This window comes from Cryobacterium sp. Y29 (genome assembly GCF_002929825.1).
In the GTDB taxonomy this organism is placed as follows: Bacteria; Actinomycetota; Actinomycetes; order Actinomycetales; family Microbacteriaceae; genus Cryobacterium.
The window spans coordinates 1-57671 of record NZ_PJJN01000026.1; the positions used below are offsets into that span (position 1 = coordinate 1).

Annotated in this window: 48 protein-coding genes and 1 pseudogene (1 of these 49 running past the window's edge); 25 read left to right on the plus strand and 24 right to left on the minus strand. The window is 62.7% G+C overall.

The window, feature by feature from the left end; all coding sequences use genetic code 11:
• Positions 1-40 precede the first annotated feature (40 nt).
• Entirely contained in the window at positions 41-1819 is a 1779-nt protein-coding gene (locus CXY74_RS02795; RefSeq protein WP_104199032.1) for a hypothetical protein, read from the minus strand.
• Positions 1820-2526: 707 nt separating this feature from the next.
• Here CXY74_RS02795 and CXY74_RS02800 point away from each other — a divergent pair.
• The 4 genes and pseudogenes from CXY74_RS02800 to CXY74_RS02810 all read left to right on the plus strand — a co-directional run bounded on the left by CXY74_RS02800 (position 2527) and on the right by CXY74_RS02810 (position 6925).
• Complete coding sequence (locus tag CXY74_RS02800; RefSeq protein ID WP_146070039.1) at positions 2527-3594, plus strand: ABC-three component system protein; 1068 nt, start codon at positions 2527-2529, stop codon at positions 3592-3594.
• Positions 3591-4088 (plus strand): three component ABC system middle component, encoded by a 498-nt coding sequence (locus CXY74_RS18350; protein WP_370446115.1) that lies wholly within the window; start codon positions 3591-3593, stop codon positions 4086-4088. The genes CXY74_RS02800 and CXY74_RS18350 overlap by 4 nt, the downstream gene beginning before the upstream one ends.
• Positions 4088-6073 carry a DUF3732 domain-containing protein gene (locus CXY74_RS02805; RefSeq protein WP_158252285.1) on the plus strand — a complete coding sequence of 662 codons (1986 nt, stop codon included), beginning with the start codon at positions 4088-4090 and terminating at the stop codon, positions 6071-6073. The genes CXY74_RS18350 and CXY74_RS02805 overlap by 1 nt, the downstream gene beginning before the upstream one ends.
• Positions 6074-6332: 259 nt before the next feature.
• Positions 6333-6925, plus strand: a pseudogene (locus tag CXY74_RS02810) (recombinase family protein).
• 47 nt (positions 6926-6972) lie between these two features.
• On the opposite strand, the gene CXY74_RS02815 reads toward CXY74_RS02810, so the two are convergent.
• From CXY74_RS02815 to CXY74_RS02830, 4 genes are read right to left on the minus strand one after another with little or no spacing between them, the layout of a single operon-like run.
• A complete protein-coding gene (locus CXY74_RS02815; RefSeq protein ID WP_104199035.1) occupies positions 6973-7308 on the minus strand; it encodes a hypothetical protein in 336 nt (111 codons plus the stop codon).
• Between the two features lie 51 nt (positions 7309-7359).
• Positions 7360-7689: a hypothetical protein gene (locus CXY74_RS02820; RefSeq protein ID WP_146070040.1), complete on the minus strand. Its 330-nt coding sequence runs from the start codon at positions 7687-7689 to the stop codon at positions 7360-7362.
• A 53-nt stretch (positions 7690-7742) separates the two neighbouring features.
• Entirely contained in the window at positions 7743-10529 is a 2787-nt protein-coding gene (locus CXY74_RS02825) for a DNA methyltransferase (RefSeq protein WP_104199037.1), read from the minus strand.
• Complete coding sequence (locus CXY74_RS02830) at positions 10526-13783, minus strand: helicase-related protein (RefSeq protein ID WP_233193179.1); 3258 nt, start codon at positions 13781-13783, stop codon at positions 10526-10528. Before CXY74_RS02830 ends, CXY74_RS02825 begins: the two co-directional genes overlap by 4 nt.
• A gap of 365 nt (positions 13784-14148) precedes the next feature.
• Here CXY74_RS02830 and CXY74_RS02835 point away from each other — a divergent pair, with 365 nt between their 5' ends.
• Complete coding sequence (locus tag CXY74_RS02835; RefSeq protein ID WP_233193180.1) at positions 14149-15084, plus strand: restriction endonuclease; 936 nt, start codon at positions 14149-14151, stop codon at positions 15082-15084.
• Positions 15085-15376: 292 nt separating this feature from the next.
• On the opposite strand, the gene CXY74_RS02840 is transcribed toward CXY74_RS02835, so the two are convergent.
• The 4 genes from CXY74_RS02840 to CXY74_RS02850 form a co-directional block, all read right to left on the minus strand.
• Positions 15377-15964, minus strand: a complete 588-nt coding sequence (locus tag CXY74_RS02840; protein WP_104199038.1) for an SOS response-associated peptidase — start codon at positions 15962-15964, stop codon at positions 15377-15379.
• A 15-nt stretch (positions 15965-15979) separates the two neighbouring features.
• Positions 15980-16117 carry an SOS response-associated peptidase gene (locus tag CXY74_RS17250; protein ID WP_146070041.1) on the minus strand — a complete coding sequence of 46 codons (138 nt, stop codon included), beginning with the start codon at positions 16115-16117 and terminating at the stop codon, positions 15980-15982.
• A gap of 9 nt (positions 16118-16126) precedes the next feature.
• Positions 16127-16453 carry a hypothetical protein gene (locus CXY74_RS02845; RefSeq protein WP_104199039.1) on the minus strand — a complete coding sequence of 109 codons (327 nt, stop codon included), beginning with the start codon at positions 16451-16453 and terminating at the stop codon, positions 16127-16129.
• Between the two features lie 642 nt (positions 16454-17095).
• Positions 17096-17308 (minus strand): hypothetical protein, encoded by a 213-nt coding sequence (locus CXY74_RS02850; protein ID WP_104199040.1) that lies wholly within the window; start codon positions 17306-17308, stop codon positions 17096-17098.
• A 282-nt stretch (positions 17309-17590) separates the two neighbouring features.
• Between CXY74_RS02850 and CXY74_RS02855 the strand changes: the two genes are divergently transcribed.
• The 4 genes from CXY74_RS02855 (at position 17591) to CXY74_RS02875 (ending at position 22303) form a co-directional block, all read left to right on the plus strand.
• Positions 17591-18832, plus strand: coding sequence for a site-specific DNA-methyltransferase (locus CXY74_RS02855; protein WP_158252286.1), 1242 nt, complete (start codon positions 17591-17593; stop codon positions 18830-18832).
• A gap of 243 nt (positions 18833-19075) precedes the next feature.
• Positions 19076-20056, plus strand: coding sequence for a hypothetical protein (locus CXY74_RS02860; RefSeq protein WP_104199042.1), 981 nt, complete (start codon positions 19076-19078; stop codon positions 20054-20056).
• 847 nt (positions 20057-20903) lie between these two features.
• A complete protein-coding gene (locus CXY74_RS02870; protein WP_104199043.1) occupies positions 20904-21617 on the plus strand; it encodes a M50 family metallopeptidase in 714 nt (237 codons plus the stop codon).
• A 35-nt stretch (positions 21618-21652) separates the two neighbouring features.
• Positions 21653-22303, plus strand: coding sequence for an SDR family oxidoreductase (locus tag CXY74_RS02875; protein ID WP_104199044.1), 651 nt, complete (start codon positions 21653-21655; stop codon positions 22301-22303).
• Positions 22304-22372: 69 nt separating this feature from the next.
• Here CXY74_RS02875 and CXY74_RS02880 read toward each other — a convergent pair whose 3' ends face one another.
• Positions 22373-22957 carry a hypothetical protein gene (locus CXY74_RS02880; protein WP_104199045.1) on the minus strand — a complete coding sequence of 195 codons (585 nt, stop codon included), beginning with the start codon at positions 22955-22957 and terminating at the stop codon, positions 22373-22375.
• A gap of 67 nt (positions 22958-23024) precedes the next feature.
• Positions 23025-23756, minus strand: coding sequence for a YqjF family protein (locus CXY74_RS02885; RefSeq protein WP_104199046.1), 732 nt, complete (start codon positions 23754-23756; stop codon positions 23025-23027).
• 177 nt (positions 23757-23933) lie between these two features.
• On the opposite strand from CXY74_RS02885, the gene CXY74_RS02890 reads away from it, so the two are divergent.
• Positions 23934-25115, plus strand: a complete 1182-nt coding sequence (locus CXY74_RS02890; RefSeq protein WP_104199047.1) for a MarP family serine protease — start codon at positions 23934-23936, stop codon at positions 25113-25115.
• 205 nt (positions 25116-25320) lie between these two features.
• Here CXY74_RS02890 and CXY74_RS02895 read toward each other — a convergent pair whose 3' ends face one another.
• Both CXY74_RS02895 and zapE read right to left on the minus strand, forming a co-directional pair.
• The gene (locus CXY74_RS02895; RefSeq protein ID WP_104197895.1) at positions 25321-26541 is read right to left on the minus strand and encodes an ammonium transporter; all 1221 of its coding nucleotides are present in this window, start codon (positions 26539-26541) and stop codon (positions 25321-25323) included.
• A 157-nt stretch (positions 26542-26698) separates the two neighbouring features.
• On the minus strand, positions 26699-27751 hold the full coding sequence (gene zapE, locus CXY74_RS02900) for a cell division protein ZapE (protein WP_104199152.1): 1053 nt from the start codon (positions 27749-27751) through the stop codon (positions 26699-26701).
• Positions 27752-27905: 154 nt separating this feature from the next.
• On the opposite strand from zapE, the gene CXY74_RS02905 reads away from it, so the two are divergent.
• Positions 27906-28811, plus strand: a complete 906-nt coding sequence (locus CXY74_RS02905) for a sulfurtransferase (RefSeq protein WP_104199048.1) — start codon at positions 27906-27908, stop codon at positions 28809-28811.
• Entirely contained in the window at positions 28808-29236 is a 429-nt protein-coding gene (locus tag CXY74_RS02910; RefSeq protein WP_104199049.1) for a SufE family protein, read from the plus strand. Before CXY74_RS02905 ends, CXY74_RS02910 begins: the two co-directional genes overlap by 4 nt.
• Here the strand turns inward: CXY74_RS02910 and CXY74_RS02915 are convergent.
• On the minus strand, positions 29209-30396 hold the full coding sequence (locus tag CXY74_RS02915) for a S9 family peptidase (protein WP_104199050.1): 1188 nt from the start codon (positions 30394-30396) through the stop codon (positions 29209-29211). The two genes, CXY74_RS02910 and CXY74_RS02915, sit on opposite strands and share 28 nt — an antisense overlap.
• 106 nt (positions 30397-30502) lie before the next feature.
• Between CXY74_RS02915 and CXY74_RS02920 the strand changes: the two genes are divergently transcribed.
• From CXY74_RS02920 to CXY74_RS02935, 4 genes are all read left to right on the plus strand, one after another.
• A complete protein-coding gene (locus CXY74_RS02920; protein ID WP_104197892.1) occupies positions 30503-31093 on the plus strand; it encodes a DUF3000 domain-containing protein in 591 nt (196 codons plus the stop codon).
• Positions 31086-32288 (plus strand): HRDC domain-containing protein, encoded by a 1203-nt coding sequence (locus tag CXY74_RS02925; RefSeq protein ID WP_233193181.1) that lies wholly within the window; start codon positions 31086-31088, stop codon positions 32286-32288. The genes CXY74_RS02920 and CXY74_RS02925 overlap by 8 nt, the downstream gene beginning before the upstream one ends.
• 97 nt (positions 32289-32385) lie before the next feature.
• Positions 32386-33591: a thiolase family protein gene (locus CXY74_RS02930; protein ID WP_104199052.1), complete on the plus strand. Its 1206-nt coding sequence runs from the start codon at positions 32386-32388 to the stop codon at positions 33589-33591.
• Entirely contained in the window at positions 33588-35756 is a 2169-nt protein-coding gene (locus CXY74_RS02935; RefSeq protein WP_104199053.1) for a 3-hydroxyacyl-CoA dehydrogenase NAD-binding domain-containing protein, read from the plus strand. Before CXY74_RS02930 ends, CXY74_RS02935 begins: the two co-directional genes overlap by 4 nt.
• Positions 35757-35891: 135 nt before the next feature.
• On the opposite strand, the gene dxs is transcribed toward CXY74_RS02935, so the two are convergent.
• From dxs to dut, 5 genes are all read right to left on the minus strand, one after another.
• Entirely contained in the window at positions 35892-37841 is a 1950-nt protein-coding gene (gene dxs / locus CXY74_RS02940; protein WP_104199054.1) for a 1-deoxy-D-xylulose-5-phosphate synthase, read from the minus strand.
• A gap of 148 nt (positions 37842-37989) precedes the next feature.
• Positions 37990-40836: an aconitate hydratase gene (locus tag CXY74_RS02945; protein WP_104199055.1), complete on the minus strand. Its 2847-nt coding sequence runs from the start codon at positions 40834-40836 to the stop codon at positions 37990-37992.
• 208 nt (positions 40837-41044) lie between these two features.
• Entirely contained in the window at positions 41045-41875 is an 831-nt protein-coding gene (locus CXY74_RS02950; RefSeq protein WP_104199056.1) for a DUF3159 domain-containing protein, read from the minus strand.
• A gap of 7 nt (positions 41876-41882) precedes the next feature.
• Positions 41883-42473, minus strand: coding sequence for a DUF3710 domain-containing protein (locus tag CXY74_RS02955; protein WP_104199153.1), 591 nt, complete (start codon positions 42471-42473; stop codon positions 41883-41885).
• Between the two features lie 35 nt (positions 42474-42508).
• Positions 42509-43015: a dUTP diphosphatase gene (gene dut / locus CXY74_RS02960; protein ID WP_104199057.1), complete on the minus strand. Its 507-nt coding sequence runs from the start codon at positions 43013-43015 to the stop codon at positions 42509-42511.
• 38 nt (positions 43016-43053) lie between these two features.
• On the opposite strand from dut, the gene CXY74_RS02965 reads away from it, so the two are divergent.
• Positions 43054-43506, plus strand: a complete 453-nt coding sequence (locus tag CXY74_RS02965) for a DUF3093 domain-containing protein (protein ID WP_104199058.1) — start codon at positions 43054-43056, stop codon at positions 43504-43506.
• 9 nt (positions 43507-43515) lie between these two features.
• Here CXY74_RS02965 and CXY74_RS02970 read toward each other — a convergent pair whose 3' ends face one another.
• Entirely contained in the window at positions 43516-43809 is a 294-nt protein-coding gene (locus tag CXY74_RS02970) for a DUF4193 domain-containing protein (RefSeq protein ID WP_092112645.1), read from the minus strand.
• 200 nt (positions 43810-44009) lie between these two features.
• On the opposite strand from CXY74_RS02970, the gene sepH reads away from it, so the two are divergent.
• The gene (gene sepH / locus CXY74_RS02975; protein WP_104199059.1) at positions 44010-45146 is read left to right on the plus strand and encodes a septation protein SepH; all 1137 of its coding nucleotides are present in this window, start codon (positions 44010-44012) and stop codon (positions 45144-45146) included.
• A gap of 12 nt (positions 45147-45158) precedes the next feature.
• Here the strand turns inward: sepH and CXY74_RS02980 are convergent, their stop codons facing one another.
• Both CXY74_RS02980 and CXY74_RS02985 read right to left on the minus strand, forming a co-directional pair.
• Complete coding sequence (locus CXY74_RS02980) at positions 45159-45845, minus strand: response regulator (RefSeq protein ID WP_104199060.1); 687 nt, start codon at positions 45843-45845, stop codon at positions 45159-45161.
• Positions 45838-47529, minus strand: a complete 1692-nt coding sequence (locus CXY74_RS02985) for an ATP-binding protein (RefSeq protein WP_233193182.1) — start codon at positions 47527-47529, stop codon at positions 45838-45840. Before CXY74_RS02985 ends, CXY74_RS02980 begins: the two co-directional genes overlap by 8 nt.
• A gap of 198 nt (positions 47530-47727) precedes the next feature.
• Between CXY74_RS02985 and CXY74_RS02990 the strand changes: the two genes are divergently transcribed.
• Genes CXY74_RS02990 through CXY74_RS03010 form a run of 5 tightly spaced genes read left to right on the plus strand, consistent with a single transcriptional unit; the run spans position 47728 to position 53203 of the window.
• On the plus strand, positions 47728-48747 hold the full coding sequence (locus CXY74_RS02990) for a tripartite tricarboxylate transporter substrate binding protein (RefSeq protein WP_104199061.1): 1020 nt from the start codon (positions 47728-47730) through the stop codon (positions 48745-48747).
• 2 nt (positions 48748-48749) lie between these two features.
• Positions 48750-49277 (plus strand): tripartite tricarboxylate transporter TctB family protein, encoded by a 528-nt coding sequence (locus CXY74_RS02995; protein ID WP_104199062.1) that lies wholly within the window; start codon positions 48750-48752, stop codon positions 49275-49277.
• Complete coding sequence (locus CXY74_RS03000) at positions 49278-50939, plus strand: tripartite tricarboxylate transporter permease (RefSeq protein ID WP_104199063.1); 1662 nt, start codon at positions 49278-49280, stop codon at positions 50937-50939. It abuts the gene before it with no gap.
• A 52-nt stretch (positions 50940-50991) separates the two neighbouring features.
• Positions 50992-52131: a winged helix DNA-binding domain-containing protein gene (locus CXY74_RS03005; protein ID WP_104199064.1), complete on the plus strand. Its 1140-nt coding sequence runs from the start codon at positions 50992-50994 to the stop codon at positions 52129-52131.
• 28 nt (positions 52132-52159) lie between these two features.
• A complete protein-coding gene (locus CXY74_RS03010; RefSeq protein WP_104199065.1) occupies positions 52160-53203 on the plus strand; it encodes an aromatic acid exporter family protein in 1044 nt (347 codons plus the stop codon).
• A gap of 89 nt (positions 53204-53292) precedes the next feature.
• Here the strand turns inward: CXY74_RS03010 and CXY74_RS03015 are convergent, their stop codons facing one another.
• A complete protein-coding gene (locus CXY74_RS03015; RefSeq protein ID WP_104199066.1) occupies positions 53293-54057 on the minus strand; it encodes an amino acid ABC transporter ATP-binding protein in 765 nt (254 codons plus the stop codon).
• Entirely contained in the window at positions 54054-55520 is a 1467-nt protein-coding gene (locus CXY74_RS03020; RefSeq protein WP_104199067.1) for an amino acid ABC transporter substrate-binding protein/permease, read from the minus strand. Before CXY74_RS03020 ends, CXY74_RS03015 begins: the two co-directional genes overlap by 4 nt.
• 179 nt (positions 55521-55699) lie before the next feature.
• Between CXY74_RS03020 and CXY74_RS03025 the strand changes: the two genes are divergently transcribed.
• Positions 55700-56644: a LysR family transcriptional regulator gene (locus CXY74_RS03025; RefSeq protein WP_104199068.1), complete on the plus strand. Its 945-nt coding sequence runs from the start codon at positions 55700-55702 to the stop codon at positions 56642-56644.
• Between the two features lie 159 nt (positions 56645-56803).
• Positions 56804-57671 carry the 5' portion of an FUSC family protein gene (locus tag CXY74_RS03030; protein ID WP_104199069.1) on the plus strand. Its footprint extends 185 nt past the window's final position, so 868 of the gene's 1053 nt are visible here — the first part of the coding sequence; it begins with the start codon at positions 56804-56806; its stop codon lies off the right edge, out of view.

A 57671-nucleotide genomic window follows, 5' to 3' on the forward strand; every position in this document is an offset into this window, starting at 1 on the left:
CCGACAAACCCACCGAGAACGAAGGGCTCGAACTAGCCGCCTAAACTCCCACTGGTCTCATCCGCCTTGACAAGTTCCGGACCACTGCTGCTGTGATCACAGAATCATCAGAACCCGGAGTTATTACTACGGTTTCGCCTGGGCCGAGTGCGTCGATGACCGCGTCTTCGAGTGGCGTAAAGGAGACTCGGCTGGTAACGATCGGTCGAGCTAAGACGAATGATCGGTCCGCCAACGAGATGGTCGGTTGTTCGATCGCGACCGGAGACTGCTCGCCGCGAGAAAGGGCTCGGAGTTCACTCTTTGCCCCCTCGATCTGTTCGGGGGTCGCGTCGTCAGCAATGGTCATCGAAATCTCTTTCCAGTGTCCGACGTGCGCCTCTCCCTCATAAATGGAGACGAGCGACTCGAAACGTGCGAACTGCCCGAGTTGCATTTCCCTGATGTCGGGCATGACAAAGTTCATCTTGGCACTCGCCTGGAGAGAGACCAGACCCGCTGCAACCGGTCGATAGTGAGTCGCAAGAGAAGTGGGAGTCATCAGGCCTTCCCCCTTCAACATCTGCGCGCCGGTCATCATCTCAATGAAGAAGGTGTCAGCCGGATCAATCGTCGTCATCAACTCAATCTCGTCGAGCACGTCTGCCGGGTCGAGCCCGTCGACATTGCCGACTGCAAAAGCGACCTTGGGGTTTTCGCCGCTCCTGTCGTCGCGCAACTCGAATGTCAGGACTTGTGCAGGCGTGGTCGCATGCACTCGCATCCAATCTGTAGACACCCCACTCGTCGCAGTCACTCCGGTGAGGGGAATCGAAAACTTGACTGCCCCGTCGGTGCCGACGACACGAAGAGCGAGGTCTGAGCGATGAGAGTCGTCCGTGAGCATGACGCTCAACCATGACTCTTCGACAACTTCGCCGTCGAAGGGACCTCCGGATTGAACGGTTCTTGCTCGTGCGTCGGCGAATGGGATACCCCACTCTTTCCAGAGCTGCACAGACTCGTACACCTCAGTGCCGGGCGGGTCGAGGAAGGTTACCTGGGTAGAAAGCGGCTCGAGTTCAACTGCCTGGGCATGAGCCGGAACAACGGCCTGATACTCCCAGCGATTGTTGTCGAGGTAGGTCCAGCGGAAGAATACTCCAACCTCGCCGGCACGAGGCATCGGCGGGCCCGCCGCGCTTGCGGTGAAAGTTCCCCGGTCAACGTAGTAGTTGTCATTGATCGAATCACGCAGAGCGTCTAGAGCCTCCTGGCGCACGTTGATAGCTTCGGCCATGCTGATATCGCCCGTACGCTCCACGGGAGCTGTAGCAAGCGTGACTGCCTCTTTGACGAACCGTTCATAACCTCCAGGACCGTGAACGAAGTGCTCCGTGATTGCAGGGTACGTTTCCGCCAGACCCTGAATGAAAGCGTCGCTGTCCCATTGTGTGAGGAACGTCGCCGACACCGTCAGGTTGTCAAAATTTCGATACCTCTCTTCCGTGGGGGTCCACGGCGTTACGAGGTAATACGCGGCGATCATCTCGGGAATTGCATCATCGCCGGTCGGCTCAACGTGCGTGTCCCAAAACGTCTTCCACGACTTCTTGATCTTCGTCCACTGGCCAGAGGTGATCGGAGCCGCGTACTTCTTGATCTGCCAGACAACGAGACCCTCGGGAGTTCGACGAAAGATGTCGATACCTCCGTCACCCTGCGCCGGGGTCATCTGTTGCGCATCGGGATACTCGCGACGCAAAAGCTTGGCAATGAAATCTTCCAGGCTTTCGCCGCCACGGTCACCGAGAACGGCCCAGTCAAGTCCACCAGTCATAGTCAAACTTTAGGGGGCGATGCCGTTCCGTTATGGCTGGACTCGGCCACAGCAGGTCTGAGACAGATCATCAACGGCAGGCGGCGAGCTGGTTCGGCGATGCGAACCGTCGATGGTCCAACGAAAGAATTTCTTGGGATCGATCGTTCGGGCCGCCAGACGAGCGACGGGCCGTGGCGCTGTCGCCGCGAAAATCCGCCGAGACCTGAAACCAACCAACATGCTCTGATCCTGAATCGCATGTGTCGCATAACCAAGGGGCCTCCTATCCCCTGGGTTGTGAGGCACATCGGTTGCGAGACAGTTTGCGATATATATCCTGACTAATGTCGCAGTAGATCATCCGCACGTATGTTGTTACATTGCACCTCGTTTTGTTCTCGTGCTCGACGTGGGCGGATAGTCCTCCTCCCGCCCGCTAGTCTCAACACGAGAAGAGTTCCCAGCCGCGAGGACCGGGACTCCGAGATGTGCTGCACGCTGCGACCATGCTGACCTAGCAGTCGCTGCAACAGACCAGCACAGTGAGGGAATACTGCCAGGCATGCTGGGTTCAGGGGGAAATGATGGCCGGATTTGATGCATCTGCGTCGGCGCTGGGGTTCTTATATCAGGTGCGGTGGGCGATGTACGAGCTGCTCATATCGTCGCGGCGGGCTTCGGATCAATCCGTGCGGATGACGTTGGAAGTGTTCGACGATGTCACCTTGACTGACGCCGCGGGCCATCCGCTTAGCGCGATCCAACTGAAGCAGCACGTATCGCAAACGTCGTTGACCGACAAAAGCGTCGACCTCTGGAAGACGATCCGGGTATGGCTTCAAACTCCGTCACTCGCGGCCGTGGACGGTCCAATGCTGACGTTGGTCACTACAGCTCCGGTGCAAGCTGGCAGCGCGGCGTCGTTGCTCGGAATCAATGACGCAGAACGGAATATTGCTAAAGCACTATCCCTCCTCGATACAGCTTCGGGGACCGGTTCCGTCGCAACGCAGCCGGGACGGGAGGCGTGGACGAAGGTGTCCCCGTCCGTTCGAGCATCATTGCTGAGCCGGATACGAGTGCTCGGTGAGCAGGCGTCCGTCGCGGAACTTGATCTGCTCTTGGATGCCGAATTGGCGCCGTTCGTTCCGTCGAAGCATGTTGCTGAGTACCGTAGTCGTCTCTGGGGCTGGTGGGACAGCCGCGCGGTGTCGATCCTTCTGCAGAACCGCACCGTCGTCGGAGGCGGCTCGGTATCGGCGGCGGAACTGTACGAACGAATGCAGACCATTCGGGACGACTTCCGTGTCGACGCACTCGTCGTCGATTTCACCCTCGACTTCGACGACGAGAAGGTTGCCGCCGGTCACGACGAGCATTTTGTTGATCAGCTGAGGTGGGTGAAGGTCGGAACCGGCACGCTCCGTAACGCGGTCGTGGACTACCTGCGCGCGTACGCCCACACCACAAAATGGGTGCAGAACGGTGATCTGTTCGATGACGAGCTTGAACGGTACCAGACAGCGTTGAAAGATGAATGGTCTCGCCGGTTCTACGAGATGATTGAAGATTTGGAGACCGACGGCGTTATCGACCTGGATGTGCGAGCGGTCAGAGGACGTGAGCTGTTCCGCACGCTCAGCGAATCAGTCCAGGTTACAATCCGGCCAGAGTTTAACGTCGCGTTTCACGCGCGAGGCACTCGCCATAACATCGCTAACGACGGCGAATACGGGTGGCATCCCGACTTCGAACGAATCCTCGCCGGTGTCCTGGTAGGAGCGGCGGAGTGAACGGTGGCATTGCGGCATGGCCACGTCGCCCGCAACCCGCATCGGATATTCTGAACCCTGCTATCAGCGCTGTCTGCGTGGCATGGTGCACGGCTCGCTTTGAGCGAGATACTGGGACGGTGCTGCCTTGGTCGCTGGCGTTTCTCGTCGCTCCGCTGACGTTGCATGCTCCGACCAGGGCTCGCTTCCCCAGGTCGCTCGCGACACATTTCCCGAGCTGGGTCAACGACAACGCCGACGTGCTTGCAGGATTCCCTGCTCGAGCGAAATCGTTCGCTCCGTACGTGCGTGAGGGACTCCGTTTCGGGCTCCGGACCGGGTTGTTGAGTCTCGAACCCGACGCCGGCCTGCACGCCACGATCGCCGAACACACGAAAGTCGCTCCTCACACGGAACTGCGAAGCATCGCTGTAGCCTCGGCGTTGACCGGCGGATGGTTCGCCCGGTCTGGATCCCCCGCAAATATATTCACTCAACTTGGAGTCAGACCGTAGTGCAACTGCTAAAAATTAGGATTTACAACCATGTCGGCGAAATCCGCGATGTAGACTTCCGGCTCGGTGAGCTGAACATCATCACCGGCCAGTCGAGCACCGGCAAGAGCGCACTGCTGACCATCGTCGACTATTGCCTCGGCCGAGACGCGGCGACCGTTCCGCGAACGGCGATGTTTAGCACCATCGCCTGGTACGCGGTTATGTGGCAGTTCGACGACGGTAGCCGCGTCGTCGCGGGCAGGGAAGCATCGCGAACGAAAACCAACTCCCGGGCGTTGCTCGAGTTCGGTGGCCCCGACCTAAAAATGCCGGCTTTCAATGAACTTCGCGAGAATGTGGACTCCGACGCACTTAGGGTGCAGATCGGCGCCCGCATTGGGCTCGACAACGTCATGTTGGAAGCCAATGACTACGGTGCCGGCCCTCGTACCGTCGGTCTCGGCACCGCCGCTCTGTTCTGCCTGCAGGAACAGGAAGAGATCGCCACGAAGTCGACGTTGTTCCACCGGCAAGCCGAAGATGGCATCAAACTAGCCCTCCGGGACACCTTCCCGTTTTTCCTTGGCGCCGTAGACGGGGGCCAAGCACGGAAACGTGAAGCGCTCCGGGACGCAAAACGGGCCCTCCGCCGTGCCGACGCCACCCTCGGTCGCGCGGAGAACGCCGCGAACGAACGCGACACTGTGTTCCGGGACCTCCTCGGAGAGGCGCGCTCAGTCGGCCTGTTCGCAAACGACGGTCTCATCGAGGCGGGGGACTACCGAGCAGCAGCATTGTCCATCCTTTACGCGGCTCAGTTCGCGACCTCGCAACCAACCACTCCCGACGCGGACGTTCGCGCGCAGGACGAGCGGCGACGTCTTGAGGCAAATATTGCAGGGCTGCGAAGCGAACTGAATCGCGCCATCTCCACCCGCGACCTCGTTCTCGACCAGCGCGGCGGCGAAACCGAGTACTCCGGGTCACTGCAAGCGCAAGTTGGCAGGCTTGAAAGCATCGGCCTGCTCCCGGATCATGACAGCGACGCGATGACTTGCCCCCTCTGCGCGCAGGAGCTCCCCGAACGCGACGCCACGGTCGCGCAGTTACAGGAGCGGCTCGGTGAACTCCGAAACAGCCTGGCCGAGGTGCAGCAAGTGCAACCTCGCCGGGCGGAGGCGGTGACGAGAATCAGCGCCCGAATCGTTGAGATCCGGGACTCTCTTGCTTCTGCCAGCAGGTCACTCGACGCGGCAGCACGCTCTGCCGGCGAGGACGGTCCTAGCGACATCACGGCCCAGCAGTCGTTCGTGCGTGGCCGCATCGACGCCATCCTCCGTAGCGCAGAATCGTCCGACCAGGCGGAACTCGATCGGCTCCGCGCCGACCAACGCGATGCGGAATTGCGCGTCGAACGTCTCGATGCGGAGCTCAGCAGCGACGAGGTGCGCGAGCAAACAACGTCACGGCTGAACGTCATCGGGACATACATTGGGGAATACAGCCGCGAACTCGAAGCGGAGAGTGCCGACCGTCCCGTACGACTGGACATCAACGCGCTCACCATCGTCGTCGACGAAGAGTTCGGGCCCGTTGAGCTGACCGGATTCGGCAGTGGCGCCAACTGGGTCGGCTACCACATCGCGGCACACCTAGCCCTGCACCGTTACTTCGTTCGGCAGAACCGGCCGGTGCCGCGGTTCCTGATGCTCGATCAGCCCAGCCAAGCCCATTTTCAGGGCGACCTGTCGGCATCGTCCGATGGAAACGCCGACCGGGAAGGCGAGCGAGTGCGAGCGATGTTTAAAGTGGTCGCCAATTTTGCCGCCGCCCACGCTGGTGTAATGCAGGTGATCATGATCGACCATGCCCGGTACTCAGACGAATGGTTCACCAGCCGCGTTCGGTACGACTGGCACGACGGTGAGAAGCTCATCCCCGACAGCTGGAAGCAGTACGCACGGAAATCCAAGAGCAACGACAGCGAACCGCAGCAATCATGACCCCTCCTCAGCCGCATTGAGGCGACGCACCATCCAGGGGAACAACCAGATGACTTGAGGCACCTGCGCAGGAGCGACAGTCTCGGCGCCAACGATGAAGAGCGTCTTGTAAGCCTAGGGATATAAGACGCCTCACGACTTCCTTTTTCCGTAGAGGACGTGCGGCATCTCGGGGCCCGGCGAATCGCATAACTACGTCGCATAACCCTCTGCTTGCATTGTGGTGCTCACCGTTAGTTATGAGAAACCCCCGGGCAGAGTGACAAAACTGATCGGCTACGCGGGCGCATCGACGCGCCAGCATTCCACCGACCGGCAACAGGCCGACATCCTCGCCGCAGGCGTCTGGCGCGACGACCTCTATATCGACCACGGTACCTCCGGCGCTCGAGCATCACGGCCACACTTCCACCGGGCGCTCGACGCCCTCGAAGACGGTGACGCTCTCGTCATCACGACTCTGGACCAGCTGGGCCGATCGACGCAGAACATGCTCGCTTTCGCCGAGGAGCTCCGCGGCCGCGGCACCGGCCTCAGGGTGTTGAGTTTGGGCGGTCGCGATGTTGATACAGCGACACCGATGAGGTCCAGGCTGTTCACGATCATGGCGGCGCTTGGGCCGATGGAACACGAAATAAAGCGAGAGCGAGTGATCGACTCCACCACCAAACGCCGCGCGGCCCGCAAGGACCTGGGCGGTCGCCCGCGGACCATCACCGACAGCCAAATCAGTAAGCCCGAGGTCTCATAGAAGGTGGAGAGCCAGCGGCCCAAGTGGCTCGGGACCTTGGAATGTCCCGAGCCACCCTCTACCGTCGGTCGTGCGATCTCGGGCTACCCCAAGAGCTCTAGCCCCTCAGCGCCCAAACATTTCGGGTAGTCAGGACCGGGGTCAGGTCCTACTTGGTGGCGGCGTCGAGGTTCACCATGACCTGCTCTGCGACGTGCGCGGCGAGAGTGGTGTCGATTGCCCCTAGTCCGGTCTGGCTGATGGTGATGACGTTATGGCCTGACATGATCGTGACGGAATCGATGAGGACAACGAGCATACTCACCAAGGCCTGCAGGCGGAAGGCAAGGGCCCCGTCGCCGTAGTTTGGGAGAGAGGTGGGGAAGATCTCCATGCTCGAAGTAACACCGTCGGAGTCCGTTGCAGTGAACTTTGCGCACTCAATGAGCTTCTTGCTGATCTCCTGAAGCCTCGACTCATCGACGTCATCTGAGTATCTCTTCACACCAGCAACCAGCGAGTGCAGATCCAGGCCGAACGTGTCGCCGTCGGCAGGTCACCGCTCGCCGGGCGCCGCCTCATCTCCGGCACGACGCGGCATCAGCCCTAGAGTCGCTGGGGATTGAGCGCGGAGGGCTTCGGTGGCGATCCAGCGAGCAACCTCCCCAGGAGCTGCTGTTGGGCCGAAGTCGGACACCACGGTCTGCCTGCCTCCCTCGACGTCGAAGACCCAGACCACCGGCTGGACCTCGGCATCGATGCTCGCCGTATCTGGCGGGTCTTCATCGCCTCCACGCCTCCCGAGGTCGATGAATAGGGCACCGGTGTAGCCCATATCGGCATCTAGCTCGACGGGGAACGGAAGCAGTTTTGCGACGGATAGCACTAGGCCATTCAACACCTGACCGGGATCGTTGATGTCCGGTCGGTCCCCCGTGATCATCGGCGGGCCGGGGTGGAGCGTCGACGCTTTTTCTCGGAAGGCATCGACAACTGTCCGCTGGTCGTCAATTCCGTGTACTTGGCGAAAAGAATTCGAATTCGGTCCCTTTCCGTCAAGACGCCGTCCTCGCAGGAAATCAGTCGATCGACTATCAGGTCCAAGTCTGAGTGGGCGTCGGTGAGCGCTCGAGGGATGAGGACTGGGTCGTACAGGTTTGCAAGGGAGCTATCGACGAATTGTTCTCGCACCTCGCGAATTTTCTTGCCCGCATCGGATACGGCCTTCTTGTTGGCGTTGCTCATCTGCGGAATGGGGAAGGTGTTCCACACACCTAATTTGCTGAACCTCACATCGGACTTGAGTCGACCCCCGATGGTTTTCAGCCAAGTGATGAACATGGAGCTAGAGATGATGCCGAGCGCGATACCGTCCGGGTCAGGGGCGACGAAGGTGGCGTCACTGGCGATGGTTTCGGGACCGAAGTAGCCGGCGGTGAAGTACAGCCTGCTCTCACTGACGTGGCGAGGAATCGCGAGATACGGCAGGTCTGGTTGCGCGATCTGTCTAAACAGAGTGTGGCTGCCGAATTCTCGGGTGGAAATGGCTTTGCTCTCTGCTCGGAAAGTGGCGACGGCGTCGACTCGAGATTGCAGCAGTGCACTCGACTCGAGATCGCCGGGGGCGAGGTCTGTCATCCACAGGCACCAGCGATCCTCGGCGTGAAGGATCTCTCGCGCCCCGATGTACTTCCTCAGATACTTAGCGGCAATCGGGTCGTCAGCGAATCGTTGATAATCCTCGGGTTCCACGATGAGGAAGCCGCCGTCGGTCGGTTTGTTCCCGTAGGCAACCAGCGGGAGATCGGGTCCGAGTGGTCGCGTCTGGGGGAAGACCACTGTCGAGGGGCCTTCGACGAGGTAAGGGCTGATATTAGGAACTGAATGCTGGGTGGGTACCGAGAACGGAGTCTCGTAGTTGTAGAGGACGGGGTCTCGCTGAGCGCTCCTTGAAATGCCGACGATGACGACGTGGACCGCTGCGCCGCCGGGGGCTTCCGTAGTCCAGGCGAAGGTTTTGTGCGCAAAGTCGATGCCAAATCCCGCGTTAAGGACCGCACCCCAGAGCGGTGCCACTTGTTCGCCTTGGCAGATCGAATTTGTGGAGACCAGCGCCACCCGGGCCTGTGTGTCACCTACGTAGTCAATTGCCTTTTTGTACCAGCCTGAGACGAAATCAAGGGTGCCGTGATAGCCACTTCCCCACACCTTCTTGAGCGCTGCGGTCTGCTCGTCGGTGCGTAGTGAAAGGCCGACGAACGGGGGGTTGCCGAGAACATAGGTGTAATCGGTGACGGGCAGGATGCTCGCCCAATCGGCTTCGAGCGCATCGTCGTGAACGATCGTCGCGGCAATGCGGATCGGCAGACGGTCGGGAGCCAGCCCGAAGTCTTGTTCCATCCGCAGGTTCGCTAAATGATCGACGAGAAGCATTGCGGTTTCGGCGATACGAGCCGGCCATTCTTCGATCTCAATGCCGTAGAAATGGTCGAGGGTGACTTTGATGTCGCCTGTGACATCGAAGCTCAGTTGCCCTCGGCTGGCGACGGTCACTCTTCCCTCGATGATGTCGAGATCTCTCTGCCTCTTGATGAGTTCGAGCTCTAGGGCTCGAAGTTCACGATAGGAAACGATGAGGAAGTTCCCACAGCCACAGGCGGGGTCGATGAAGCGGAGTTTTCCGAGGTCGGAGTGAAGCTTGGTGAGTTCTTTTCGGCTGTCCCAGCTGGATTCGAGGCGGGCATTGAGTTTGTCGAGGAACAGCGGGCGGATGGTCTTGAGAATGTTGATTTCCGAGGTGTAGTGCTCGCCTCCACCGCGGCGAGCATCCTTGTTCTTGACTGTTTGGAACATCGATCCGAAGACCGCTGGAGAGATGATGCCCCAATCGAAATCACAGGCTTCCAGGAGTGCGTTCCGGAATCCCTCAGTGAGAGGGACGATCATCAATTCGTCGGAGAACAGACCGCCATTGATGTACCTGAATTCTGCAAGCGGGCCGCTCTCCAAATCCAGGCTTGCTCGGTTTTCGGTATCAAGGACAACGAACAGGGCGGTCAGTTGTGAGTCAAGTTCCGAAGCCGATGTGTGATCGGCGACGTAGCGCTGAAACATGCCGGCGTTCCACATCCCCGAATCGTCGCCGAAGAACAGGAAGAGGAGTCGAGCCAGCAAGAGCGTTGCGTCTCTCTCGCTCGATTCCGAGGCTTCGAGCTCGCTGTAGAGCCTCCCCATGAGGCGTGCGGCTTTGACTGATGCCGCTTCGGCCTCTGCGTCGAAAGCTAGTCGCATTTTGGCGAGTAGCTCCAGGAGGGAAATGTCGTCATCGAAATCGATTGTGATCGCGGCAAGCTGGCTACCGAGGTGCTCGTCTAACTGCCCAGCGATGTGTCGGTGTACGAGGAGCTTCGCGTTTGCTCCGCCTAGCTGGGCGCGGCGGGGCCAGCGCCATTCCTGGCGTTCGTCTGTAGCGAAAATGATGAGTCGTTCGTGGCTGTCTTGGCCGATCATCTCGTCGAGAACACGTTGGACTTTTCGCGCAGGCAGTTGTGCGCAATACCAGATCCGGAGGCCCTTGTAGCCGGCGACCTGAGTCATTACGTACGACTCGCCGTCAGCTTCCAGTTCGCGGGCGGGTTGATCAGGGTTGCTCCATCCGAGTTCTGTGATGAACAGCTCGCGATATTCTCGTGCATCGACCAGGCCTAGGAGATGTGCTGTGCTCATTGTCGTACTCCCATGCTGCTGACGATACGGACGGGGTCGTTACCGCTGCGCGATTCCACGACGAGACGACCGTCGCGGTGTAGCGCAGAGACTCGCGCTGCGAGGTCCTCGTCGCTTGTCCCGTTGCGTAGCGCCCGACGCAGCCGTCGGTCGGCTTCGCCCGTGAGAGCGTGTTGAAAGAGGGCGTCGAGGGCCGCGTCGGTGTCGGCGTCGTAATGGAAGACGGTGTCGCCAAGGCGCCTCCATAAGGTGCGTCGGACTCCCCTCAGCCTGCCGGCGGCGGCGCTCGGTGTGGCGAGGGGCCCGCGCACGAGCTCCCCGAGGAGGTCTTCGTGGTCGGGTCGGTGCTCCAGTCCGGATTCGTCGGGTGTGGCTTCGAAGGCGCGCAGCGCTTCGAGGCCGGTCAGCAGCCGAGGTTCTTCGCCTGGTGAGATCCATCCGAAGCCATCGGTGCCGGCTTCGGTCCTCACGTAGCAGAGCAGCCCTTCTTCGGTGTCTGTTGCTCGTTTCGTCCGGGTCGCGTCGACCAGATCCGGGAGCTTTGCCACGCGGGCGGTCAGTTCTGGGTCGAGCTCTTCGGCGTTCCGCCAGTACTGGTAGGCGAGGCTCGAGGCGTCGACGTCTTCTGCTGTGTCGGTGTCGTCGACGGTGCCGTTGTAAAGATCCTTGATCGTCTTGACCTCGCCACTACTGCCGAAGAACTGCTCATCAGATCCAAACGCTTCTGCATTTGCGGTGAGTCGATCGGCGATGCGCTGACGGAGCGATAGGACAGCGTCCACGGACTCGTGGAAGAACGAGTAGATGAGGACGTGATCGGATTTCTGTCCGATCCGATCAACACGACCGGCGCGTTGGATGAGGCGAATGATCGCCCAGGGCAGGTCGTAGTTGACGACGATATGGGCGTCCTGGAGATTCTGACCTTCGCTAAGGACGTCGGTTGACACGAGGACGCGGAGTTCCCCTCCACCCGATTCGATGTCCATTCCTGGAAGGGCATTGGAAATTGGGGAGAAGCGTCGGGCGAGGCCGGTGGGGTCTTCGCTGTCACCTGACGCGACACCGACGGCGGGGATGCCCTCGGCGTGCAGGGCGGAGGCGATGTAGTTGGCGGTGTCTTTGTACTCGGTGAAGATCAGAATCTTCTCGCTCGAGTGAGTTTCACGTACGAGGGCCACCAGTGCAGCGAGTTTGGAATCGACTGCGGGCGACCAGATGCCGTATGACTCGAGGAGGCTACGGAGGGCCTCGGTATCGGCCGCCAGGGCGATAGCAAGCGCGTCGGTGAAGAGTTGCGGGCGGATCCAGGAGACTCCGCTGGGGTTTGCGGCAGTGAGAGCCTCGTATCGACGGCTGGGGTCTTCGCCGAGGTGCTCCGCAGTGTCGAGCTCGGATTCGGTGGGGTCGTTGTCGTCGAGGAGGTTGTTGTCGACAATGGTGCCGGTCGGGATGGAGAGGCCCTGGTCGATCGCGTAGGCAAAGAGCTCATTGCGAGCGATGTGCCGGCGGAGCGAAAGGGTAAAGGAATGCCCGCAGGAGGAAAGTCTCTTGTAGAACGTTGTGCGGACGAAGCCAGCGACGTTTCCACGGCCCCGGGCAAGGTTCTCGACGTATTCCTTTTCGTAATCGCTCAGAGTCGCGCCACGAGCAAGGAAAGCGCCCATATCGTAACGGGGCAGGGAGAGGTTCCGGAGAGTGTCTAGGGTCTCGTCGTCGGCCATGATCGCCGCAGGATCATTGGCCCCAAAGGAATGCTCGATCGGTCTGGCGTGGCGAACCGGAAACGTGAACCTGGTCCCGTCAGAGAATTGGAGGTATTTGCTTCCATCCTCCGCTTCCAGGGAGTAGTTGTTCTTGATGAAGGACCGGGTTCGTCTGACCAGGTGCTCCCCCATAAGGCGTTTCCAGTCATCCGGGTCTTCGGAGCGGCGGAAGGCCGCCAGGGTGGTGATCTTGCCGTCGACTTTGTCGTACAGCTTCGGGTCGAGTCGGAGAGCGTTCGTCGGGGAAATTCCGAGGTCTTCGTCTTCGTCTATGTAGAGCGCCAGCTGGTTGGCGACGTCGGTGAATCGTAGGTTGTAGGGGGTTGCGGTGAGCAGCAGGACGCGGCTGTCGTTGCGCTGGATGTAGTCCTGGATGGCGCGGTAGTCCTGGCGTGAATCGTTGCGGAGGGTGTGCGATTCGTCGACGATGACGAAGGCGTAGCGGCGGAGATCTGGCAGCACGGCGTGGGCCATGCTGTAGGGCACGACACGACCGTGAAGGTCATACGCCTCGAGGTGCTGCTCCCACATCGTGACCAAGTTCCGTGGGCAGATGATGAGGGGCATGTACCCGTGCTCATCTCGAAGCATGAGTGCGACCGCAATACCGGTGAGGGTCTTTCCAAGGCCCACCACGTCGCCCAACATCGTCCCACGTCGGGTGATGATGCGTCGAGCGAGAGTTCGTACCGCCGTTGATTGATAGTCGAGGAGTTTCTCTTCAATCTCGGACGGAACAGAGTACTCAGCGAGACCCTCGCGAACGTCGCGGGAGAGGTCGTAACAAACCTTGAGGAAAATCTCGTAGGGCTTTCGCGGTTCGACGGTCGCCCATGATTCGTCGAGGAGATCAAGAATTTCAGCAGTCACAGGTCGACTGAATTTGTCATCCCAGCGCGCTGTGAACCAGTCGGCAAGGTCTTTGGCCCCGGCGCTGTCAACGACGTCAACGTTGAGCTCGAGATTGTGGGTGAGCCCCGGTGCAGTGAGGTTCGAAGATCCCACGTAGCCGGTGATGGGGTTAGTGACGTCTACGCGGTGGAAGACGTAGGTCTTTCCATGTAGCGGTCGGCGGGTGAAGACTTTGATCTCAATTGCGCCCTCCGCTAGGAGGGTACGCAGCGAACCGAGCGTGACCCGATCCGCCGTCGTCGGCAACCCGCGCATGAGTTGAACCCGTAATTGCTCGAGCAACTGCACCTTGCGCTCGCGTGCTTTGGCCGGGTCTGCCTCTGGCCGCGGAAGACCATCAACCGATGCCTGCAGCTCATCGAGAGCTTCATCTTGTGGGCCAGTGGCAACCATACCGATGAGGATGCGAACAACGGGGTGGTCACCTTGCGCCTTGTCCCGGACAAGCTGGTCGAATATCTTCCAGCCACGCAGATTGAAATATCCGACTGCGACATCCATTCGATCGAAGGCGCTAAGGGTGAGTTCCAGCTGATCACCCAGGCGCTGATCAATGTTGTCGAATATACGAGTCATCTGCCTATCTTCCCGGAAAACCGCCGGTAGCTAAAACGATCAGCCCGAGCGAATGTGCGTGGCGACGCCCACTTCATCGGATCGGCACTGCCATGAACCTCGGCCATCCGGTTTCGCGGACCGAGGATGACGACGTCTTGCGGTCTCCTTTAGGGCGTGCGTGTGAACGCGAGGTTGACGAATCAGCGAACCGACGACCACCTGACAATCACGACAAGGAACCCGACTCCGAAGCGTTGACACTCATTCGCTGTCAGTGAGACCAACCGTGCTCCAGGTGACGTCTCCACGCGTCTAAGAGAATCAGGGTGCCGCCGACGCATCGGAGCTGACGGTAACCTGAATCAAATCGATAGGGGGCATTAGTGAGCATCGCCGGTGACCAGAAGACAGAATTCACTGTTCCCGTTTGGCCCGCGCTGATCATCCCGATCCTGCAGGTTCTCAGCGAAAACGGCACCCTGCATCGCAAAGATCTCTTCGACCGTGCCGCCGCAACGGCCGGGCTCGATGAAGCCGCCCGGACGGAGACTCTGAACTCGGGTGGCCTGCGGTATGAGCATCGAATGGGCTGGGTCCTCGCCAACACGGCCCGAGCAGGATGGATTGACCGTCCAGCTCGAGGTCAGTACGCGATCAACGCGGTTGGCCGGGCCTGGATGGCGGAAAACCCTGACGGCTTGACCTATGGCCAAGCCCGGGAAGTATTTGCCCCCTTCTGGCCGTCGCAGGCCCGGAAAACTCCGAGCCACGAAACCGACCTGCCCATTCCGATCCTGGAAGTGCTCGACCCTGTCGAGCAGATCGAAGACGGCATCAACCGCATCCATCAGGAAGTTGGTGAAGAACTCTTGCGCCGGCTACGGGAGAGCCATCCTGATTTCTTCGAACAGGCCGTCGTGAATCTTCTCCTCAAAATGGGTTACGGCGGAGTTGAACAGCGCGGAAAGCGAATCGGCGGCACGGGTGACGAAGGCATCGACGGGATCATCGACCAAGATGCCCTCGGCCTCGACCAGGTTTACATCCAAGCGAAGCGATACAAGCTGGGGAGCAACATCGGACGCGAAACGATCCAAGCGTTCGTTGGCGCTCTCCACGGCTTCGGTGCCACCCGCGGTGTCTTCATCACGACGAGCGCGTTCACACCTGCCGCCATCAGCTACACCGCCGGTGTACCATCCCGCATTATCCTCATCGACGGCCAACGCCTCGTGACCTTAATGATCAAGTACCTTGTCGGCGTCCAATCAAAACAGACCTATGCCGTCGTCGAAGTGGACGACGACTTCTTCGACTGAAACTCTGCTTGGTGATCGACGCCGAAGGATTCCCAATCGACCTAAGGTCCCAGGCCAGCTCATGGTCTGATCTGCTTGGTAGTCTCCGGTCCTCATTATCGAGGCTAGGGACGTTGTTGACCGTTCGGGATACCAAGGACGCCGCCAGTGTGACGGAAAGCCGATCAAGCAGCGAGAGGGCTTCCTCGTTGTCGCTGACATTCTCCGGGCGGAGCCAGACGACACGAGTGCAAGCGGGTCGCGTGAAAACGTCTGCGAACGGATTAGTGAACCGTAGACCTGACAGCATCGGTCATACCGGGACGAATCTTAAGTCGGTTGTCACGGGAAGAATTAGGTCTGCCCCATCGTGATTTGGCGGCAGCGGTGCAACTTCGATGATGTCGAGCTGCGCAGCGACGGGAAGTGCGGCATGTATGGCCGCGTCGACGAAATGTTGATCACCGACCAGGTCAGGGTCCAGCCAGTCATCCCACCAGTCCCGCGGCAGCGGGACTGGGTTCCGGTCATGAATGTGCAAGAGTTCGTCGACGGCGCTAGAGGTCAGGATCGTGGCAGTGAGCGTCCACAGAGTCGGATCCTCTGCTGCTTTCGCAGGGTCCTTCCACCACGAATACAGGCCTGCGAAAGCGAGGACCTCATCAGTGGCGCTGTGAATGTAGAACGGGGTCTTCTTCTTCTTCGTGGTGGGGTCCGTCTGCCACTCGTAATACCCGGTGACCGGGATGAGGGCACGATGCGTTTTGACCGGGCCACGCCACGTCGCCTTATCGGTGATGCCTTCCGACCGGGCGTTGACGGTAGGAAATTTGATTTTTAGTTCTCTAGACCATGACGGGGTGAGAGACCAACGCGCCAGCTCAACCCGACCAACAGCCACTACGTCACCCTTGGCCTAGTGAATGACGACGGGGATTGTTTGGGTTGGCTTGATATTCCAGCTCGGGTGCCAATCGTGGAAGTCTCCCCCGACAGCGTCGAAGACGCTCAGAAGTTCGTCAATGGTGTTGGGGACTACGAGTCTGCCGCACATGATGTGACGTTACAGCCGGTCGACCGCGGATGCCCACACCCACAGTCGATGCACTCCCCTGCTCTGCCACTGAATGTAAACGGCGCTGTGCGTCCATGCCAAAGCGTGCGCGTCAACATGCGTGCTGATGTTGGGGTATCTCACCCACGCGATCACCGATATGGGCTCCGGAGCCACGGTGACGGGTGCTCCGGCACCACCGCGTTCTTCCCAGGTCAACCCGATCGGTACCGGGGAGTTCAGGTCAGGATGCGCGGGCTCGACCGGCGGGTATTTATCTGTCGAGATCCGGCCGAACCGCTCAGGGAGGCCCGGGTTCTGTTTATTTGTGCCCATACCAAATATTAGAACATATCTTCTAAAGAACTTCGACGGCTGTTTCAGCCTCCTACGAGCATTCCCACCGGCCGGTGGGAACGACGAGTCCGTACGACGACGGTCCCGGAAACATAGGCAACCCTGCACTACCTTGCGTTCACGCCGCCGCCCGGGACGCTTCGGCATATGCCCGGCGAGTCCGCGAAGCGGCACTACTCGCGCCTCAGCGAAGACTGCACGAGGCAGCAGGACGTTCTCCATCATCAGACGCCAGGACAGCGAGCCAGCTCCATCTCATTCCTGTCCCATCCACTGTCATCCGTTTAGGGCAGGTCTCGACTGCTCAAAGCGGTAGAGCGAACGCAGCGTCACATGCCTCTAACCACAGCGATCCAATGATGCTCGCCACCCCAATGACGAAATAGGCCGCTCCCTGTGCTTAAGAACCCAGCCACCAAAATACACGACGCATAGACCACTCAGACGGGGAGTAATAGCCCAAAGCTCCGCCCCTCCTCCGTTTGCCCGATGCACTACCCAGACCGGCCCCACAGCCACAACGAACGGTTCATTATGAAAAACCACAAAAAGGCCAACACCGAGCTCAGCGAGTTCCTGACAAACATGCGCCAGTTACGCCGCGACGGTCGTCTCTCCGAATCACGAATTTTCGAGCTCGACCTCCGGGATATCTCCTGAGTAGATTTCAACTCCACAGCGGCGGAGTATCGCGACGCCGTCGCCGAGCGGCTCGACGAACTCGACATTGACGACAGTTCGATGCTCGTCGAGGACAACCGCGAACTGGTCGCGTATCTCCAAGGACTTGAGTGGCAGCCCTTCCAGGTGGCCGAAGCTGCGGTCGCCGGTCACCTCAACTGACGAGATTCGGCTTTAGGAGCGCGCATCGGATATTTGTTGATGGTGGGCGTTCCTTGGCTGTGTCAGGCCAGCATCCCCCACGATGAATGCACGTCGATCGAGCGATTGCATCGTCAGATATCCTGATCACAGTGGACATGTCGCTCTGCTCGTCCCCGACCGGTTGTCTGATCGGTTCGTATCCGCCGGAGCCAATTCGTGTTTCTTGCCTCGCAGCCTTTCCCGCGGACCGCGTCAATCCGCCGTGGGGATCCAGCAGCCCCCGTTCATCTCGTGATCGAGGGCGACAATCTGTCGGTCCTCGAACGTCTGGTCGAATTTCAGCCCGCCTCTGTAGACCTGATCTACATCGACCCGCCCTACAACGGGACGTCTAGACATCTCGGCTATCGAGATGATCATGCTGAGTGGGAGGAAAACCTCCGGGCACGTCTTGTAATCGCCCGGCAACTTCTCACGCGGCTCGGCGTCATCGTGATCGCAGTCGACGATTCCGAGATCGGCAGGTTACGAGTCCTGGCTGATGCAGTCTTCGGAAATCGCAACCTCCTCACGACCCTCATCCACCAAGGTGATGTCAACAGCGGGCGCCGGTTCACCGGTGGAGGTGTCGATTACATGGTCGTCTACGGCCGCTCCAAACAAAGCATGATGGACGCGGACGTCCGATGGCGGGAGCCAAAAGTCGGAGTCGACAAGATCTTGAAAGCAGGAGCAAAGGCATGGGCACAATCGAAGGGCTCAGCTGATCAGGCTACGACGCTGCTCCGTAAATGGTGGACTGGGCGGAAATACAAGTTCTCCGGCGGTCTGGGCGAATACACGCGCGTTGACGAGGACGGCCGAGTATTTCGCATCGGAACTCTCGGTGTTCCAGCCGGACGCGGATCCGGCCGATACGATCTTCTTCACCCGAGCACCAGGCGCCCTGTAGTACCTCCGCCCGGAGATTGGGTCGGACCACCACGGACGCTGCACGCCTACGTTGAACAGGGCCGCATCCTCTTTGGCCCGGATGAGACCACGACACCCTGGCGGAAGCTCTTCCTCGATGAACAGCTTGACGAAGTGCCGGTACCAACGTTCAACCTCAGCAGGTCTGAGGGCACGAAGCACCTGAATCGAATCTTTCCCGGAGAAACCCGTTTCGCTCACCCGAAGGATCACCGTGTGTTGGCCAGGTGGTTCAGAATAATGGCGGGCCCGGACGCGACCATCCTCGACTTCTACGCCGGCTCGGGAACAACAGCTGAGGCCGTGATGACGCTCAACGCCGAAGACGGCGGAACACGGCGGGCCATCCTCATCACCAACAACGAAGTCCCGGCCGCCAAACAGAAAACGCTTCGTGCCGCGGGGAGTGAACCGGGCGACGACGCATGGGAAGCGCACGGCGTTTTCCGCAGCGTGTGTCGGCCACGGCTGGAGACGATCGTGACCGGGGTTCGCGAAGACGGTTCTGCCTACATAGGGCCTGTTTACTCAGAGAATGTGGACTTTCTCCGAGCCCCGTAGCCTTTCGAAACCCACGACGACGTGCTTCAACACCGGTAAGTGGCCGGCCAAGCCGCGCCAGATCCCGAAGGACTCCAGCAGAAGTCGAGACGGACTGCGCGGACGTTGCAAGGGCCGCCCCGCATGCGGGCGCATCAATAACCAGTGACCCCTGCGGTCGCGCCACGCGTCGCGGCTAGAACCACCAACGCGCCGATCCCTCGCAATCCGAAAACTCGAGGAGCTGCCGCGCACAAGCAAAGTATGAGAAGAAAAGGTATCAATACCCAAGCTCAGCAAGCCTGCTCAATTACCCACGCCTCAGCGCTTCTGAAACGTCGACGCGAGAAGGACACCGCGCTTCAAACGACGAACGGAGGACGATTTGCCCTCCACCGGCGGAACGAATGTCGAGTCGAGCTGAAGGGTGCGAACGAGGACCTCGTGGCTCTGTCGGACTCGGCAGCGGTGATCTTCGCCATCCAGGAGGCCCGTCGCAACAGTCCAACAGATTGCCTGTCGGATGCGCAAGACGTTGCGCAGTCGGCTCTCACACATTTGCTTGAGGTGTCGCCTCTCTTAAGGCCTTGGACGAGAGACGCAATACGGTCTGCTGTCGCTGCCAGTGCATTCGGTTCGCAGAAGGTGGACGTTGAGGCGCGCGATATTCTCGAAGCGGAAGTTCGGCTTGAGGCCATCACAAGGGGGCGAGAGCTATCTGCCGTTGAAAGGAATGCCATCGCAGAACGGCTCCTTGAAGAATGGCCGCCTCAGATGCACCGTCCACGCGACGACTTCTACCTCAACGTTTCCCCCCTGACCTTAAGCGACGCGGCCATATCTATCGAGGCACAGAACATCCGAAACCCGCGCCCCGGTGACGAATCACACGACTGGTGGGAGGACGAAATCGAGGAGGGATTCATGACATTGGCAGAAGGGCGCGAAAGGGCTTGGAACCACTTCTCATCCTCATTCGGAGTCCCGCGCTGCCCGGAGCGTCTCATCAGCGCTATCGGGGCCCGTGATGCACGCGAGAGCGTCGCCAAACGCGGTGGCATCCTCGCCGTCGCTCAACACGTGCTCAACGCCGGCGACTATGCCGACTGGGCCGACCAGTTCTTCCTCCCATGGCCGTTCGCGTCGATAGCGCAACGTGCGCGCATCGCAGAGTTTTTTCTGGAACGGCAACGATATGCTCAGGGACTTTGGGATTCTGCGATGGACACGGCCACGGGCCGGTGAACACGGGACGGATCCCGGGATCCTCTGGACACTCAAGACAGCGTCCGAGATTGGCTCGCGAAACACGACAAGCTCGAACAACGCCCGATTAGCTCTGCCGCTGATCACCAATCCCGTTGACAACCCCAAGAATCAGACGCCGAATGCTGTCGCCGCGGTGGGTGAGGGCGCACCGAAGCGGAACGCGCCATTCAGGACCTATCTCTGAACTGTCAGGCTCTCAGCAGGCTGGTTGCTGAGGCCGCTGACTCCGAGCCGCTGAGCGCCCCTGACAATCACGGGCCAGCTGCCCGGCTGCGATGTACGCACTGAATGCTCCCAGCTGCCGCTCTCCTTGATTCGTTGTGAGGTGACAGCACACAACTGGATCATTGGCGGACGGTGACCACCGGACCGTGCCCAAGTAATACGGCTCAGCTACCCTCTCGATTGCGCCGGTGTCGAGGCGCCTTGGAGAACACCGTGGAGAATTCAGCGGGTTGCTCTCACGACCTGAACTCGCCGCCCGTGATGTGGACGCTGGCACCTATTTCTAGTCCCAATGACCGATGCGCCGCTGCGCCTGAGAACAGTGTCTTGTGTCGCGAATTGAAGTTCAAAAAAACACGGAAAAAACACAAACCCCGCTGAGAAGCGATGTATTCAGCTGACTTTGCGTGAGCATAATCCCTGTAATTTCGCGGGTATTCCGGCGTTCTCGTGGGTCGATCTGGGTAGCGCGCTTCCTTCACACGGAAGAGGTCGTGGGTTCAAGTCCCGCATCGCCCACCAAGTAATACCCCCCGGTCAGCGGGGGGTATTTTTTGTTGATCGCCTCGCGCGGTCTAGGCGACTTAGTCTGAGAAACATGGACGTACTTCTCGACATCTGGCAACGCATGACGACACCACATGCCGCGCTGGAACCGCTCATTGCCTGGCTAACCGTGGCAGCAGCTGCTGTGATCGTGCTCTTTCCTCCGATGTGGCGCCTCGCGCGGCACGTCATCACGATCGTGCACGAAGGCGGCCACGGTATCGTCGCCGTGCTGAGCGGGCGGCGATTGGGCGGCATCCGCTTGCATTCCGACACTTCCGGGCTCACCGTGAGTCGGGGACGCACGGCCGGCCCCGGCATGATCTTCACCCTGCTCGCCGGCTACCCGGCCGCAGGGCTGCTCGGCCTCGGCGCGGCCTGGTTACTCAGTTTGGGCTACGACGTGGGCCTCTTATGGGTACTTCTCGTGCTGCTGGCATTGCTGCTCGTACAGATCCGCAACTGGTTCGGGCTCTGGTCGGTTGCCGTCACCGGCGCCGTCGTGTTTAGTGTCTCCTGGTTTGGGTCGCCCCAGGTGCAAGGGATGTTCGCGCTGTTGGTCACCCTGGTTCTCCTTTTCGGATCGCTGCGCACGTCTTTCGAACTGCAGCAATCCCGGTCGCGTCGGGGCGGCTCCTCGTCGGACGCCGATCAATTGGCCAGGCTCACCCACATTCCGGGTATTTTTTGGGTGGCCGTTTTCACCGCCGTGCAACTGGTCTGCGTTGCCCTGAGCGCCCGGCTGCTCGAATTTATTCGAATCTAAGACTCGCTTTCAGTCAATCGTGGGAGGCTGAATGCATGACGAAAATTGCGATCATCGGCGGACACGGAAAAGTTGCCCTCCATTTGGCCCGTTTGCTCACGACTGCGGGACATGATGTCTCCTCGCTCATCCGCAACCCCGAACACGTCGACGACGTAACGGCGACCGGTGCAACGCCGCTCGTAGCGGATGTCGAGCACCTGTCGGCGGATGAGATGGCGAAAGCGCTCGCGGGGCATGATGCGGTGGTCTGGTCCGCCGGCGCCGGCGGAGGAGGCGCAGAGCGCACGTACGCGGTGGACCGAGACGCGGCCATCCGCTCGATGGATGCCGCCGCGCAAGCCGGCATCAACCGTTACCTGATGGTGTCGTATCTGGGGTCACGTGCCGATCACGGTGCCTCACCCGACGACGGCATGTTTGCCTACTACGAGGCCAAGGCTGCCGCCGATGACTATTTGCGCGCCACCTCGTTGAACTGGACCATTCTCGGACCGAGCACGTTGACCCTGGCCGCCGCGACGGGCTCCATCAATGTGGGCTCGAAAGCGACTGGTGACACCTCACGCGAGAACGTGGCGCTCGTTGCCGCGGCCGTGCTGGCGGACGACAATACCGTGGGCACGTTCATTGAATTCACCGACGGCGACGTGCCGATCGGCGAGGCCATCGCCGCTATTCACTAACAGGCCCAGAAGCGTACAGGCCCAGAAGCTAACAGGCCCAGAAGCGTACAGGCCCAGAATTTAACAGGCTCAGAAGCCGAAGTCGCCGCCACCAAAATCGCCACCGAAATCTCCGCCGGAGTCGCCGCCCGCATCGCTCGCGGGGTCCGCGTTGGTTTCGGTGTTGGCGTCGGCGTCGGCGTCCGTACCGCCAGCATCCGTACCGCCGCCATCCATCGGCATAAAGGCGCTGACCAGTGCCGAACCAATGACGAATCCGGCAACGGTGCCAAGCAGCGAGCTGCCCATCATGCCGCCAAAGCCCATTCCGTTCTGGTTTCCAAACGAGCGCGTCAGCGTGCCGGGCTGACGCAGTTCAGCCCGGGTCGCGGCTTGGGCGAGCGTGGCCGGTGCGGCGTCCGCCGGGCGTTCGCTCGGTTCGACGTTCTCGGTGAGTTGGCGAAAGAGAATGTCGCGCTGCTCGTCGGTCAACTTTGAGAACGCCTCGCTGTGCACCTGTTCGATGGTTTCGGGTGGGGCCGTGCGCAGCAGGTACTGGTAGCGCTCGACCGCGATCTCATCCTCGCTGCGCGTGGGGGCGCCGGTCGAACGGTTTGACCGGTTGTCCGTGGGTGATTGCTCCTTGCGGCCCAGCAGAAAGTCAAGAAATCCCATGGTGTGCTCCTCTTGTGGATTTGTCTGTGACGATCATTTTTCCAGATCTTTCTGAGTGCTGGCGTCGTCACTTTCCCCGGCCGAACCAGGTCGTAACGCCGGGTGAATAAAGCACAGAATCAGGCGCGCGATCGGTGAGGCCGGCAAAACCAGCCGCGGCCAACAGCGTGTCATCGAGACTGACCAGCTCGGCCCCGAACAAGGGCCACGGCTCGTGGTGGTTGCGCAAATGCACGGTCCGCCCACGGATGCTCGTGAACAACGCCCATCGTGCGGTGAGAAAATCTGCCAACGGATCATCAACGACAGCACCTGCACCCGGTCGCGCCACGATCTCTGCGCGCTTGGCATGGTCCCCGTGTCGCGTTGAGTTGTACCGGTACTGGCCGGAATCAATCGTGAGTCGGGTGCGCGACCAGATGTAGGGCAATGCGAACAGGGCGCGGGCAGCCAGCACGGCCGCGAGGCGACCGGCCTCCAGTGATACAAACACGACACCGCGACGGCCCTCGGAGTCGACTGCATAGAGTCGAACATTCACTTCGACGAAGGTGCCGAAGTACGGAATCGGCGGGCTCCCGAGAATGGTGGCGCGATCGAGCACAAAGGGAATCAGGCCGACCCAGCTCGACCCGTCGTGTTCGTCGGGGACGAGGCCTTTCGGCAACAACGGCGCGACCAGAGCAGCATCCACTCGCCAGTGCAGAAACACCACATGCGACCAGCGCTGGCTCGCCGCGGCCCTTCCGGCCAGGGGCGGTGCTATCGCGGAAATGGGATGTGCCTCAGCGTTCGCCATACGAATCCTTTCTCGATCTGCCTCACGGTACTCGCTGGGCACCCCCTGCGCATGTTGATCACCCGGGAATGCATGCAGGGAGGCGGTTCCGCTCAGCAATCGCGGAGGCGGCCTGTGTAAACATGAAGAAGACAAAATCGTCGCGCTGCACCACACGAACCACAGATGAGGAGACGAATGCCGGGTTCGACCGTTCTCGACCTCTTTCTCGTTCTCATCCTGTTTGTAGCCCTCGTGAATGGTTACCGCAGCGGACTGTTGCAAAGCCTCACCGGCATCGTCGGAGCCGTGCTCGGCGGGATAGCCGCCTTCTTTGTCGTGCCCCTCGTGGGTGCCTGGGTGCCGGCGGCCGAATGGCGCACTCCGGCCACGATCGCCGTGGCGATTCTGCTCGTACTCATCGGCCATTCGATCGGTGTGTCGGTGGGTGGCATGTTCGGTAGCCGGAAACGGCGTTCCCCGCTCGGCACCCTCAACCGCGTGTTGGGATCAGCGTTTGCCGCTGTCGCCTCGGCCCTCGTCGCGTCGATGGTCGCGTTCAGCATCGGCGCCCTGGGCATCCCGTTCCTGTCCCCCGCCATCGCCTCCTCCACCGTCGTCTCAGGAATTGACTCTCTCACCCCCGACCCGGTCAAGGCGCTCCTGGCCGAGCTGCGCTCATTGGCCGTGCAGCAGGGTCTGCCGCGCATCGTCGACGCATTCGCGGGACCGGCACCGGATGCCGCCGAAGCCGACACGAGCAGCCCGGCACTGGCCGTGGCGGCGCAGTCGGTCGTACGCATCACCGGAACGGCATACGCCTGCGGGCAGAGCCAGTCCGGCAGCGGCTTCGTCGTCTCTGACGGCCGCGTCGTCACAAACGCGCACGTCGTCGCTGGCGTGAGCCAGCCCGTCGTGCAAACGCCGGCCGGTGAAACGATGGCCGGCGAAATCGTGTACTTCGACCCGGTCGATGACCTCGCCATCATTTCGGTGCCCGGCCTTGATGCTGCACCCTTGACCGTCGGCGCAAATCTCCCGGCGGGCAGCGGCGCAGCCGCCGACGGGTATCCCTTCGGAGGTCCATATGTCTCCGATCCGGCGCAGGTCATCTCGATCGGCACCATCAGCGTCGCCGACATTTATGGACAGGACCCGACGCCCCGCCAGGTGTATACCGTGGCTTCGGACGTGCAGCAGGGCGAATCGGGCGGACCGCTCCTGAGCGAATCCGGCCTGGTGGTCGGCGTTATCTTTGCCAAGGCGTCCAACACCGAGAACGTCGGCTATGCCCTCGCGCTCGAAGAAGTGCAGCCGGTTATCAGCCAGGCACCCGGTCTGAGCTCCCCGGTATCATCGGGAACCTGCGTTCGCGGCTGAACCACCGGTATCCGCTCGCTCGCAGAAACACAGCCGCACCAACACTGCCCCGCACGAACTCTGCCCCGCACCAATGTGCTTCGCACGAACAGCGCGCGGTGCCAACGAAGCGCGCAACGCACGAGGGGCGGCACGGGAAGCGGGTCAACCCGTATTCCGCGCCGCCCCATGCCAGGCAGACAGTTCACACTGACGAAGTCAGAAGCTAGACACGCTCGAGGGCGTAACCCTCTTCGCCGTGCACACTCGTGTCGATCCCGGCCAGTTCGTCTTCGTTCTTGATGCGAAAGCCGATGGTCTTCTCGATCGCGAGGCCAAGCAGGTACGCGACGATGAAGGAGTAGACGAGAACCGAAAAGCCTGCAATGGCCTGCACCGCGAGCTGACCGAGGTCGCCTCCGGTGAAGAGTCCCGTGTTGATGGCGAAGAAGCCGAGGTACAGGGTGCCGATGATGCCACCGACGAGGTGGATGCCGACGACGTCGAGCGAGTCGTCGAAGCCGAGCTTGAACTTGAGTTCAACGGCGAGGGCGCAAACGGCGCCGGAGAGTCCGCCGAGCAGGAGTGCCCAACCCGGCTCCAGGTTGGCGCAGGCCGGGGTGATGGCGACGAGGCCGGCAACAGCGCCCGATGCTGCGCCCACCGAGGTGGCTTTGCCGTCCTTGAACTTCTCCACGAGCATCCAGGCGAGGATGGCCGCTGCCGTGGCGCCCAGGGTGTTGATAACGATGATGCCGACATTGGCGAGGCCATTGAGCCATTCAGCACCGGCGTTGAAACCGAACCAGCCGAACCAGAGAATCGAGGCGCCGATGAGCACGAGTGGTACATTGTGCGGTTTGGTGATGCCCTTCTGGAACCCGACGCGCTTGCCGAGCACCAGGGCCAGCGCGAGGGCTGCGGCACCGGCATTGATGTGCACCGCGGTACCACCGGCATAATCGATGACGCTCGGCAGGCCCAACGTTTCACCGAGCTTCATGATCCAGCCGCCGCCCCAGACCCAGGCTGCGACCGGGAAGTAGACGAGGGTCGCCCAGATACCCGCGAAGATCATCCAGGATCCGAACTTCGCCCGGTCGGCCACAGCCCCGCTGATGAGCGCAACGGTGATGATGGCGAATGTGGCACCGTAGGTGGCGCCGAGCAGGTCGATGCTACCCGTCTCTCCCATGGCGAGATTGCCCAGACCGAAGTCGGAGAACGGATTGCCGGCGAATTCGGTGGGACCGTTCACTGCGCTCATGTTGTAGCCGTAGAGAATCCACAGGACGCTGATGAGGCCCAGTGCACCAAAGCTCATCATCATCATGCTGATGACGCTTTTAGCCTTGACCAGCCCGCCATAGAAGAAGGCGACACCCGGTGTCATGAACAACACGAGCGCGGTGGCGGTCAGCCCCCAGGCAATGCTTCCGGTTTCCATAGAATTGTCCTCACGCGTCTCAAATGTGCAGGGCGTAGCGCGAGGCGATCCACCTCGGATACGAGTCCAGTATCTGAGGTGACTGTTACAACAAACGTTCCGACGTGTTTCGTTGCGGTTACGGGCGCTGGCAAATTGTTAACGCCAGATTTCAGGGTCATTCGGTGTGCGGCGGCAACTCTCCCGTAGTGAGGGCGACCATGCGTGACTGCGACCGCTGGTATTTCTTGCGATATCCGCCTGCCATCATCTCGTCGTCGAACACCTCATTGAGCGGACGCCCACTGGCCACGATCGGAATCTCAGCGTCATAGACGCGGTCAATGAACGCGACCAGACGTAGGGCGTCCGACTGATCGGTCAGGAGAAAGACGCCCCGCAGAGCAATAACCTCGACGTCACGAATGACCTTGATGTATTTGGACGGATGCACGGTGCCCAGGTGACGAATCAGGGAACCGAAGTCATCTTCGGTCACTTTGGAACCACGCTTTAGCAAAGTGTTGACGAGGTGTTCACGTGCCTCGGGCTCAACCGCCACGGCCTGCCCGGTGACGTTGCGCCGACGGTAGTCGAGACCGTCGATGCGCAGGGTCTCGAAGTTGGCGCTCATCGCCGAGATCTCGCGGAGAAAGTCCTGCGCGGCAAATCTGCCCTCGCCGAGCGAGTTGGGCGGGGTGTTCGACGTGGCGGCGACGCGGGTGCCGGTGGCGACGAGTTCGCCGAGCAGTCGGGTCATCACCATGGTGTCGCCCGGATCGTCGAGCTCGAACTCGTCAATGCAGATAAGTTTCGCGCTGCGCAGCTCCTTGATGGTCTCCTGATAGCCGAGGGCGCCCACGAGGGCGGTGTACTCGATGAAGGTGCCAAAGTATTTCGGGCCGGTCGAGGCATGCCAGAGCGCTGCGAGCAGGTGCGTCTTGCCGACACCGAAGCCGCCATCGAGGTAGATGCCCGGTAGGTCGTCCTTCGCTTGCCGGCGGCGGGAAAAGAATCCGGCCGGGCGGGGGTTCACGAATTCCTGCAGCTTCTCGACGGCCGCGACCTGGGACGGGTAGTCATGATCCGGCCGGTAGTTCTCGAACGAGGCGTGTTCAAACTGGGGAGGCGGCACCAGTTCGGCCACTATTTCCCGGCCCGTGATGCTCGGAGTTCGGTCGGCCAATTGCGGAACCGTGTGGTGCGCCTTCTCGTGGGCCTCTGGTGCCATGCTGAATCGCCCGTTCTCGTTCTTCGTGCTGCGAATGCGCAGTGTGTGCAAGTGCGCTGGGTGCCGGCACCGCGTAGATTTATGGGGTGGACCAGATAAGCCTAATCCGCGGTCAACCCAAATCCGTATGCATCCGCTGCCCACTGGAGGTTACATGTCTGCCCCGTTCGATCCCACCGAGAAGTTTGCCACCTACGCCCACCCTTCCAGACTGGTTTCCACCGATTGGCTCGCCGAACACCGCAATGACGCCGGACTGGTCGTGGTCGAATCCGACGAAGACGTCTTGCTGTACGAAGTGGGACACATCCCCGGCTCAGTGAAAATCGATTGGCACACAGACCTCAACGACAAGGTCAACCGCGACTACATCGAGGGCGCCGCCTTCGCCGCCCTCATGGGAAGCAAGGGCATCACCCGCGATAGCACCGTGGTCATCTACGGCGACAAGAGCAACTGGTGGGCCGCCTACGCCCTGTGGGTTTTCACCCTGTTCGGCCACGACGATGTTCGCCTGCTCGACGGTGGGCGCACGAAATGGCTTGCCGAGGCGCGCGAGATGACAACGGATGCCACCTCCGTCACCCCCACGGAATACCCGGTGGTCTCGCGTAACGACGCCCCGATTCGCGCCTTCAAGAACGACGTGCTCGCCCATTTTGGCAACCCGCTCATTGATGTGCGCTCCGACGACGAGTACAGCGGCGTCCGCACGACGATGCCCGCTTACCCGGAGGAGGGAGCCCTGCGCGGCGGCCACATTCCTACAGCAGCGTCTGTTCCGTGGGCCAGGGCCGCGGACACCGATTCCACTTTTCGCACCCGCACCGAGCTGGACGACATCTACCGCGGGGAAGCAGGCCTGTCGGACGGCGACGACGTGATCGCCTATTGCCGCATCGGTGAGCGGTCGAGTCACACCTGGTTTGTGCTGACCTACCTGCTCGGCTTCGAGAATGTGCGTAACTACGACGGTTCCTGGACCGAGTGGGGCAACGCCGTCGCCGTGCCGATCGCGGTCGGTACCGAACCCGGTGCCGCGCCGGCACCACGCCCATGAGCGCAGACCTGCTAGCGGAGATTCGGGAGGATTTTCTGGCACTCGAACAGAAGGACCGTCTGCTCTTGCTGCTCGAGTTCGCCAATGACCTGCCGGAACTTCCGAAAAATTTTCAGGATCACCCCGACCTGCTCGAGCGTGTCGTCGAATGCCAATCGCCGGTTTTTATTTTCGTCGACCTGGACGCCGGCGGTGCCTTCCACCTGCACGCCACTGCTCCGCGCGAGTCGCCGACCACGCGGGGGTTTGCGTCAATCCTCGCCCAGGGGCTCGACGGCCTGAGCGCCCAGCAGGTGCTCGCCGTTCCCGATGACTATCCCCAGTCCATCGGCTTGAGCGAAGCCGTCTCTCCGCTGCGCCTGCGCGGCATGAGCGCCATGCTTGGCCGGGCCAAACGTCAGCTCCGAGAGCGACTCGCTGCTTGAGGCGTTGGCAACTGCGCCAGCCAAGCTGCGATTTCTTCGTTCCACCGATCGGGGTCGTAGTTCCATAGCTTCGTGTGTCTGGCTTCGGTAAAAGCAACGAAGGTCACCATGTCGGGCCGTCGGTCGGCGAGTCGACGCGACCCGGTCGGGGGCACGAAACCATCGTCCTCGCTGTGCAACAGAAGAACGGGACGGTGCACGTCGCGGGCGCGTTCCACAAAGTCGAGCCTGGCAAAATCAATGGGAGCGTCTTGCCCGGTCAGGCGCCGGGCCCAGCGCGCCCCCAGCACAACGACAGCGCCGCGAGCGATCAGCCTCGGCAACTTACGATCTGTGGCCTGCGCGTCAACAACATCTCGCCAGTCGATGACCGGCGATTCCAGCACGACACCGACGATCAGGTCCGCGCGTCCACCGCGGGTCAGCGTCTGCAACACCACGGCACCGCCCATCGACCAACCCATCAGCACGATGCTCGTCGCCCCGTGCGCGGCGGCGTAGTCGATGGCGGCGTCCACGTCGGGCCATTCGGTGTCGCCGAGGCCGTAACGGCGATCAGTGCTGGCGGGAGCGTCGCCGTCGTTTCGGTAAGAGACGAGCAACGAGGTGTAGCCGGCCGCGTGAAATACCGGCACGGCCCGTAAAGCCTCCTCGCGGCGCACGGCCCGGCCGTGCACTTGGATCACCCACCCTGTCGAACGGATGGCGGCATCCGCTGGAACGAGCCAGGCGGGCGCTGGCCCCACGGGAGTTCGAATGATGACCTCAGCCCAGGCGAAACCAAGGTCGGCGGGGCTGGTGTACAGCCAGCCGCTGAACCGACCTCGGCGAGCAGCGGCGAGGTCGCCGTAGTCCACCGTGAGGATGCGCCGGGTGACGGTCACGGCCGAGCGCGCGGTAATCTCACCGACCCGCGCATGCCCGGTGCCCGCACTGAAGAAGAAGCTGTAGTCACCCGCAAGGACGGAATCGCGATGGCGTTGCAGTGTGATCGTGCCGCTCGGCAGGTCGACCGCAACAACCCGGGTGTCATCGCTACGGGCTGCGGGCGGTGTGACAATGGTCTTCGCCATGACCCCCGCAAGCACACCGGCGGCACCGACGATGGCCACGGCAGAGCCGGCGATGACGATGCCGGTGACGCCGAGAATCGCGCGCAAAACGTGATCATGACGCCTGTTTGGGGGCTGTGGGTCGTGCACGTGCACCTCCGACTGATCGGCGTGCCTCACGGACAACACCCAGAAAAAACTCTAGTCTGCAGACGTGCCCGAAACAGATCAATCGCTCCCCGCGGAGTTTGCTGCGGCGTTGACAGCGATTCGTCGTGCCACGAGCCGGGCCGAACTGGTCGTCACCGAAATTGCCGCTCCCGCACAACTCGCCCCGTATTCGATCGCCTTGGCCGCCAATATCCGGCCGGTGCGGCATGGCAGCGACTCCGAACTGGGAACCGGCCGATTCATCCTGCTGTACGACCCGGAGGAACCAGAAAGCTGGAATGGCGCCTTCCGCGTCGTCTGTTTCGCGCACGCTCCGCTTGAGGTCGAGATCGGGCTCGACCCGTTTTTGGCCGAGGTCACCTGGACGTGGCTCGTCGATGCCCTCGACTCGCGCAAGGCCAAGTACACCGCGGCCTCCGGAACGGCGACTAAAATAATCTCATCAGGCTTTGGCGCACTCGCCAAACAGGGAGATGGTGCGCAGATTGAGCTGCGTGCGTCGTGGACGCCCCTGAATCACAATCTCACCGCCCACGTCGAGGGGTGGGGCGAGCTGCTGTGCATGCTCGCCGGACTCCCTCCCGCTGGGGAAGGAGTCAGCATGTTATCAGCACGCCGAGCAGCCCGTGGCTGAATCGCACCACCATGTCATCGACACTCGAGAGGCGTACCTCGCCGCGACGGCCGCTCTGGCCGCCGGGAACGGGCCGGTTGGGGTCGACGCGGAACGGGCATCCGGTTTCACCTACTCGCAACGCGCGTACCTGATTCAAATTTACCGTCGCGGCGCCGGTACGTTCCTGTTCGACCCGCCGCCGATCGGCAACTTCAGCGAGTTGAACGATTCGCTCGCCGACGCCGAGTGGGTTTTGCATGCCGCGAGCCAGGATCTCGCCTGCCTGCGCGAGGTCGGACTCGACCCGGCCCACATCTTCGATACCGAGCTCGCCGCCCGGCTGCTCGGCATCCCGCGGGTCGGCCTCGGCACCGTGGTGGAAGAGCTGCTCGGAATCCACCTCGCCAAGGAGCATTCTGCCGCGAATTGGTCGACCCGGCCGCTGCCCGAATCGTGGCTGGTGTACGCCGCTCTCGACGTCGAGCTACTGCCGGACCTGCGCGACCGCATGGTCGACCTGCTCGCCGAGTCCGATAAGACCGACATTGCCGACCAGGAGTTCGCCGCAACCCTGGCCAAAGGGGCCAAGGCTGCGCGCATTGATCCTTGGCGGCGACTGGCGGGCATCCACTCCCTGCACGGACAGCGCAATCTGGCCGTTGCCCGCGAATTGTGGCTTGCCCGTGATGAATTCGCCCGTGACGTCGATGTCTCCCCCGGGCGCCTCGTTCCCGACGCTTCCTTGCTCGCCGCCGCACGCGTGCTGCCGGCAACGAGACAGGCCCTGGCCGATCTGCGCGAGTTCAGCGGTCGCGCCAGTCGCACTGAGCTCGAACGCTGGTGGGCCGCCATTGAGCGCGGTCGAACGACGACCGACCTGCCAGCGCTCAAGGCGACCAGCGACACCCTGCCGCCGCCGCGCGCCTGGGCCGACCGCAATCCGGAGGCCGATGTGCGTTATCGGGCGGCGCGCGCTGCGCTGCAGACTGTCACGGATGAACTCGAGATTCCCCTCGAGAATCTGCTCACCCCGGACTACCTGCGTCGGGTGTCGTGGTCGCCGCCAGAACCGGCTGACACGGCATCCGTTGGGCAGGCCCTCAGTGTTTTAGGAGCCCGGCGCTGGCAAATTGACGTGACCGCACAATTAATAGCGGATGCTTTTGTAGAGATTCCACAAACAGCCGATCGCATCTCGGATCTGAAGTCGTAGAAACCTGCAAACGATTCGAGGGGCCCATTTGGGTCACCCTAGGATCGGTTCAGAGCTAACAGGCCGCTTCGGATCTGTTTGACGTACGGGAGGCATTGTGGCCGAGAGAGCAGAAGTCGTTTTTGTGGATGGAGTTCGAACCCCGTTCGGACGCGCCGGCGACAAGGGTATGTACTGGAATACCCGAGCGGACGACCTCGTCGTCAAGGCGATGATCGGGCTGATGGAACGAAACCCCGGTGTACCGCCCGACCGCATCGATGATGTCGCTATCGCAGCCACGACCCAGACCGGCGACCAGGGTTTGACCCTCGGGCGTACCGCCTCTCTACTGGCCGGTCTTCCGAAATCGGTCCCCGGTTTTGCGATTGACCGCATGTGCGCCGGAGCGATGACTGCCGTCACCATGATGGGGTCCTCCATCGGTTTCGGCGCTTACGACCTCGCCATCGCCGGCGGCGTCGAGCACATGGGCCGCCACCCGATGGGGTTCGGGGCAGACCCGAACCCGCGGTTCCTCTCCGAGCGGCTGGTCAGCGAAGACGCCCTGAACATGGGTGCCACCGCCGAACGCATTCACGACCGGTTCCCCGAGTACACCAAGGAACGCTCCGATCGGTTCGCGCTGCGCAGCCAGCAGAAGGTCGCGGCCGCCTACGAGGCCGGAAACATTCAGCCCGACCTGATTCCCATTGCCACCCGCAGCGAATCCGGGTGGGGCCTCGCCACCCGCGACGAAGCACCGCGCCCGGACACCACACTCGAGGGCCTCGCAACCCTCCGCACGCCGTTCCGGTCGCATGGCCGCGTCACGGCGGGCAACGCGTCCGGTCTGAACGACGGCGCATCCGCTTGCCTGATGGCGAGCGGCGCCACGGCCAGGGAACTCGGCCTCGGCGTGAAGATGACCATGATTAGCTTCGCCTTTGCCGGCGTGGAACCGGAGGTCATGGGCCTGGGGCCGGTGCCCTCCACCGAGAAAGCACTGCGCAAGGCCGGCCTGTCGATCACCGACATCGGTTTGTTCGAGCTCAACGAAGCCTTTGCCGTACAGGTCATCTCCTTTCTCGACCACTTCGGCATCGACGACGACGATCCCCGTGTAAACGAGTACGGCGGGGCGATCGCGCTGGGGCATCCGCTCGCCTCCTCCGGCGTTCGACTGATGAACCAGCTCGCCCACCAGTTCAAATCGCACCCCGAGGTGCGCTACGGCCTCACCGCAATGTGCGTCGGCCTCGGCCAGGGCGGCTCCGTGATTTGGGAAAACCCGCACTTCAACAAGAAGGCAGCCAAACGATGACGACCACTGATTACAATTCCCTCGACTTCAGTTCGCTCGTCGCGATCTCCGGTGACGAGGTCGTCACGCACTCTTTTGTGCGCGATGTGCCGCTCACCGCTGGCCGTACGCTCGCGCTGGTCACCCTTGACAATGGGCGCGACCACACCCGGCCGAACACGCTCGGCCCGGTCACCCTGCTGGAGTTCGCCGCCACCATGGACGCACTGACCGCTCGTGCTGGGCGCGGGGAGATCCACGGTGTCGCCGTCACGGGCAAGCCATTCATTCTCGCCGCCGGCGCCGACCTCAGCAAGGTCGCCGAAATCCCCTCGCTCGAGGCCGGCAAGCTACTCAGCCAGCTCGGCCACCACGCCCTCGGCAAGCTCGGCACGCTCGGCGTGCCCTCGTTCGTGTTCATCAATGGGCTCGCGCTCGGCGGCGGACTCGAAATCGGCCTGAATGCCGCATACCGCACCGTGGACGCGGCCGTGCCCGCGATCGCGCTTCCCGAGGTTTTTCTCGGTCTGATCCCCGGCTGGGGCGGCTCCTATCTGCTGCCCAACCTGATCGGCATCGAAAATGCCTTGAAAGTCATCATCGAGAACCCCCTCAAGAACAACCGCACCCTCAGTGGAGCGGATGCCCTCGCGCTCGGTATCGCGGACGTCATGTTCACGTCGGCGCGGTTCCTCGAAGACTCCATCAATTGGGCCGACGGCGTCATCGCGGGCAGCGAGAAGGTGTCGCGGCCCAATGCGCCCGGCAAGATCGAGCGCCTCGTCAAGTGGGACGTGGCCGTCGGCATCGCCCGCAAGATGCTCGTCAACCGCATCGGCGAGGTCGCCCAGTCACCGTATGTGGCACTCGACCTGCTGCAGGCGGCCAAGAGCGGCAGTCGCGCCGAAGGTTTTCAGCGCGAGGATGACGCACTGGCCGGCCTCATCGCCGGCGATCAGCTGCAGGCGAGCATCTACGCCTTCAATCTCGTTCAGAAGCGCGCCAAGCGGCCGGCCGGAGCGCCGGACAAGAAACTGGCCCGACCGATCACCAAGGTCGGCGTGATCGGCGCTGGCCTTATGGCGAGCCAGTTCGCGCTGCTGTTCGTGCGGCGCCTCAAAGTGCCCGTCGTCATCACCGACCTGGACCAGGCCCGCGTCGATAAGGGTGTGGCGTACATCCACGACGAAATCGCCGCGCTCCAGGCCAAGAACCGCATCTCCCCCGACGAGGCAAATCGCCTGCGCGCACTCGTCACCGGCACGACCGACAAATCGTCGTTCTCCGACGCCGACTGGGTGATCGAGGCTGTCTTCGAAGAACTGGGTGTCAAGCAGTCGGTGTTCGCCGAGATCGAAAAGGTTATCTCGCCCGACGCGATTCTGGCCACCAATACCTCGTCGCTCTCGGTCGAACAGATCGGCGCGAAGCTCGCGCACCCGGAGCGCCTGGTCGGGTTCCACTTCTTCAATCCGGTTGCCGTGATGCCACTCATCGAGGTGGTGAACACGCCGCAGACCAACGAAGTGACGCTCGCCACCGCGATGGTCATCGCCGGTAAGCTGCGAAAAAACGCCGTGATCACCAGGGACACTCCCGGCTTCGTGGTCAACCGAGTGCTCGCCAAGCTGCTCGGCGAAGCCATGCACGCCGTGGATACCGGCACGCCGTTCGAGGTCGTGGAAGCCGCCGTAGCGCCGTTCGGACTGCCGATGACCCCGTTCGAGTTGCTCGAGCTCGTCGGTCTCACCGTGGGCGCTCACGTGCTCGACACGCACCACGCGGCGTTCCCCGAACGCTTCTTCGAGAGTGACAACCTGCACAGGCTCGCCGAGCACGGCAAGATTCTCGAGCGCGACGGCAAGGGACGCCGCACGGGCTTCGACAAGGGCGCACTGAAGATCGTCGCCGGCGGCGCCACACCGATGACGGCCGAGAAGATTCTGCAGCGGGTTGAAGACGGCCTGGTCGACGAGATCAAGCGAATGCTGGAGACAGGCGTCGTGCACGCGGCCGAGGACATCGACCTCTGCATGATCCTCGGAGCCGGCTGGCCGTTCCAGATGGGCGGCATCACCCCGTACCTCGATCGCGTCGGCGCGAGTGAGCGAGTGTTCGGCGGTACGTTCCACACGCCGCCGATCCGCGGTATCGCTGCGTCCGTGCCCGCGGTCACTCGCGGCTAACCGGGCCTCCGGGCGGTCTGGTGACCGGGCCCACCTTGTGAACGCGGGCCCAGTTTATAAACTGGGCCCGCGGACGGGGCCCGGGCCCCGTCCGTATTCGGGACCGGAAGGGGCAGTGCGGGACAGCGGAGGGGGTTAGTCGCGGCGGGTTACCTGGATGGCACCGGTGTCGGTGTAATCGGCAGGCAGCGGCCGGGCGTTGGGAATCTTGCTGCCGAGCACCATCGCGACCACATCGCGGGCGATCACCTGCGGGGTCAGTCCGACCCGCTCGAGAATCTGGGCACGGCTGCCGTGATCGAGGAACTGATCGGGCAAGCCGAGTTCGGTCACCGCTGTGTCGACGCCCGCCTCGCGGAGGTCCTGACGGATCCGCGTACCGATCCCACCCACGCGAATGCCGTCTTCGATCGTGACGACGATACGGTGCGCGGCAGCGAGGCCGATGATGCTCCGCGGCACGGGCACGACCCAGCGTGGGTCGACGACGGTTGCACCGATGCCTTGGGCGGCGAGGCGGTCAGCTACGTCGAGCCCCATCGCCGCCATGGGGCCGACTGTCACAATGAGGACGTCGAGCTGGGTGGATTCCTGGAGCACGTCAACACCGTCGTGGAGGCGGCGAATGGCATCGAACTCGATCCCGACGGTGCCCTTGGGATAGCGCAGGACCGTCGGTCCGTCGTCGACGACAACGGCCTCAGCCAGTTCTTCGCGCAGCCGAACAGAATCGCGCGGTGCCGCCAGGCGAATATTGGGAACGACTTGCAAAATAGCGAGGTCCCACATGCCGTGGTGGCTGGGGCCGTCCGGCCCGGTTACCCCGGCGCGGTCGAGAACGAAGGTGACTCCGGCTTTATGCAGGGCAACGTCCATCAGTACCTGGTCGAAGGCGCGGTTGATGAACGTTGCATAGAGCGCGACGACGGGGTGCAGACCACCGTAGGCCAGGCCGGCCGCGCTGGTCACCGCGTGTTGTTCGGCGATTCCCACGTCGTGCACGCGGGAAGGAAAACGCTCGGCCATCTTATGCAGGCCGATCGGACGCAGCATGGCGGCGGTGATGCCCACGATGCGCTCGTTGCCGATCGCCAATTGCAATAGTTCGTCGGCAAAGACCGAGGTCCAGGATTCCGCACCGGATTCTTCAACAGATTCGCCGGTTTCCGGGTCGATCTGCCCGACCGCGTGGAACTGGTCGGCGATGTCCTTGACGGCCGGGTCGTAGCCCTTACCTTTTTGCGTGATGGCGTGCACGATGACCGGTGCTCCGTAACCCTTGGCCTGGGTGAGGGCCTCTTCCATCGCGTGTACGTCGTGCCCGTCGATGGGACCAATGTATTTGATGTCGAGGTTGGAGTACAGGGCTTCGTTGTTGGTGACCCGGGCGAGGAAACCGTGCATGCCACCGCGCACACCGCGCCAGACTGCGCGTCCGGGCGCACCCAGGCGATCGAACACGTCTTTACTGGTGAGGTAGGCATCCCGGTAGCTGGCCCGCGTGCGGATGGTGTTGAGGAAACGCGCCATACCGCCGATGGTCGGTGCGTAGGATCGCCCGTTGTCGTTGACCACGATGATGAGCTTGCGGGTATTGTCATCGCTGATGTTATTGAGCGCTTCCCAGGTCATTCCCCCGGTCAGTGCTCCGTCGCCGACGACGGCGACGACGTGTCGCTCAGTCTGGCCGGTCATTTCAAAGGCGCGAGATATGCCGTCGGCCCAGGACAGTGAGCTCGACGCGTGTGAACTCTCGACGATGTCATGCTCGGACTCGGAGCGCTGTGGGTAACCGGCAAGTCCGTCGAGCTGGCGAAGCTTGCTGAAGTCCTGGCGCCCGGTGAGCAGCTTGTGCACGTAGGACTGGTGACCGGTGTCGAAGACGATGGGGTCGATCGGCGAATGAAAGACCCGGTGGATGGCAATGGTCAGCTCAACGACGCCGAGGTTGGGACCCAGATGACCACCGGTCTTGGAAACCTCCCGCACGAGAAAGGAACGGATCTCGCTGGCCAGCTGGGGCAGCTGCTCTTTCGAGAGACCATCGAGGTCCCGGGGACCATGAATTGTCTCCAGAAGGATCATCCGTCACACCTTTCACGTCGTTTGATCACGAATCTGTTGAATTGGTTGAACCGGCACTGACACAAACCGGCGCCCAGACCCGAATGAATCGAGTCTACGCGCCGGTGTCGTGTTGGTAGAGCGAAGCCCTTCCAGCGCGCTTACTGGCTTAGACGAGCGAGCGCAGCACGTACTGCAGGATGCCGCCGTTACGGTAGTACTCGGCTTCGCCCGGCGTATCGATGCGCACGATAGCCTCGAACTCGACCGGAGCCTTGCCTGCTGCCGAGAATTCACTCGGAGCGCAGGTCACGTGCACGGTCTTCGGGGTCTTTCCGTTGTTCAGCTCGGTGATACCCGAAACCGAAACGATCTCAGTACCATCGAGGCCGAGTGAATCGGCGCTCTCACCCACCGGGAATTGCAGCGGCACAACACCCATACCGATGAGGTTCGAGCGGTGGATGCGCTCGAAGCTCTCCACGATGACGGCCTTGACGCCGAGAAGGCTCGTGCCCTTGGCTGCCCAGTCGCGGCTGGAACCCGAACCGTACTCCTTGCCACCGAAGATGACGAGGGGCGTTTTGGCGGCCTGGTAGTTCTGGCTGGCATCGTAGATGTCGGCCTTCGGTCCTCCGGCGACGGTGAAGTCGCGGGTGAAACCACCCTCGACGTTGTCGAGGAGCTGGTTGCGCAGGCGAATGTTCGCGAACGTTCCGCGAATCATGACCTCGTGGTTACCCCGACGCGAGCCGTAGGAGTTGTAGTCGCCACGTTCGATGCCGTGCTCGGCCAGGTAGCGGCCGGCAGGGCCGTCTGCCTTGATGGAACCGGCCGGGCTGATGTGGTCGGTGGTGACGGAGTCGCCGAGCTTGGCGAGTACGCGAGCACCGGAGATGTCGACAACCGGGCTGGTTTCCAGGGTCATTCCGTCGAAGTACGGAGGCTTCCGCACGTAGGTGGACTCAGCGTCCCAGGCGAAGGTGTCGCCGACGGGAGTTTCGAGCGACTGCCAGCGCTCGTCGCCGTCGAAGACACCGGCGTACTGGGTCTCGAACATGTTCGAGTCGATCGACTCGTCGATGGTTTTCTGCACCTCGTCGGCATCAGGCCAGATGTCCTTGAGGAACACGTTGTTGCCCTCTTGGTCGGTGCCGAGCGAGTCGGTGTCGAAGTTGAAGTTCATCGTTCCCGCCAGGGCGTAGGCGATGACGAGTGGCGGGCTGGCCAGGTAGTTCATCTTCACGTCGGGGTTGATGCGTCCCTCGAAGTTGCGGTTACCCGAGAGCACTGCGGTGACGGCGAGGTCGTTCTCCTGCACGGCGGTGGAGATTTCATCTTCGAGCGGGCCGGAGTTACCGATGCAGGTGGTGCAGCCATAGCCGACGAGATAGAAGCCGAGATCTTCGAGGTAGCCGTTCAGGCCGGCCTTCGCGTAGTACTCGGTGACGACCTTGGAGCCGGGAGCGAGCGTGGTCTTGACCCACGGCTTGCTCTTGAGGCCCTTGAGGCTTGCGTTGCGGGCCAGCAGGCCGGCCGCAAGCATAACGCTCGGGTTCGACGTGTTGGTGCAGGAAGTGATGGCCGCGATCGCAACGGAACCGTTGTCGATCGTGAACTCACGGCCGTCGGCCAGGATGACGTCGGTCGGCTGCGGGTGCGATTGCGTCGGGTGGCTGGTGTGGCGGGCCAGGCCACTCTCGAACGCGTGGTTGTGCGCGGTCTTTTCGTCCTGCGGAGTGAGGCCGATCGGGTCTGAGGCCGGAAAAGTGCCCTCTATTGCCGCGTCCACGAGGGATACGGGCGCATTGGCGTAGTTGTCCAGGTCGCGCTCGAACTGGGTCTTGGCCTCGGAGAGGACGATGCGGTCCTGCGGGCGCTTCGGTCCGGCGATCGAGGGAACGACCGTGGAGAGGTCGAGCTCCAGGTACTCGCTGAAGACCGGCTCCTGGTCGGGGTTGTGCCAGAGTCCTTGCAGCTTGGAGTAGGCCTCGACCAGCGCGACCTGCTCCTCGCTGCGGCCGGTGAGGCGCAGGTAGCCGAGCGTGACGTCGTCGATCGGGAACATGGCGGCCGTCGAGCCGAACTCGGGGCTCATGTTGCCGATGGTGGCACGGTTGGCGAGCGGGACAGAGGCCACGCCCGATCCGTAGAACTCGACGAACTTGCCGACGACGCCGTGCCCCCGCAGCATCTGGGTGATGGTGAGCACGACGTCCGTTGCGGTGACGCCGGCCGGGATGATTCCGGAGAGCTTGAAGCCGACAACCTTCGGAATGAGCATGGAGACGGACTGGCCGAGCATGGCTGCTTCGGCTTCGATTCCGCCGACGCCCCAGCCGAGCACGCCGAGGCCGTTGACCATGGTCGTGTGCGAGTCGGTGCCGACACACGTGTCGGGATAGGCCTGTAGAACGCCGTTGACCTCTCGCGTCATGGTGACGCGCGCGAGATATTCGATGTTGACCTGGTGCACGATGCCGGTTCCCGGCGGAACAACCTTGAAGTCGTCAAACGCGGTCTGGCCCCAGCGGAGGAACTGGTAGCGCTCACCGTTACGTTCGTACTCGATTTCCACGTTGCGTTCGAACGAGTCGGTCGTGCCGAACAGGTCGGCCACAACGGAGTGGTCGATGACCATTTCGGTCGGGGCGAGCGGGTTGATCTTTTTGGCGTCGCCGCCGAGTTCGACGAGGGCTTCGCGCATGGTGGCGAGGTCGACGATGCAGGGAACACCGGTGAAGTCCTGCATCACGACGCGAGCCGGCGTGTACTGGATCTCGGTGTCGGGCTCAGCGGTGGGTACCCACGCGCCGAGAGCGCGGATGTGCTCGGCGGTGATGTTGGCGCCATCCTCGGTGCGGAGGAGGTTCTCGAGCAGCACCTTCAGGCTGTATGGCAGCTTCTCGTAGCCGTCGACCGCGTCCAGACGAAAGACTTCATATTCCGTCGATCCGACGCGCAGGGTGTCTTTGGCTCCGAAGCTGTTTACCGCGGTATTTGTTGATTCCGACACAATGCCCTCTCCGTTGTGGGAGCCGACGGGAGACCGGCGGCAATCCTCAATTCTTCTGGCAGGCACAGCCTCGTGCCAGCAAGGCAAGCCTAACCAGCGGATGCCGGGAGCTTCCTTTTTCCATCGAGTTACCCGGCGACTCCTCGCCGAACAACTATCTTGACGTCGAGATAACTCTAGCAGGGAGAGAGGGCGTCCGAGTCGTCATTCACACCGCGTCAGCGGCATCCGCTTTGCGATAGACCGAGCGCACCATGAGCCACGAAACGATCAGGAGCGGCGCATACAGCGGGATGCCCATGAGGAGTTTCATCGTGGCGAGCAATTCGACGTTGTCAGCCAGGTAGAGCGGCAGCTGCACGGCCAGACGAGCCAGAAAGAGACCGGTCCAACCCAGGGTGAGGATGGTCAGCACCCGGCGCTTCGACGCGTCGAGGCGCCAAGCGACACCGTCGCCCATGAGAAAACCGACGGCCACGCCGATGAGCGGCCAGCGCACGAGTACGGAGATCAGCAGGGCAGCGCCGTAACCGGCGTTGGTCCACAGGCCAACCAGAAAGAAGTCGGACGGTTTGCCTGAGAACAGTGCCAGCGCGACGCTGACCGCCGTTCCGACGAGGCCACCGACTGCGGGCGTCGTGGTCTGCCTGGTGATCGCCCGCAGGGCGACGAAGATCACGCCGATCACGAGCGGCGCCACAAGCGAGGGCAGCAAAGTTCCGATCGGGTCGCTCGTCACATCGGTGGAGGGATCGATGGTGAGCGAGTAAGTGATCAGAAAGACCAGGCCCGGAAGGACAGCTTCAATCAGGCCGCGAATGCCGCCCATTGCCGCCAGCAGCGCCTGGCCACTGATCGGCTTTCCCTCGGTTGCCGCTCCAAACCCGGCGCGCCGCGCTGCGCCGGCCATCGACTCAGCAAACAGTCCGGAGGTTGTCGGTGGCAATGCGTCTTTCGGCTCGCCGTGCGGTTCACCGGACTGCTCGGGCTGACCGGGCTGTTCGGGCTGACCGGGCTGTTCTTTGGGGGTGTCGCTCATCGCCTGTTTAGACTGCGGTGGTTTCGGACGCTCCGGCGGGGGTGGCCGGCATGCGCAGCGGAATCAGATCGCGCGGCGGCATCGGTGTGGACCCGCGCACGACGACGATACTGCGGAACAGGTCTTCGATCTGCGTGGCAGCATCGGGGTCGATTGCGCCCTCGCCCGCGATGACGCCCCGCAGGAACCAGCGCGGACCGTCGACACCGATGAAGCGCGCGAGGCGGGTGACACCGCCGGCTTGCTGTCCGGCCGCGACGGGGATCTCGGCGACGAGTTCGGGGCCGAAGGGGCCTTCTCGCGGCGTCGTGGTTCCACCCTGCTTGCCGATCTGATCGGCGATCTGATCTCGAATTTCATGCCATAGGCCGCTCGAGCGCGGCGCGGCGAACGGCTGTACCTGCAAAGTCGACCCGGCGAAGTCAAGGCCGATGGCCACCACTCGTTTGCTGCCTTCTTCGATTTCGAGGCGCAGGTGCAGACCCTCCCGCGGAAGGATTTTGATCCCACCGAGGTCCACATACGGACGCACCGGGTTAGCCTCTGATTCGTCGAGCGGGCCCTCGGTTTCGCGGTCTTCCGGCGCCGACTTCGGCATCGATTCGGGGATCTCCCCAGAGTTGGTGAGGTCACTCACTGGTTGTCTCCTGACTGCGGGACCATGGGGCCCGATGCTGGCGCGCTGTTGGAAGTGTGGGTTGTCGCGGGCAGAACTCCGGTCGAGCCGAAACCGCTCTCGCCGCGCTGGCTGCCGGGCAGCTTGTCGACGGCAATGAAGGTGGCACGAACGACGGGCATCACGATGATTTGGGCGATGCGATCGCCGATCGCGATCGCGAACGATTCATTCGGATCGGTGTTCAGCAACGCCACTTTGATTTCACCGCGGTAGCCGGCATCCACCGTTCCGGGCGAGTTCACGATCGTGATGCCATGTTTGACCGCAAGGCCGCTGCGAGGAACGACGAAAGCCGCAAAGCCATCGGGCAGGGCGATCGACACGCCGGTACCGACAAGTGCACGGCTTCCCGGGCCGAGCACGACAGCCTCGGCAGCATGCAGGTCAGCCCCGGCATCACCGGGGTGTGCGTAGATTGGGAGGTTGGATGCCTGGATCAGTACTTCGACGCTTTCTGCCACGTGTCGAGGGTAGTGCAGATATCTGATCGAATAGAGCCATGCCTGAATACCGCGAAAAACTGTGGCCCAACGCCTGGGCCTTCCTTGTCACCGCCCTGGTGATACCGGCGAGCATTCTCGTGCTCGTGCCGATTTCCCTGTTTGCGGGTATCGTCACGGCCGCCGTGTTGTACGGCGGATGCGTGCTGCTGCTCGTGCTGGCCGCGCCGGTCGTGCGCGTCCAGAACGGCGTACTGACCGCCGGACCCGCCACGATCTCCACCGGGCTGCTTGGCGAAGCGACGGCATATGAAAAGTCCGAAGCGACCCAGGAGCGAGGGCCCCGACTGGACGCCCGAGCCTGGCTGCTCATTCGAGGCTGGGTCGACCCGGTGGTGCGCGTGCCCATCGTCGATGCGACCGACCCAGCACCGTACTGGATCATCTCCAGCCGCCACCCAACACAATTGGCCGCCGCGATCAATGAATCGCGAACGGCCAACGTGGAGTAAAGCGAAGGTTTAAGAGTCGCACTCCAAGCAGACGGTGCCGAGCTTGGTCTCGTGACCCATCTGCGAGCGGTGCTTCACAAGGAAACAATTCACGCAGGTGAACTCGTCGGCCTGCGCGGGCAGAACGACGACATCGAGGTCCAGGTCGGACAGGTCAGCACCCGGAAGGTCAAACCCCCCAGGGTTGTCGGAGTCGTCGACATCAACGCTGCCGGACATCTTGTCTGGCACACGTTCCTTGAGAGCCTCGATCGACTCAGAGTCGTCTTCAGTCTTTCGGGGTGCGTCGTAATCGGTTGCCATGCCCATCCATTTCAGTTACGCCGAAAAACGAAATCGGCGGCCACAGTTTCCAACAATCCAGCCGGAATAGCAAACCGCCCGCCAACTTTTTTATTCGGACACGAAGAAACAACTTGCGGCACGCCCGGCGTATTCCCGCGAAAAGGCACCAACCCGTGGCAGTCTTGCAGCCAACGGTAATCGCGAGAGGGCTTGTCTTCATGCAGGAATTGAAGGTTATTGGAGTTGAGAACGGTGCGCTGCTCGCAGCGTCCGAAGATGGCGACCGATATCGCATCGCCATCGACGAAGTTCTTCAGTCCCGGCTTCGCCAAACCCAGACGGAGCGCGTCAACGCGCCCAAGCTGTCCCCTCGGGAAGTTCAGGCGCACATTCGCTCCGGAATGTCCGCCGAGGACGTCGCTGCGGTCACGGGAGCTTCACTTGACTACGTGCGCCGCTTCGAGGGCCCGGTCGTAGCCGAGCGGGAGTACATCGTTTCGTCGGCGTTGAGCGTTCCGGTGCACACCGCCATCGACCCGGATCCGATCGACGAGAACGTCAACTTCGGCACTGTCATTCGCGAACGGCTCGCCTCCCTCGGGGCCACCGGTGAGCGCTGGGCGAGCTGGAAAGAACCCGGTGGTGGCTGGGTTGTCAAACTGTCGTTCACCGCCGACGAGATCGACCATGACGCTCGGTGGGCTTTTGAACCGAAGAAGAATGCTTTGTCTCCGGTTGGCAGCGAAGCCATCGCGCTGTCCCAGCAGGGGGAGCTCAAGGGTTCGTTGATCCCGCGGCTGCGCGCCGTCGGCTCCGAGACGAGCGCCGCCGACGTATCGCGTTTCGACAGTAACGCCTTCAACTTCAAGGAATCCCTCGCCGATGAGATTCTGAACGACACCAGCCCCAACCTCGAAGCCGTCCCGTACTCTCGCTCGCTGATCCGGGACGATGCGGTATCGAAAGCGGCGATCAAGCGTGCTGCAGAGCCGGCCTCGAACATGAGCGAAACCGCCGATCTCTTAGAATCTTTGCGTCGGCGACGCGGTGAACGCGAAGCGGCGTCAAGCGGGGATGCGTCTGCAGCCAAGCCGGTGGCATCCGCTTCGGTGCCGGTTTCCACAGAACCGACCCGGCCCCGGCCGGCGACTCCGACCGCCGCCACGCTCACCGATGAGGCCGCTGCTGCGCCAGCCACCACCCCTGAGCCGACCGGCAATGCCTGGGCCAACCAGGCTGCCCGCGCCCAGGAACGCACGAACCACAGTCGTACGACACCTAAACGCGGCCGGGCATCCATGCCGAGCTGGGACGAGATCGTGTTCGGCGCTCGCACCGACGACGACTTGGGCTAACCAGCTGGAAAGTTAGCCGACCAGCCAGGCGTAGCGCCGCTGCGGACGGCCGGTCTGGCCGTAGCGCAGGCTGACGGCCGCCTGCCCCGTTGCTACGAGGTATTCCAGGTATTTGCGTGCCACCACCCGAGACAAGCCGAGCAGTTCGGCGCACTCCGACGCGGCCAGGTCTGGTTTGCTGCTAGCCAGGGCGGCAGTGGTCAGCGCAGCCGTCTCCTTGCTCAGTCCCTTCGGGAGCGTGGAGATTGCTCCCGTGGGTGGCACAGCGAACGCGGGTGCGATCACCCGGTCAAGCTCGTTCTGGTTGAGGTCTCCGATGCGGTCGAGCAGTCGTCGTCTTTCGGCGTATCCCGCCAGCCGCGACTGCAGTTCGGTGATCTTGAATGGTTTGAGCAGGTAGCTCACAATGCCGCCCTGCAGCGCCGCGGTGACCATTTCGGCCTCGCGGGCGGCACTGAGCACGAGAAAGTCCACAGCCCACCCCGCCTCTCGCGCGCGACGGATCACGTCGAGGCCGGTCATATCGGGCAGGTACATGTCGAGGAGCACGAGGTGCGGGGCCTTGTCGACAATCTGGGCGAGCGCGTCCGAGCCGGACGCAGCGACGCCGACCACGGTGAAACCGACCTGCTGCGCCACAATGCGTTCATGCGCGCGCGCCACCATGAAATCGTCGTCGACGATGAGCACGTCACACACGGGTCAGCTCCTTCTCTTTAGCTGACCGGGCCGCATCAATCGGGAGCACGGCCTCGAACACGGCACCGTTCTCGGCCCGGTAGCCGACCGATCCCCCGCGACGCGTCGAAACGAGTCGCACAATAGCCAGTCCGTAGCCGTGGGCGTCGGCATCGCCGAGCGCCGATTTGCTGGTCACGCCAGTTTCGAACACCTGGTCGATCAGTGCGATATCGATGCCCGGCCCGGAATCACTCACCGTCACCCGCACGGCACCGGCGCCGGAACCTGAAATTGGTTGCACGTCGAGCCGCACACTGCGTTCCCGGGCTCCGGTGACGGCGTCGAGGGCGTTATCGACCAGGTTTCCGATCACAGTGACGAGGTCGGCGGAGAGGTCAGCGTCGACCCTGGCCAGAGTCGATTCGGCCGAGAGCACGAGCGTAGCGCCGCGTTCGCGTGCAAGCGAGGTCTTGGCGATCACGAGCGCGGCGACCGCCGGCTCTTGCAGGCGGGTGAGCACCGAGTTGTCGAGGTCGGTGCGGTCGCGCGTGACGGCGTCGACGTATTCCACTGCCGCGTCGGTGTCACCGAGCTGTATGAGCATTGAAATGGTGTGCAGCCGGTTCGCGAACTCGTGGGTTTGGGCGCGCAACGTATCGGTAGCCTGCCGGCTGCTGCCGAGATCGTGCTGCAGAGTGACCAGTTCGGTGCGGTCGCGCAGGGTGGTGACAACCTCGGGCCGCGACCTGGGCGGGTGAATGAGTGTCTGGTTGAGCACGAGCAGCACTCCCCGGTTCACGAACACTGTATCGATATCGCCGACCTCCTGTTGGCGCAGCGCGCGCACCGCCTCGGCATCGAGGCCGACCGCATCGATCGACCGGCCTTCCGCGTCAGCGGGCAAACCAAGCAGGATGCGCGCGCTGTCATTGGCGAGCGTGATGAGTCCGTCGGTGTCGACGGAGATCACCCCCTCCCGAATTCCGTGGATCATGGCGTCGCGGTGCTCGACCAGCCGGCCGATCTGTTCCGGCTCGAGGCCCAGGGTCTGCCGTTTCACCCGGGCCGCCAGCAGCAACGATCCCACGACGCCGAGCACCCCGGCCACGCCGAGAAAGGTGAGCAGGTTCGGCGCTGCGGCCTTGAGCAGTCCAACTACGGCCGGAAACTCGCGGGCGGCCACCACCGAACCCACGACCTCACCGGAGTTGGACAGCACCGGCACCTGCGCGACAACGTAGTCGTTCGCGCCGATCGGGGCAGCGCCGGCCCAGGCGGCATCAGATTCGTCCGGCGTGGCATCGATGGCCAGGTCGGTCGTGAGCAGCCGCGGATCGGCCGGTGAGGCGATGATTCGGCCCACCGCATCCGTGACGATCAGCTGGTCGACCCCGGTTGTGGTGCGGAGCGCTTCGACCGGAACGGAGTATTGCTGGGGCACCGCCGCAGTGTCGAGCAGGCTGCGCACGAGCGGGTTGGCAGCGGTGTACTCGGCGACCGTCAGCATGCGTCGCTGGGCGCCGCTTTCGAAGCCGCTGCGGGTCTGCTCGATCGAAATGGCCGTGACAGCGACGAGAACGAGGGTGATCAGGCTCAACTGGAACAGCAACAGTTGGCGGGTCAGGCTCAGGCGGCTTGAACGGATGCCCGACCCGCGCGGGCCCGCCGCCGGCAGTGGTGACGGCGCCTCGCTTTTTCGCATCGGGTTCCTCCGGTCGGCTCTGGCCATAAGAGATACTCCCTCATCGTGGAGCCAAACCGAAATTGTCCGAATCACCCCAAGCGCAACCGCAAGCTACACAACGTTCACTAGAGTCACAAGTTGTGCCTGGCCGGGCACACCCGGCAGGCTGGTCTCGGCCAGCAAAGAGGCTCGCCAGAAATCGAAGAGGATTTGAGCATGCCAATCACAGCACGCACCACGCGCTCGCACCGCACGGCGGGCACCGTCTTTCTCGCCGGCGCCGTCGCACTCGCCCTCACCGCCTGTGGAGTCACCAGCGCCACGACCACCGAGGCCACCGACGAGGGCCCGATCCAAAACCTACAGGTGATGATTCCCAACGCTCCCGGCAGTGGCTACGATGTCACCGGTCGCGCCGCGGTCAAGGTGATGGACGACCTCGGGCTGGCCTCTGGCACCGAGGTCACCAACCTGGCCGGCGCCGGCGGAACCGTGGGCCTGGCCCGCACTCTCACCGAGACCGGCAACGCCAACTTCATGCTCATGATGGGGCTCGGCGTCGTCGGTGCCGCGTACACCAACGAGGGCGATGCCAAGGTTGCCGACGCGACCCCGATCGCCGGGCTCATCGAAGAAGCCGGCGCCATCTTCGTCGCTGCCAACTCTCCCTACGAGACCATTGACGATCTCGTCACCGCCTGGAAAGCCGACCCGGCTTCCTTCGCCGTCGGCGGCGGCTCCTCCCCGGGAGGCCCTGACCACCTGCTGCCCATGCAACTTGCCGATGCCGTCGGCATCGACCCCACAGCCGTCAACTACGTGCCCTATGACGGCGGCGGCGAACTACTGCCGGCCATTCTCGGCGGCAAGCTGCAGTTCGGTGCCTCCGGCTACGGCGAGTTCCTCGAACACGTGAAGTCGGGCGACCTGCGCGTCCTCGCCGTCACGAGCGAGGAGCGCGTTCCGATCATTGACGCCCCCACCCTCACCGAAGAGGGCATCGACCTGGTCTTCACCAACTGGCGCGGCCTCTTGGCCGCTCCAGGGCTGTCGGATCTGGAAATCGCTCGGCTCGTCGACGCCGTCACGGCCATGCACGACAGCGCAGAGTGGAAGCAGGTTCTGACCGACAACAGCTGGACCGACGCCTTCATCACCGGCGACGACTTCAGCACCTTCCTCACCGAGCAGGACACCCGCGTCGCCGACGTGCTGAAAACTCTGGGCCTGGTCTAACCATGACCGCCCCCAGCACGGCAGCAGCTCCCGGGCTGCGCGCCCGGCTCCAGGGTCGCTCCGAGCTCGGCGTCGCCGCCCTGCTCGCCGTGATCGCGATCGTGATCGCGATCGATACCGCGAACATCCGTGACACCGCCATCAATGCCGGTGTGATGGGACCGCGGGTCGTTCCCACGATCATCGCGATCGGCCTGGGCCTGTGTGCGATCGCCCTGGCGATCTCTGTGCTGAGGGGCGGCCACGCCGAGGCCGAAGACGGTGAGGACATCGACCTCACTCAGAAGGCCCACTGGCCCACCGTCTTCGGCCTCGGCGGCCTGATTCTCGTCTTCGCGCTCTCGATGGACTTTCTCGGATTCGTGATCGGCAGCGCACTGCTGTTCTGCGGATCCGCCCTCCTGCTCGGCTCCCGCCGCTTCGTCTGGGCGCTCGTGATCGGCATTCTTCTCGCCGTTGGCACGTTCTACGGCTTCGTATTAGGCCTCGGCATCAATCTGCCGGCCGGCCTGTTGACGGGAATTCTCTAAATGGACAACCTCGCCCTGCTGATGGAGGGGTTCAGCAACGCGCTGACCCTGCAGAACCTTCTGTTCGCCCTCATCGGTGTGCTGCTCGGCACCGCCGTCGGCGTGTTGCCCGGTATCGGACCGGCCATGACCGTGGCCCTGCTGCTGCCACTCACCTACGCACTTGATGTGACCGGATCGCTGATCATGTTCGCCGGCATCTACTACGGCGGCATGTACGGCGGGTCGACGACATCGATTCTGCTCAACACCCCCGGTGAATCTTCCTCGGTCGTCACAGCGCTCGAGGGTAACAAAATGGCCAAGGCCGGCCGCGGCGCCCAAGCGCTCGCAACGGCGGCGATCGGCTCTTTCGTGGCCGGAACCCTGGCCACGGGTGCCCTCGTCTTCGTCGCCCCGTTCGTGGTGGAGATCGCTATCGGGCTCGGGGCCCCCTCGTACTTCGCGATGATGGTTTTTGCTTTCATCGCGGTGAGCACCGTGCTCGGCTCGAGCCGCATTCGCGGGCTCGCCTCGCTGTTCATCGGCCTCACCATCGGCTTGGTCGGCCTCGACGGCACGACCGGGCAGCCACGACTGACGTTCGGGCAGCCGCTGCTCTCCGGCGGCATCGACGTCGTCGTCATCGCCGTAGCCCTGTTCGCGGTCGGTGAAGCTCTGTGGATTGCTGCGCACCTGCGGCACGGTACCCCCGCGACCATCCCGGTGGGTGTGCCCTGGATGCGCAAGGACGACTGGAAGCGCTCCTGGAAGCCGTGGCTGCGCGGCACGGTCATCGGCTTTCCATTCGGGGCTATCCCGGCCGGCGGCGCCGAGATCCCGACCTTTCTCTCCTATGTGACGGAAAAGAAGCTGTCCAAGCATCCCGAGCAGTTCGGCCACGGCGCCATCGAGGGCGTAGCCGGGCCGGAAGCAGCCAACAACGCCTCGGCCGCCGGAACGCTCGTGCCGCTGCTCACCCTCGGTCTTCCCACCACGGCGACAGCCGCCGTGATGATCCTCGCGTTCAACCAGTACGGCATCCACCCCGGTCCGCTACTGTTCCAGACCGAACCCGTTCTGGTGTGGACGCTGATCGCGAGCCTGTTCATCGGCAACACGCTGCTTCTCGCGCTCAACCTGCCGCTCGCTCCGCTCTGGGCGAAGCTGCTGCGCATTCCACGCCCCTACCTTTACGCCGGGATCCTGTTCTTCGCAACCCTCGGCGCCTACGCGGCGGGAATGCAAACCTTCAACATCGGCATTCTGCTCCTGCTCGGCGCCCTGGGCTACATGGCCAGGCGCTTCGGCTTTCCGGTGCTGCCGATCATCGTCGGCGCCATCCTCGGCCCGGAGATGGAACGTCAGCTGCGCCGCGCGCTGCAGATCAGCGCTGGCGACCCCGCTGCACTCCTGAGCGAACCGGTTGCCGTCGTGGTCTACACCGTGATCGTGCTGTTCCTGGTCGGCCCGCCGCTGGTCAAGGCCCTGCGCCGTCGCTTCGGACGCGGCGGACCTACCGACGGATCCCGTTCCGGCGGCGGGAGCACGGACGACACCGACGGCTACGGCGCCGAGGCAGATGAGACCGTGCAGTTCGATGCCTTCGGAACCCAGACCTCGGACGGAAGTGCCCGGGTGATTCGCGTGGTTCGGCCCAAAGTCGGGCGGCGCGGAAAATAGCACATCGGTTGATGTGAGCTACGCTCGGCGCGGGAGTCGGCATACTGGTGTCATGCCAGCTGCCGCCTCCCGCGCCGATGTCGTGCGCCTGCGCCTCCAGGCCCAGGGGCTGGCCGGGGTTCCGCTCCCCGGTGCGGTCGCCGTCGCCGAGCGGATGCTCGCGGTGCAAGCCCAGGACTACCCTGCGGCGCAGTGGGCCCTGGGGGTGCGCTCCCCCGGCACGACGCTCCCTGACGTGCAGGCCGTCATTTCAGCTGGCGAGATCGTGCGGTCGTGGCCGATGCGGGGCACGTTGCATTTCGTTCCGGCCCGGGAACTGGGCTGGATGCAGAGCCTCACGACACCGCGACTGCTCGCGAAAACCCGCACGATCAACGAGCGACTCGGCCTCGAGCCGGCCGTGCTGGAGCGGGCCCGCGAAGCCGCGATCGCCGCCCTGACCGGACACAAGCAGCTCAGCCGCGCCGATTTCATGGCCATGCTGCACGCGGCGGGTATATCGACAGAGGGCCAACGCGGGTACCATCTGATCGCCCACCTCGCCCTCACCGGAACCCTGTGCTGGGGCCGACAGGTGGGTACCCAGCAGGGTCTCGTGCTGCTCGATGAGTGGGTGCCGAACCCACGCCGGCTCGAGCGCGACGAGGCGCTCGGTGAGTTCGTATACCGTTATTTTCTCGGCCACGGGCCGGCGACCCTGGTCGACTTCGCCTGGTGGTCCCAGCTCACCGTGGCCGACGCCAAAACAGGCTTGACCGTGGCGCGGAACCGTCTGACCGAGATGCAGGTCGACGGTGCTGCCTACTTCCTGGCCGACGCAACAGCGGATGCGCTCCCCGAGCGCACGCGGGTGCTCGCGCTGCCCGGGTTCGACGAGTACCTGCTCGGGTACCGCGATCGCAGCCACGTAATCTCCGCCGACGAACTGGTTCGGGTGGTACCCGGTCTAAACGGCATTTTCCTGCCGCTCGTGGTGACGAATGGCCGCATCGTCGGCACGTGGCGCAAGAAGGTCGCGGCGTGCGGCCTGACCACCGAGGCCGCACTGTTTGAGGACCCGGTCACGGCCGCCGCCCGGACTCGGGCCGCGAAAACGCAGCGGGGCTTGGGCCGGGCCGTGCAGGACTACGCGCGGTTTCTTGGCGTGCCCCTGCGGCAGGCCATGACAGCGGATGCGCCGGTATCCGTTTGACTGACCCGGCCCGGGTTACCCTTGACCAGTGAAACTAACCTCGGCCCTGCGCATCTCCAAACGACTCCCGCTGCTGCAGGTCGTCAAGGTGGCCGTCGCCGTCGCCCTGGCCTGGGTCGTCTCCCAGCTGCTGTTACCGAGCGACCTGCCGATCTTCGCTGCGATCGCTGCCCTGCTCGTGGTGCAGCCGAGCGTCAACCAGACCCTCGGGCGAGCGATCGAACGCACCGCGGGCGTCATCGGCGGTGTCGTCATCGCTTCCACGATCGGTTTCTTCCTCGGCGAGTCCAGCTGGGTCGTGCTCGGCACGATTATGGTCAGCCTGCTCGTTGCCTGGGCACTGCGCCTGTCCCCGTCCTCGGCGAGTCAGATTCCCATCAGCGCCATGCTCGTACTCGCCCTCGGCGCCACGACACCCGGGTACGCCCTCGATCGAATCTTCGAGACGTTCATCGGCGCAGGAATCGCCCTCGTCATCAATGCCCTCATCGTTCCCCCGGTACTGATTGCGCCCGCCCGCGACGCCGTCGGCCTGCTGGCTCGCGAGCTGGCCGACACCTTCGACCGCATTGCCCAGGCGCTGCGCACCCCACAGAGCCCGATCGACCTGATGGAATTGATGATCAAGGCCAGGCTGCTGCGCCCCATGCTCGCGTCGGCGGAGAAGGCCATCGCGCAGGCCGAGGAGAGCCTCATGCTCAACCCGCGCAAAGCCAAGCTGCGAGTGGCCCTCGACTCCGACCACGACATGATCGAGCGACTGCCGACTCTCGTGACCCGCGCAATCGGCATGACTCGTGCACTGCACGACCACTACGACCCATCACTGCAGTTCGAACCCACCGTTCAGGCTTTCTCTCAAGAACTAGCCCGGGCGGCGCACGACCTGGGCCTACTCGCCCGCGCCGACGATGACCGTGCATCTGTACCGGAGCCGGTCGCACCCGACGTGCTGGCCCTGACCGCGCCGCTGCAGATCGTGACGCCGCACCCTGACCACTGGATTCTGATCGGATCACTCATGGAAGACCTGCGCCGGGTGCGCGAGGAGATCGTCGGCGACCGCGCCTGAGCGTCCCTACGCGGTAACGGATGCTGCGCGCACCGTGGATACAGAATCTGTTGAATAGGTGCGCCCCACTTCGGTGCGCTCCCCAGGGATTACAGCACCTTGGAGAGGAAGTCCTGCGTGCGTTCCTGTTGCGGATTACCGAACAGCTCGGCCGGGGTGCCCTCTTCGACGATGACCCCGTCGGCCATGAAGATGACCCGGTCGGCTACTTCGCGGGCGAAACCCATTTCGTGGGTGACGACGACCATGGTCATGCCCTCGGCGGCGAGATCCCGGATGACCTGCAGTACTTCGCCGACCATCTCCGGGTCGAGGGCGCTCGTGGCCTCGTCGAAGAGCATGATGTCGGGGTTCACAGCGAGGGATCGGGCGATGGCGACACGCTGCTTCTGGCCGCCGGAAAGCTGGCCGGGGCGGGCGTCTGCTTTGTCGGCGAGGCCCACTCGGTCGAGCAGTTTCAGGGCGGTGGCGCGGGCATCCGCCTTGGATTCCTTCTTCAACTCAACCGGGGCCAGCATGATGTTCTGGAGCACCGTCATGTGCGGAAACAGGTTGAAGTGCTGAAAAACCATGCCGATGTGCTGCCGCACCTCGTTGAGGTCGACCGTCTTATCACCGAGGTTGAAACCATCGACGATGACCGTTCCGGCGCTGAGCTCGTCGAGCTTGTTCAGGCAGCGCAGAAACGTGGACTTGCCCGAGCCCGACGGACCGATGACACAGACGACCTCGCCCTCGCTGATCTCGACGTCGAGGCCCTTGAGTACCTCGTTGGAGCCAAACGACTTGCGCAGTCCCCGGACGCTGACTTTACTGCCGACGAGACTTGTGCTGCCGGCGCTGTTCTTGCTCATTTGTTGAACCTCTTGTCGAGCTTGTTGGAGAGCATGGTGAGCAGATTGATGACGATGAAGTACAGCGCGGCCACGATCAGCAGGGTCTCACCGGTGCGAAAATTCGCGGCGTAAATCTGCTGGCCCTGGTAGGTGAGCTCGGCGAAACCGATCACCGCCAGGAGAGAGGTGTCCTTCAGTGTCATCACGAACTGGTTGATGAACGACGGCGTCATGATCTTCACGGCCTGCGGGAGCACGACGCGTCGCATCGTCGTGACGTAGCCGAGGCCGAGGCTCCGGCCGGCCTCGGTCTGGCCCGGGTCGACCGACTGGATACCGCCGCGCACGATCTCGGTCATGTAGGCACCGGCATTGAGGCTCAGGGTGAGTACACCGGCGGTGAGCACGTCGATCGACTGCCCGGTGAGCTGCGGCAGGCCGAAGTAGAAGAAGAACGCCTGCACGAGCAGCGGGGTGCCCCGAAAGATACTCACGTAGATGCTCGCCAAGCCGCGCAGCACGCGACTCTCGGAGACCTTGAAGAACCCGAACAGCACGCCGAGCACGAGGGCGACCACGATCGACAGCCCGGTCGCGAGCAGCGTCAAGCCGAGGCCCTTCATGAGGGCCGGCAGGCTGTCGGACAACAGCCCGAAGAAACCGGATGCCGCGACGGGCGCCGGCTGTTCCAGATATGTATCGAGAATGGACTGGTAATCGCCGTTGCTTTTCAGCTCGGCCAGACCGGTGTTGAAGGCAGCCAGCAGCTCGGGGTTCTGGCCCTTGTTGACAGCGAAGCCGTAGGAACTGCCCTGTTCCTTCTCGGTGACCGACTTGAGCCCGTTGTTCTGGTTGATGCCGTAGGCGAGCACCGGGTAATCATCGAAGACGGCGACAGAGTTGCCAGCCTTGACGTCGTCGTACATCGTGGCCGAGTCGGCCAGTGCCTTGACGGTGAAGCCGTACTCGTCTTTGATCGAGTTGGCGAAGGTCTCGCCCTCGCTGCCGCGTTTGGCAACGACGGTTTCACCGGCCAGGTCGGCGTAACCGGTGATTTCAGTGTTGTCCTCGGCGACAGCCATCTGCACACCGGAGTCGAAGTAGGGGTCGGAGAAATCGAACACCAGCTTGCGCTCGTCGGTGATCGACATTCCGGCGATGACGCCGTCCACCTGATTGGACTGCAACGCCTGCAGCGCGGCGTCGAAACCGAGCGACTTGATCTCAACGGTGAAGCCTTGGTTAGCAGCGATGTCACGAATCAAGTCCATGTCGATGCCGGTCAGTTCACCGTCTTCGCGGTACTCAAACGGTGCGAAGGTCGTGTCGGTACCGATAACGTAGGTTTCGCCGGCGACCGCTGTCCGGGGCTGCACGTGGCTGCTCGGCTGGCTCGCGGCCACGGCGCTGACGCCCGCGAACCCGCTGGCGAGGGCCAGCAGCGCCGTGACGGCAACCGAGAGCTTTCTTGCCCGGGACATATTCATTTTGCGCAAAGGAAAACCATTTCTTGTCGTGCGATCTGCTTGGACTGGCGGCCAGAGAGTTGTTTCGCGCCGATCGACGCTGATCTACCCCAGGGCGGTTGCTGCACACCCTGTCGAAACGAGCCTACCGTGGGGTGCACGCCGCACTGATGACCAACGTGAAAGGAGAGCCTATGCGTTTTCGCCAGCTCGAATATTTTGTCGCTGTCGCCCGGGAACGGCACTTCGCTCGTGCAGCCGCCGCGTGCCACGTTTCCCAGCCTGCCCTCTCCGCGGCAATCAACAGATTGGAACAGGAACTCAATGTTTCTTTGATCAATCGTGGCCATACCTTTGAGGGGCTGACGCCGGAGGGCGAACGCTTGGTGATTTGGGCCAAACGAATCCTCGCCGAGCATGACGCTTTCAAGGCGGAGGTGCAGGCCGTCCAGTCCGGAGTGACCGGCGTGTTACGGCTGGGCGTTGTACCGAGTGCCTCAACAACGGTCGCGCTGGTGGTTGCCGCGTTCTGTGCTGCGCATCCGTTGGCCAGGGTTCAAATCACGTCGGGCCTGTCCGCGGTCGAGATTAGCCGGCGATTGCGCAATTTCGAGCTGGATGCCGGCGTCACCTATCTCGATGACGGGCAAGATCCGCGACTCTTCTTCATACCGTTGTATGAGGAACGCTATGTTCTCATCGCCTCCGACGAACTCCTTCCAGAGATTCCAGCGACGATGACCTGGCGTCAGGCGTCTGCGCTCCCGCTCGCTGTCTTGACGACGGAAATGCGCAGCAGACAGGTGATCGACGATGCCTTCAGCCAGAACCGGATTCGGCTGGACCCACAGGTGGAGACGGATTCTATCGCCTCCCTCCACGCACACATGAAGACGGGCCAATGGGCCAGCATCGTGCCACATTCGTGGGTGCAAACCATCACACCGTCATCGCGGACCCGCATTGTGCCACTCGTCGATCCCGTCGCCACCGCGCGCGTCGCTGCGGCCATAAGTCCAGCATCGCCTGGTTCGGTGACCGCACGGGCCTTCGCGGCCGTTGCAGCGCGGCTTTCCCTGGGTGAGCTGTTCGATCGGGGGCTTTCGTCGGTCGCGCCCGCGACGCCACGCGCTGATTGATAATTTCTGGTTATCGACTGGTTGAATTCACGTCTTGGACCGGCGCGGCAAAGCGGTACAGACTGGGGGGAGCGCAGCAGTCGGGCGTGAAACCAGCCAACCGGGTTCTGCTGTTTACGCCGCGCCACCATCGTTTTGTTCGAAAGGCCGTGAGACCCTGTGCGCCCGGTCCTGTTCTACCTGCGCGCACTCGTCAGTGTTCCACCCGCGGTCTCTGATCACTGGCCGGCGCTTCGCGTCGGTCTGGGTGTCACAGTCCCCGTACTGGTCCTGCTGATTTTTGGCCATCCCGAGCTGACCATCTATGCCGTTTTCGGTGCTTTCACGGGCATGTACGGCCGTGGTGAAACCCATCAGCTGCGGTTGGTGCACCAGGCCCAGGCCGCGGCGTTATTGCTGACCGGGGTGACTGTCGGTGTGGCTCTGTCCATCACCCACGTTCAAGCCTGGGGGCTGGTCTGTATCGAGGCGCTCCTGGCCGGACTTGGTTCATTCGTAGCCGACAAAATAAAGCTCAGACCCGCCGGGCCATTCTTCGGCATTTTCGCGTTGGGAGCCTGCGCGTCGATCCCCACGGTCATCCCACTGTGGACGGCCGCGCTCATTTGCGCCGCGTCCGCTCTGTTTTCCCTGCTGGTCGGGTTCACCGGCTGGTTGGGAAACCGCACCTGGGATTCCACGGCGAGACGCACTACCGAACCTCGCTCCGGACCCTGGCTTCCCAAGGCGGGCGTGCACGCCACTCGTTATATCGTCGCCGTTGCAGCCGCCGGCGCTCTCGGACTCCTACTGGGAATCGGCCACGCCTATTGGGCTATGGCCGCTGCGGCCGTTCCCCTCGCCGGTGCCGATCTTCCCAGCCGGGTGCAGCGAGGCATCCATCGCGTACTCGGGACCTACGCCGGCCTGGGCGTGACGGCTGGTGTGCTGCTCCTGAATCCCGGCACGACCGTGCTGGTTATCCTCGTCATGGCCCTGCAGTTCCCGGCGGAACTATTCATGGTGCGCCATTACGGTCTCGCCCTCA

Coding starts and splice junctions, on each gene's coding strand:
- CXY74_RS02995 (WP_104199062.1), top strand. CDS start 48,750: ATGACCGCCCCCAGCACGGCAGCAGCTCCCGGGCTGCGCGCCCGGCTC.
- CXY74_RS03015 (WP_104199066.1), bottom strand. CDS start 54,057: ATGAGCAAGAACAGCGCCGGCAGCACAAGTCTCGTCGGCAGTAAAGTC.
- CXY74_RS02970 (WP_092112645.1), bottom strand. CDS start 43,809: ATGGCAACCGATTACGACGCACCCCGAAAGACTGAAGACGACTCTGAG.
- CXY74_RS02795 (WP_104199032.1), bottom strand. CDS start 1,819: ATGACTGGTGGACTTGACTGGGCCGTTCTCGGTGACCGTGGCGGCGAA.
- CXY74_RS02905 (WP_104199048.1), top strand. CDS start 27,906: ATGTCTGCCCCGTTCGATCCCACCGAGAAGTTTGCCACCTACGCCCAC.
- CXY74_RS02870 (WP_104199043.1), top strand. CDS start 20,904: ATGGACGTACTTCTCGACATCTGGCAACGCATGACGACACCACATGCC.
- CXY74_RS02890 (WP_104199047.1), top strand. CDS start 23,934: ATGCCGGGTTCGACCGTTCTCGACCTCTTTCTCGTTCTCATCCTGTTT.
- CXY74_RS02860 (WP_104199042.1), top strand. CDS start 19,076: ATGAGAAGAAAAGGTATCAATACCCAAGCTCAGCAAGCCTGCTCAATT.
- CXY74_RS02910 (WP_104199049.1), top strand. CDS start 28,808: ATGAGCGCAGACCTGCTAGCGGAGATTCGGGAGGATTTTCTGGCACTC.
- CXY74_RS02965 (WP_104199058.1), top strand. CDS start 43,054: ATGCCTGAATACCGCGAAAAACTGTGGCCCAACGCCTGGGCCTTCCTT.
- CXY74_RS02830 (WP_233193179.1), bottom strand. CDS start 13,783: ATGACTCGTATATTCGACAACATTGATCAGCGCCTGGGTGATCAGCTG.
- CXY74_RS02950 (WP_104199056.1), bottom strand. CDS start 41,875: ATGAGCGACACCCCCAAAGAACAGCCCGGTCAGCCCGAACAGCCCGGT.
- CXY74_RS02935 (WP_104199053.1), top strand. CDS start 33,588: ATGACGACCACTGATTACAATTCCCTCGACTTCAGTTCGCTCGTCGCG.
- CXY74_RS02875 (WP_104199044.1), top strand. CDS start 21,653: ATGACGAAAATTGCGATCATCGGCGGACACGGAAAAGTTGCCCTCCAT.
- CXY74_RS02885 (WP_104199046.1), bottom strand. CDS start 23,756: ATGGCGAACGCTGAGGCACATCCCATTTCCGCGATAGCACCGCCCCTG.
- CXY74_RS02880 (WP_104199045.1), bottom strand. CDS start 22,957: ATGGGATTTCTTGACTTTCTGCTGGGCCGCAAGGAGCAATCACCCACG.
- CXY74_RS02990 (WP_104199061.1), top strand. CDS start 47,728: ATGCCAATCACAGCACGCACCACGCGCTCGCACCGCACGGCGGGCACC.
- CXY74_RS02895 (WP_104197895.1), bottom strand. CDS start 26,541: ATGGAAACCGGAAGCATTGCCTGGGGGCTGACCGCCACCGCGCTCGTG.
- sepH (WP_104199059.1), top strand. CDS start 44,010: ATGCAGGAATTGAAGGTTATTGGAGTTGAGAACGGTGCGCTGCTCGCA.
- CXY74_RS03020 (WP_104199067.1), bottom strand. CDS start 55,520: ATGTCCCGGGCAAGAAAGCTCTCGGTTGCCGTCACGGCGCTGCTGGCC.
- CXY74_RS03000 (WP_104199063.1), top strand. CDS start 49,278: ATGGACAACCTCGCCCTGCTGATGGAGGGGTTCAGCAACGCGCTGACC.
- CXY74_RS02825 (WP_104199037.1), bottom strand. CDS start 10,529: ATGAGCACAGCACATCTCCTAGGCCTGGTCGATGCACGAGAATATCGC.
- zapE (WP_104199152.1), bottom strand. CDS start 27,751: ATGGCACCAGAGGCCCACGAGAAGGCGCACCACACGGTTCCGCAATTG.
- CXY74_RS02845 (WP_104199039.1), bottom strand. CDS start 16,453: ATGGGCACAAATAAACAGAACCCGGGCCTCCCTGAGCGGTTCGGCCGG.
- CXY74_RS03005 (WP_104199064.1), top strand. CDS start 50,992: ATGCCAGCTGCCGCCTCCCGCGCCGATGTCGTGCGCCTGCGCCTCCAG.
- dxs (WP_104199054.1), bottom strand. CDS start 37,841: ATGATCCTTCTGGAGACAATTCATGGTCCCCGGGACCTCGATGGTCTC.
- CXY74_RS17250 (WP_146070041.1), bottom strand. CDS start 16,117: ATGTGCGGCAGACTCGTAGTCCCCAACACCATTGACGAACTTCTGAGC.
- CXY74_RS02955 (WP_104199153.1), bottom strand. CDS start 42,473: ATGCCGAAGTCGGCGCCGGAAGACCGCGAAACCGAGGGCCCGCTCGAC.
- CXY74_RS03025 (WP_104199068.1), top strand. CDS start 55,700: ATGCGTTTTCGCCAGCTCGAATATTTTGTCGCTGTCGCCCGGGAACGG.
- CXY74_RS02985 (WP_233193182.1), bottom strand. CDS start 47,529: ATGCGAAAAAGCGAGGCGCCGTCACCACTGCCGGCGGCGGGCCCGCGC.